Source organism: Sulfitobacter mediterraneus, assembly GCF_003054325.1.
Classification (GTDB): Bacteria; Pseudomonadota; Alphaproteobacteria; order Rhodobacterales; family Rhodobacteraceae; genus Sulfitobacter; species Sulfitobacter mediterraneus.
On the sequence record NZ_QBKU01000017.1, the window covers coordinates 1 to 45,701 of the forward strand.

A 45,701-nucleotide genomic window follows, 5' to 3' on the forward strand; every position below is an offset into this window, starting at 1 on the left:
GCACGTAGTTCGTCCGGATATCTCTTCCCAAAGTTCTTCTTTTCCATAACCCAGTATCCTTACTTCTGGGTCTCCGCCAAACAAGGGGCGGTTCAAGTGCTTCTGCCACCTCGGCATAGCTGGTCGCCAGCGGGAAATGCGGAACCTGCAGCTTACCGAGGCCGTCCTCGGTCATGATGAACACAGGCGCGCCCGCGCCAGCCGCGAAGGTGGATTTTCCGACCCCGGCAACCCCGTGGATCAGGATGCGCGGCGGCTGGAGCACCGAGCTGGTGCGCAAAGATGCGAGAGAGATAGCCATCAGTGCATCTCCTCGCTCAAGACCAACCGGAACTTGGGCTTGCCGGTGCGGACCGTGCGCGCAGGCTCAAACCCTTTGCGCCACGACTCTGGAAGCGCCGTGTATTTGCGCTCGGACACCTTCAACGTGGTGTCGATGAACTCGGACGGATCTTCGCCAGCCGAGGCGATGTTTTCAGCTATCTGGGCGAGTTTCGCCTGATCCCAGTCGATCCGTTTCGCCAGGTCGGCAATCACGGTGACACCGCCATCTGCAAAGCGGATCGTGCCCGTGTCCTTGCCCGCGTCGTAACGGCACTCAGCAGCACGGTCAGCATAACGCACCTCCAGAGCGAGGGCGAAGCGCTCGGTCACCGCTTTCATGCGCGCAGCGGCGGTATCGATTTCCGCCTGAACAGCGGCAAGTAGCGACGGAGGCATGAGCGCCAGTTCTGTCACTGGCATGTTGAGCATGTCATCCACGCTCGGGATATTTTCGGGGTAAGCCATGTAGGTCTCCAATTCTGGGGCTTCAGTGTCACGCGGCTGGCAAGAGCCGCTCGGCGATGGATTTGGTTGGGGTGGTCGGTCTCGATCGGGCGATCGCAAGATAGGCGAAGCGATCCGGGGCGAGCCGTTCCTGGACGAGATGGACCAACCCCTGTTCGGCGGCCCGCCAAGCCGCAGCAGCGAGATCTCTCAGTGCCCGCCTCTGGTCAGGTGTCAGCTTTGAGATGAGCGAAGCCGCATCGACCGCGAGGAACCCACGGTGATAGATCACGGCCGCGCCCGGCTCGGCCTGGGCCACCCAGGCACAGAAGCTGATGTCGTCTGGTGCCTCGGACTGCATCACGCCACCCCTGCGTCCAGGCTGTCGGCCGTCTGGCGTAAGTGTGCCTCTTCATGTGCCAACACATCCTCGAGGCGGTAAATGATCCGCCCACCGATTTTCATGAAGGCCGGACCTTGGCCGGTCCAACGCCAGCGCTCCAGCGTGCGGTGTGAGATCGTCCAGCGGCGCGCAAGCTCCTTTTGTGTGAGGCAGGGTTTCTGCTGCATCTCTGTCTCCTCTGATGATTACAGAGCGAAGATGCGAAATCCTGACGTGGGATGTCGTCGGGATCGGTGATGGATGCGGAGGGGGATGGGATGGCCCTTGGAAACAAGGCGGCGAATGAGAAAGAGGGATGAGCATCCACCGCTCATCCCCCTCTCGATCCCCCCGCCATCCCCCACCTGAGGGGATGTAGTTCGCCTAGTCGACCCTCAACCGGTAGCTGCCGCGCCCATCCGAATGAATCAGCTCCCGCCAGTTTTTCTTCGACTTGAAAACGTCCGCCATCTTGAGGCTCTTCGAGCGGGCCGCTGCCAGGATCTGCTTTCCGCTCTGCCAGGGCTGACCAGATTGCGCGGCCGCATGGAGCGCGCGCACGACTTCCGCCTGTATGGGCCCCAATTGGAACTGATGGCCGTTGCAGCGCACATCCTTGTAGTCACGCGAGGCGATGAAGCTCCGGTCCTCACAACTACCGCTGCCAGCGTAAAAACCTGACTTTATTTCATAAAGATCGCGCTCGCTACGCCGCAGGAGAAGGTCCCCGATCACCACGTAGAGAGGCGCATATTCGTCTTGGAGACAAGCATAGCCTGAGGGGCCCGAGCGAAACTCACTCAAGCGCACTTCGCCCGACCGGAACAAGTGAAAGACATCGCAGGCATGCAGATCAAGAAGGCCACTGAAGTATCGCCGCTCTTCTGGCACACGGAACCGCGCGCCATCGGAATCTTCCTCGTATCCCCCGATCTCGAGCGGTAAGTCGAAGACCCGGATCGACAGCCGCAGTTGGTCGTTCTCAGCAAGATAGACGAGATCATCCTCTGGAATGGACCATCGTTCGAGAACCTCAGGCAGAGAGAAGTAAGCCTTTTCTATATCCATCTGCCCCCCGAATCTTGCGTGCAACCGTTCCTTTTTTGTTCTAATGTCTTGACCAACGTCGCGCAATCCTATCTTATCCTATTTAATCCACACTTCCTTGGGGATAACATGGACGCCCACCACACGCTCGCCGACCGTCTCCATGCCCGTGCCAACCAGCTCGGCCTGAGCCCTGCCCATGTTGCCGAGATGGCCGGGGTCAATCGTTCCTTCGTCTACGACATCCTGCGTGGCCGCTCGACGCGGCCTGGAATCGACCGCCTCGCGGAGGTCGCGCGTGTCTTGAAGGTGGAACTCGACTGGTTGATCCACGGCATAGGTAATGTCGAAGGCACCCCTCCGTTCATCGAGAACCCGGACGATGCTTTCGTTTCGATCACCCACGCGGGCGTCAGGCCTTCAATGGGCGGCGGCTCCGTTGTTCTGGATGAACATGAGGCGCCAGGACGCGCCTACCACTTCCGTAGATCGTGGATCAAACACGGCCTCAAGGCATCACCCTCGCAACTGCGGATCATGAAGGTCGAAGGCGACAGCATGGAACCCACCCTCTTCGAAGGCGATACGGTTCTGGTCGACATGACGCGCAAAGCGCCAAGCCCGCCAGGTATCTTTGTTCTCGACGACGGCATGGGACTTGTCGCCAAACGCCTGCAGCACGTTCCGAATAGCGAGCCACCAGCAGTGCGCGTGATTTCTGACAACAAGCATTACCCCGAATACGAGCGCACGGCTGACGAGATCAATATCGTGGGGCGGATCCGCTGGTTTGCACGGGAGGTTTGAGATGATCGAATTTCGCTCCCTCGCCGACGATGAACCAGCCTTGAGCTTCTCGCCGCTCTTGCGCGGGGTTCTGAAAACCTTCGCCTACGTCCAGGCGCATGGTTCCATCGGCCTCACCCCGTCAAAAGCCTTCAAGCGCAATTTCGTTCACTGGGCCGCGGCGGAATTCGACTGGCCCGGACATACCGAGGCGGACCTCTTCGCCGTCAACAAGGTTCTGAAAGAACATGAATTCATGCCGCTCGGGGATATTCACTTCCTGCTGACCACCCTGAAAATGGGTCGGCACTATAAAGGGATTTTCAAGCTGACTAAGTCAGGGGCGGAACTGATCCATCATCCCGGCCGTCTGTTCGGCATCATTACGCCGTTTTACTTGTTTGAAATCGATCATTCGGGCTGGTCACGGACCCCGGACCAAACGCTTCCGGGCAACTGGGACGTCTTCCTCAACGTCCTCAACGTCGAGACTGAGGACGGCGCATCGGGCGCCTACCTGCGACAGATCTTGTTCGGTGAACCCGATCCCTGTCCCTTTCCACGCTACGATGAGATGATGGGCAGTCTTTACACTCAGGTCCTGCGCCCCCTTGTCTGGACAGGCCTGCTTCAGGAAACCCGACCCGCTAAGTCCTTTCGCGCGCAAGAAAGCCTGTTCACCAAGACGCCGCTTTGGAAGGCCGCCCTGAAACTCGACACAGATTCGATGGTCCAATCCGCGACACGGCACTGACGGGCCGCACGCTACAAACCCGATCCTGCACGCAGCACCCCGCACCAGCCCCGCAACCCATTGTTTTAACTTGAATACCAGCGCCACTTGAAGCCCAGATAGGGCAACAACCCGAAAGGCGCTCCAATGCTTGATGATCTCTCAACCCCGGTTTCGGGGCCCAATCCTCTTTGCCCTGAACGCATGTCAGCGAACGCGCGCCTCGCCGAAATCGGTCGCATTTTGGCAGCAGGCGTCATTCGCCTGAACGCCGAACAGTCCAGCGATTTATCTGCCGAGGACGGAGACAGTTTCGTGGACTTCTCGCCCCGAAAGAGCGGTGGTCGTCATGCAAAACGTTTGCCGCTGGGAGGAATTGATGAAGCATGACAATAAGATAACGCCCGCAAAGCCAGGTCTGGATCCAAAGACTGATCAACCAGTCTTGGCTCGCCTGGCCGCCTTGAAGGCCATGTCCGTCAAGGATCTGAAGGCCGAATGGGAGAAGCTCTTCGGCCTGGCTGCGCCGAACAACAGCCGCAAGTTCCTGGAATTCAGGATCGCCTATCGCATCCAGGAACTGACCTACGGCGGTCCCGACCGTGAAACGCGCCGCATGCTGGATCTGCTGGCTGATGAGGTCGAGGGACATGCGCGGAGCAAGCACCGGATCGCGGATCCCAGAAATCCCGTCACAGGCACCAAGCTCATCCGCGAATGGGACGGCGTTGAGCACACCGTAACCGTGCTGAAAGACGGCTTCGACTGGCAGGGCCGCAAGTTCAAATCGCTCTCTGCAGTGGCACGCGCCATCACCGGCACACGCTGGAATGGCTATCGCTTCTTCGGGTTGCGTGAGCGCAAGCGGGAGCAAGCATAATGGAGGGTATGAACCGCCCGAACCGCCGCCTGCGCTGCGCCATCTACACTCGCAAGTCGACCGAAGAAGGTCTCGACATGGAGTTCAACACCCTCGACGCCCAGCGAGAGGCCTGTGAGGCCTACATCGCCAGCCAACGGTCCGAGGGTTGGGTCGCCACCCGCGACCGCTATGACGATGGCGGGTTCTCTGGCGGCAATCTTGAGCGCCCCGGCCTCAAGCAGCTTCTGACGGACATTGAGGACGGCTTGGTCGATGTGGTTGTGGTCTACAAGATCGACCGTCTCAGCCGTTCGCTGATGGATTTCTCCAAGCTGGTCGAGATCTTCGACCGCAATGGTGTCACCTTTGTCTCTGTCACGCAGTCGTTCAATACCACCACCTCGATGGGGCGGCTGACGCTGAACATTCTGCTCAGTTTTGCCCAGTTTGAGCGCGAGGTCATCGGAGAGCGAATCCGCGACAAGGTTGCCGCGTCGCGCAAACGCGGGATCTGGATGGGGGGCTATGTACCCCTCGGCTATGATGTGCAGGATCGCAAGCTGGTGGTGAACGAAGCCGAGGCCGCATCGGTCCGGCGCATCTTCGAGCGGTTTGTTGAACTCGGCTCCGCCACGGTACTGGCACGCGAACTCCGCCGCGAGGGATTCCGCAATAAGCAGGGCACGCTGATCGACAAGGGCTATCTCTACCGGCTCCTGAAGAACCGCGTTTATCGCGGTGAGGCAGTTCACAAGGGCACGGCCTACCCCGGCGAGCACGACGCAATCATCGACGACAATCTCTGGGATCGGGCCCATGCCATCCTGCAGGAAAGCCCCCGCAAACGTGCCAACAACAGCCGGTCGCGGACCCCCGCTCTCCTGAAAGGGCTGATCTTCAGCGACACCGGCGCGGCCATGACACCCACTAGTACCAAGAAGGGCGCGAAGCTCTATCGCTACTATGTGTCGATGGACGTGATCCGGAACCGCGAGACCGGTGAGGAAACCGCGCCGATGCGGCTCGCCGCCGGAATGGTTGAGGACGCGGTCGTGACCGAAGTGCGGCGGATCCTGCAAACACCAGAGGTCGTCACGCAGGTGCTGGCCGCCCTGAAACGCGACAGCGGCGGTGCATCCGAGGCCAATGCCATCGCCGCCTTGCACGAGTTCAACGGGCTCTGGTCGCAACTCTTCCCGGCCGAACAGGCCCGCATCATCCAGTTGCTGGTGCGGCGCGTCACGGTCACCGCCGCAGGTCTCGAGGTCGATATTCAGCGCGAGGGCATCTCGGGCGTCATCCGCAAAATGGTGGTGCCCCGCAGGCTGGAGGCTGCAGAATGACGAAGCAGGACGACACAATCCGAGTGCTGATCCCGCTGAAGGTCCGAAAGAAGAACGGGCGACCAAAGATCCTGCCGCCCGCCGACTATCAGCCGAGCGAGGATCAGGCCCAAGATCCGCACATTCTGCGGGCCATCGGCCGGGCATGGGGCTGGCGGCGGCGCATGGACACTGGCGAATTCACGACAATCCAGGAACTGGCTGAAGCCGTTGGTTTGGCCGAACGTCATGTCAGCCGCCAGTTGCGGCTGGCTTATCTTGCGCCGGAGGTGCTGAAGCGCCTGACCTGCGGGCGGGAGACCATTGCTGTGACAGTCGTGCAGCTAAATGAATGCGCGCCGATGCCATGGCTGAACCAGGCAGGAGTGGTGTTTGGCAGCACGTCAGATGCTCCAAGGCATTACCAAGGCTAGATTTTTCTCGACTTATCGGCCACCTTCGGGTCATGAGAAGCAACCTATCCTTTCAACAGCTTGAGACCTACATTCGCGAACAGATGCGGATGTCGCATGTTTATCAGCCGGTCATGCTTCAGGTTCTGCTGGAAAAGGGTGGCACTGCCTCGACGGAAGACGTTGCGAAAGCACTACTGAGCTACGACCGCTCACAGGTGGAATACTATGAGATCCGCACCAAAAATATGGTGGGCAAAGTTCTCACGCAAAATGGCGTGATTGAGCCTATCAAGGATGGGCGCCGCATTGTCGGATACCAACTTGCGGCCGGCGATCTGTCTGATCAGGAAATCGCTGCGCTCATTGAGCTCTGCCAGCAACGCCTTTCCGCCTATATCAATCAACGGGGTGACGGCATCTGGGGTCACCGCGGCATTGCGGATGGTTATGTTCCGGGCTCGGTTCGATATGAGGTCCTAAAGCGGGCCAAACACCGCTGTGAGCTTTGCGGGGCCCATGAAGAACAGGCAGCCCTGCATGTCGATCATATCGTGCCACGCGCCAAAGGCGGAAGCGACGCCTTGAGCAACTTTCAGGCGCTCTGCGTCACATGCAACACGAACAAGCGAGACAGGGACGATACCGATTTTCGGGACGTGCTGGCCTCCTACGGCATTAGAGATCAAGCCTGCATATTTTGCACAATCGGCGAAGACAGGATCATCGCCGAGAACGAGCTTTGCTACGCGATCCGTGACGGATTTCCCGTTACCCCAATGCACACGCTGGTCATCCCCAAGCGGCATGTGGCCGATTACTTCGACCTCTATCAGCCCGAGTTGAACGCGATCCAGGCGTTGCTCAAGGAACAGCGCGAACAAATTCTTGCCGCAGACCCCTCCGTCACAGGATTCAATGTCGGGATCAACGCCGGGGCCGATGCCGGTCAGACCATCTTCCATGTCCACGTTCACCTGATCCCGCGTCGGAACGGCGACGTTGCCAATCCCCGCGGCGGTGTGCGAGGGGTCATTCCTGAGAAGCAGAAGTACTAGGATGGACAGCGATCAGTTTACCCCTCGATTTCCCTTCGCAGATTGGCCAAACCCAGACGTCCCTGCGGTCGCCGCAGGTGTCTATGCGATCTGGAAGGATAACGAGCTAATCTATTGCGGCATGTCCGGGCGAGAGATCGACAGCAAGGGCAAAGCCGCGCCCAAGAAGTACGGCTTGGTCACCCGCCTCAACAGCCACGCTAGCGGCAGGCTGTCCGGCGACCAGTTCTGCGTCTACGTGGCAAACCGGTTCGTGATCCCGTCGCTCAAGGCCGAGGAACTGCCCCTGTTCGCGAGCGGCTCGCTTACACTTGATGCCCGCACGAAGACCTTTATCCACGACCACTTGGACTATGCCTACGCCCTCGTCGAAACCGCAGCCGCCGCTTATGAATTGGAGAGAGCCGCTCGGCGCGGGGATGTGTTTGGTACCCAGCCGTATTTGAACCCTTTGTAATTGAGACACCCATGAAAATCGAACTTACATTGGAACAGTCTGAAGTCGTTGAGGCTATCCGTAGTTTCTTCATTGATGACGCCGCTGACGTTTTCGTCCTCGCGGGAAGCGCCGGGTCCGGCAAGACGACGATGATCGCGAGGCTTGTCGAGATTGCCGCGGAGATGAAGCTGTCCTGCGCGCTGGCGGCGCCTACCGGGCGCGCGGCCCGGATCCTGGGGGACAAGGTCGCGCAGGCCACTGGCTGGGAGGTCCAAGCCAAGACCATCCACAGCCTGATTTTCGCGCTCGACAGGCTTGAGGTGAACGAGGAGGCGGAGGCTGCGAACGATCCTGGCCTTCGGTGGTTCTTTCCGCTCGCGGAGGACGAGCCGGCCATGTCGGTCCTCATCGTTGACGAGGCGTCCATGGTCGGCGACCGGGAAGTCCGTGGTGACGTGATCCGTTTCGGGTCCGGCCGTCTTCTTAAGGACCTCGTTACCTTTGCACGGTCCCGGCGCAGAATGGGCTCTGACGATCGGCTCGTCAAACTTCTCTTCGTGGGCGACCTGGCTCAGTTGCCTCCGGTCGGAGAGGAAGAATCGCCCGCTCTGTCGTCACAGCGACTCGAAGCCGAGTTCAGGCTGACCGTGTCCACCTTCCAACTCGAAACGGTGATGCGCCAGCGCGAGGGCAGCGCGATCCTCGAGCGGGCCACCGAGATTCGGAAGGCGATCGCCGCCGACGTCTACAACGCCTTCTCGTTGGAGCCGGATGGCGAGGAGATCGTCCAAATCGAGTCCGAGGTCGCATTCGACGTCCTCGAGCGGAGCGTGCGATCGCGCGGCTCGAGCGTGGTCGTTGTCCGGTCCAACGCCGCCGCGCTGGAATACAATCGCGGCATCCGCGAGCGGCTCTGGGGCGATGCGTCGCGCCCTGTGCAAGTCGGCGATATACTGTTGGTGAACCGCAACGCCCACTTGGTCTCCTTGCGTAACGGCGATCTAGTCAAAGTGTTGGACGTGACGCCGGCCGCCGAGCGCGCCTCCGTGCCGGTCAAAGGCGGAGGGAACGTCGAACTCTCCTTTCGGGACGCAACCGTCGCCTACAGGGAGGCCGACGGGACCATCGTCAGACTGCCATGTAAGATACTCGAGAATCTTCTCGACTCTCCGGGGCGGGAATTGACGCCCCTGGAACAGCGGGCGCTCCTCGTCCATTTCCGCCAACGGAACCCGCACTTGAAGCCCAGGTCCAGAGAATTCGCCAAGAATCTCAGAGCGGACCCGTACTTCAACGCGGTGCAGGTAAAATTCGGCTATGCCATGACATGCCACAAGGCGCAGGGGGGCGAGTGGGACAACGTGCTGGTGGACTTCGCCGACGGCGGAGGAGTTCGAAACCGCGCCTTCTTCCGTTGGGCTTACACCGCCATCACCCGTGCCAAACGCCGTCTGTATGTAGTGGAGCCGCCCGACTTCGACGTAATTTCAGAGGATATGTGGGGCGAGGCCAAAGTCGCCGAAGACGTCGCCTGCGCAAGCGAGACGGAGACGGCGAACCTCGATCCCGATTGGGACCGGTTCTCTTTCTCGCCGGCAACAGCGAGACTGCTGCCGCGGCATCGGCAGCTTCGCGAACACTGGTCAGCGCTCGGCATCGAAGTCACGAGTCTCAGGCATCTTGAATACTGTGAGCGCTACATCCTGGTACGGGACGGTGCAACGGCAGAACTCCAGTACTACTACAACGGCAAGAACCGTCTACGCCGCTTTGGGCCCACACCAGGGACGCAGTCAGACAAGAGCCTACTTGCCGATGCCCTGTCTGCCTTCGATGCTTTGGATGATACTGGTGAGCGGGAAGCACCCGACGAGTTCGTTGCCGATTTCCTGGAACGCCTCGACGCATCGCTTGAGGGGAGTGAGATCCGCCGCACATCCTTTAAGCTGATGCCATATCGACTACGCGTTTCCTTTGCCGACGATTCTCGGCGCGGCGACATCGACTTCACCTTCGACGGCTCCAAGACATGGACGGCTGCGCAGGAAGTCGGAGGACCAGGCGCAAGCGGTGGGCTGTACAGCGAGATTCAGCGGTCGATGAACCGGTGGAAGAACTAGGGTTATGGATTCAAAGGAGATTTTTGGACTTCGTCGTGCAGGCAAATCCGCGGAGGCGTTGGAAGCAGCCCGCGCGGGCCTCTCGGGACGAGAAGACGACCTCTGGTTTTTGCGGGCCTACGCCTGGGTGCTGTACGATCAGGTGAAAAAGATCGTGGACGAATACGAGCAGAAGCGACTTTCCGATTCCGCGATGGCCAACCGCATCTCGCCTTTCATGCGAGAATTCTCAAAGATGGCCGCGCCCCTCCGAGGGGATACGGCCTTCTCCCAAATGCTACGCCTGGCCGGAAAAGTTTCCCGCCATTGGCCGGATTTTCTCGCATTTTCACAATGGGCCGGCATCGACAATTTCCCGGACGAGGACCGGGCGCCCTTCATTACCGACGACGGCAGGCGAATCGATAGCCTGCAACAGCGGTTCGTCCGGGCGATTGCTCGGGAGGCTGCATCCGCTGCGACTGAGGTGCGCCGGGACTCCGATCCGGTCCGTTGGGGACTGACGATCTTGGTAAAAGCGCTGGCCAAGAATCCGACCGATCAATGGCTCAACTATTACCAGAGCAAGATTGACCTTAGCGAGGATCGGTTTGAAGACGCAATGCGTCGACTCGTACCGATATTAAGAAAGCAGTCGAGAGCCGCCTGGCCCTGGGCCTTGCTCGGCGAGATACTCGAAAAGTCGCAACCCGAGCAGGCAGTGGTTTGCTACATCCACGCCACGGAACTGGCGCGGGAAGAGCAGGAGGTTGCGCGCGTTCGGATCCGTCTAGCCGAGCTTCTGGCGGCACAGGAGAGGTTCGACGAAGCAGCCTTTCAGGCACACCTAGCTGCGGATTATCGCGAAGAGCATAGCTTCAGGACTCCGGCGGAGTTGTCGGGGTTGCTGCAGAGCGATTGGTATGCGCTTGAGATCTCAGCAGATCGGTTGAAGCCTCCGCCAAAGGCCGCGAGTGCGGCAAGAAAACTACTCGCGGAGCTTGACGCAAGGCCTGTGGTTTACTCCCTCGGCGTCGTTGAGCACATCAATGAGGCGAAGGCCCTCACATACGTCGCGACTGGCGTGGAGAGTGGATCTCCAATGCCCCATGGGCGGTTCCCAGAAATCGCCTGCGTCGAGCCGGGCACTATTGTTGAGATCGGAAGAACCGATCCGGCCGAGAAGCCGACTGATTGGAGACTGGCAGAGACCAAAGCAATCCCGGGGTTCTGCGAGGACGTAACGGGCCGGCTCGAGCGGCACGACGGAAACAGCTTCGCCTTCCTTCGTAATCCTCGAGGCGACGTCTTCGTACCTCCCGACTTGGCGAAGGAGGTCGGCGGCGGCGAGGTCGCAGAACGAACCGTACGAGCCATACTGCGAAAGGCAAAGAACGGAAAGGTGGGGTGGAAGGCGCTCAGATTTTTGGGATGAAGCCAAACATCACCAATTATGTAGATATGTCGTTACTCACGGTACATTTCCTTTAACTCCCCAAGTTTGGATCGAAGTAGATTTTCATGGGCCTTCAGGCCCGCACGAAGGCCTTTATCCACGACCACTTGGACTATGCCTACGCACTGGTCGAAACGTCCGCTGCTGCCCACGAATTATAGCGAGCCGCTCGGCGCGGGGATGTGTTTGGTACCCAAAACCGTGCAAAGCAAGCAGAATAAAGCATGAACACGCATCGCCAGGTGGCATGAAATTGGCAACAGTTGTTCGCGATAAGTTCTTTCAAGGCGGCAATGCCGCTAGCCGAGGCCAAGCGGGGTTTTCGTTAAGGGAGAATCCACGCTTGGAGTTTTGCAGAAAAGGGCGCCATTGTTGTCTTCCCCATCATATGTCGCTGCGGATGTGGCCGACTATCTGCTTTCCCAACTCTTGGGTGAGAATTAATTTCACGCAGCGCCAACAAGTATATTTAACGCATCGAGGCCTGCGTTCAGTCGGCTTTATGTAGATCGCGCATTTTGAAAATCTCCTCTACGGCTGCGTCCATAGCGACGGCCTTGTCTCGGAGGGCTGCGGTAAGCTGTTCCCGTTTCTCCGCTCGATCTTCGACCAACATTTTTCTTAGCTCATCCTCGAAGTCTTCCCTGTTGAAGTACTCATCGATGTTCACGACCACAGCATCTGTCAGTAGCCACGCAGCGGCCCCTCCGACAACACCGCAAACCGCGGCTCCCGGGCCGCTCCAAGAGCACAGGAGCGCGCCGCCACCGGCGCCGGCGATCACACCGCCACCTTTTGCCAAGCCCTTGGCAGAGGCTTTAGCTGCAACCTTCGCCGCAAGCTTTTTGGCAATAGTTGCCGAAACCAGTTTGAGCGAACCGCTTCCCACGATTCCGGCTGCAACTGTCGCAAGTGGCAAAGTTGTGTGAGCTCTGGAAATCGCATCTTGCAAGACAGCGTCGGTGACCTCGCCCAAAAGAGGTGTTGCTCCCCCGGGTGACACTTGCTGCGCTACCTGCTTCTCTAAGATGCGCTGATACTCCTCAACGTACCGTTTATTGAGTTTAGCAGCGGCTTCTGTCAGTCGATTTTCGAAGCCGTCAAACAACCGCTCGTGTATGGCATCGCTCATTTGGCCTGTAGCTGCTGCCGTAAGCTCTATGTACTCTCCCAGAACTGAATAATGAAAATCTGCATATGCCGGAATGGCGGCGTATGCAGGAGCATAAACGGCATCGAGATGCGCATCGATATCCGGGGCAACCGCTTTCTGCGCCGAAATTGCAGTATCGCTCAAAATTCTCGCAAGTGTTGTTGGTTCAATTTCGACCGAATGCTGGGGAGAAGAGTTCGTTGTTTGAAAACTGCTCGCAACAGTCAAAGCGAGCGTCGCAACAGCCAGCAAGGCGACAGTCGCCCAGAAGAAACGCGATGCAATCACGTTTTTTGCGTTCACATCGGAAGTTGTTTCAGTCGGGTTAGGAGGTGATGTTTCGGTCATCAATCCCCCCTTTCTCAACCGAGACAAACGACATCAAGACAGCACTCGTTCGTGCGGCAAAAACGCTGATTAGAGCTGCATCAATACTGTACCAAAATGAAAACCATTTGGGCGTGCCTGTCTGAACTACAAACCATAGCTTGCCGTATTCGAGCGCATATAAAGGTGCCATAATCTCCGCAACCCATCCTCCACGCTCCGGCATTTGTTCCAGTCCGAGTTCTAGGGCTTGCTCCAAGCCTACGGTGCGGATCTCTCCAGAATGAGCCGCGAAGTTCCAGTCAGCCCACGCAAGTACGGGTATGAAAAAGCCAGCAACAACGAGTGTTCCTGTCGACAGCGCAGTCATTCGAGCGAACGGAGGAGTGAGATGATCAAGAAATTTGCGTTCGGAAAACGAAAATACGAGAGCCGCGGAAAAGCACAATAAAGCAAGCAGCAGCAATTCAGGATACGTGGATGAGATCACATGCCATGCCAAAAGGGGAACCGCTAATACTGTGAACGTTGCTGCACCTAGAATTGCACGAAGCTTTCCTGTGACCAGCCACGCCAATGGCGACCCACCCTTGACTGCCACCGTAATACTTGCACGAAAGACCGCAGCACTGGCCCAAAACAAACCAGTAAAAAGTAGTGCTGCAAGGGGCCCCAGCGCGAGCAAGCCCCAATCGGTCAAGGTGTACAATCTTGCCCAAAGATACAATGAACAGGTCACTACCAACATGACTCCGAATGCGTTTGTTGCCTTGCTAGTCATTCGTCCTCGCGTGTAACTTGCTAGTCTTGGGCAAGTGCTTCAACGTTGCATTGGAACGCTTGTGAGCAGCACTTTGATCTTTGCACGGTGAACGGGCTCCGACACTCAGCAGTTGAGGGACCTAACCCGGATCGCTCCCATCACGAGTAACCTCCACGAATTGACTTCGGACCATGGGTGTAGAACAAGTCGACATTTTCAAATTCTAGGCCCGCTAGTATGTTTTGCGCATGATCATAGTCATACTCATAGATGTGTGGGGAAGCCGCATACCCTGAAAGGTTCCCGACTTTGCAAGAAAGCGTTGAGGCCATTCTTGCTTGCAGATCGGCTAGTGCCACCAAGTTCGCATATTGTCTTCCGACTACATTTTGGCTTCGAAAGAAAAAATGCAGGTCAAGGAAGCCCTTTCGTAGTTTTGCATCTAAACATACCAAGCAGGGAAGGTTTGGTGAGCCATCACCCTCCGAAAGTAGAGAAATGGTTGCTGATTTTGTCTCCGGTTTCCGGCGTATTCTTTCGACCATCCATGCGAACTGGTCGACACCATTTTTGGAGTAGATCAATTCACCGTACGTAAATGGTCGGTCACTCATCTTAGTTCCTATTGCGAACTTTTTCATCATCCGTGCCAGCACTTGGGGATCGCCCCAACGCTCGATGATCGGGTCTTCAACCCTCGGCTCTGAAATCGTAAGAGAAAATCCTTGGCGCAATTCTAGCAATTGAACATCCTCGTCGAAGTGGATCTCCCCACCTTCCTGAACGGCGCGGATGGATTTTTTCCAGGCTTCCCCAAGCGTTTGCGCACAAACAGAATACACCATCGACTTCCTCCTAAAGGACCGGCCCCAAAAGTGGGGGGTTGCTTGCCAAGAACTCGAAGTAGTTTTTGTTTTCAACTTGAGAGAAGGCATCATTCTCAAGAAGGTTTAGATGCCGAAGCTGGCCGTCCTCACCCCTTGCCGCAATCGTTAGGCCAGCCGTAAAGAACCCAACGGTAGAGAGAGTGGCACCGAACTCCAATGCAATCCTTTGCGCTCTTTCAAGGTTCTCTTTGGGAATCGCGTACAAAAACTGCCAGTCTCCGTTGGCTGAAATCAAACTTTCACGGTTTATTTCCATGCTCGACTTGGCAAAACGCCGAACGTCTTCCGCCACCGGGACGTCGTTGACGTCAAGCGATGCGCCAAGTCGGTTAAGCTTGCACAAATCAAATATGGCGCTCGGGAGACCATCACTGATATCCGTGCCAGCTCGTGCAACTCCAGACCGTGACAAAGCCAGGCCTAACTCGATTGGTGGATGCTGGTTCACTAAGGCGTCTTTAAGTCGCGCTTGTAAAAATGCAGGTATTTCAGTGCCAGTTTGATAAGCGCGAGCAGCCGTAAACATGGTGCCCAATTGTCCGGTCACGACTAGCAAATCCCCGGCCTTTGCTCCTGATCTGGAAAGGCGTTGAGAACGCTTGACCTTACCCATTACAGTCACGACAATCGCAATACTTGCGTTTTTCTTGGTATCCCCGGAAGCAATTGCGATACCCCACCTGTCGGCAGCGCTTTCCACACCATCCATGAGGCGCTTGGCGTATCCAAGCGTCGTTTCTTGAGGCAACAGCAGGCAAACCGTCAATAGATAGGGATCACCGCCTGCCACGGCGACGTCGCTGACAGCATGTGAAACTGCTAAATCTCCCACTGCTTCAGGCCCTGCCAAACCAAGCTTATATGCCAGGTTCTCGCCACTGCGGTCAGTGTTTAGTACGGCAACCTCATCTCTTGATAGGGCCAGATCGGCGAAGCCAGCATCGTGCCCAACTCCGTCCAATAGAACGCCGTTTGGGCGCAGGCGAGTGATCAGCTCTCGTACGACCTGCTTCTCGCCAAGTTCAGCGAGAGTTGCGCAATCCTTAGACATCTTTCTGTCCTTCCTTGGCTTGCGAATATCTGCTCAAATATGTTTCGGCATCGAATTCCACATCCCTTAAAGCCACGGCAGCGCCGTCCTGGAGAACGGGTTCACTCTGCATGAAACTAGAACCCTCTCTCTGGTAGAACCGCCCTTCCGGATTCAGCATAAGATACGACCGATGCATATGTTCGTTGTCCTCCGGAACAACCTGACCGGCAACCCCCTTGTGCCTTTCGAGAAATTTTTTGTATTGAGAATCCGTTATTTGGCGCCCTTCAGCGCCGTGAATCGGTATCACTCTTAACGCTTTCCAACGGTCGGGCTTCAGCTCCCCAAGCGGCCCAGTAAGATCTTCTCGCACATTCTCACGGCAAACCACAGTATTCACCTTGATCATCGTCTCAGGAGACACCTCCCTGAACATTGAAAAAATGCGATGAAACCGCTCCAAGCTTACTTGCTGACGCTTGTTGTCTATTCTGCCGATGTCGTCATTAACTTTGCGCGAGAAACTATCGATGCTAAAACCAGCGACAGAAATTCTCTTTCCGAATTTGGATATGAAATCATCGGTTATGAGCGAACCATTACTGATGAACGAGGGCCGGAGTCCGAGATCCGAGGCCAGCTCAATGGCCTGACCAAGGTCTTTAACAAGAAATGGCTCTCCTCCCGCAAAGTTTACTCTGATCGATTTAGGGAGAACGGGTCCAGATTTAAGCTTCAGAACACGCCCTTTAAGCAAACTCAGCTCCAATAGAACGTTCTTATAGATGTGCTGAAAGCTAGGCTTCTGGCGATATTTTGCGTAGCAAAAGTAGCAGTTAAAGTTACATGCTTCGAGTACGTGCCAGTTTATCGTCAACTCGGGAATAGTTAGCATGTTTGCTCACCTCGCTTAGAACAGTGTCGGTTCTCCGAAAACCTGATCCCGTTTCCACAGAGCGTGGGACGCCATAACTCGAATAGAGCACGCGCCTCGGATACCGATGAGGACGGAGCACCGAAATTAGAGATTTGGTTCATGTTAAGTTTCGAAGTTGAACACTGCGCTTTGCATCAACATAAAGGTGAGTTGCGCAGGATTGCCTCCCTACATCATGACGCCGCACCGATACAAGCATGGATGTCCAGCTTGCACCAAAACAGTGGTATCACGCTGGGAGGTGCGATAAAATTGCAACATCTTCACGATGTAGGCGTCTGAGCCCCTCGCCATTATCGCACTCGTCCGTGCGTTACAGCAAAGCTCCATGTTTCGCGCCGGCCGTTGTAACTTGGCGCAATGGCGACATCCAATGCTACACCCCGCGAAATCATAGTATTTCCACCGGTACGAATGTCAGACAGGCGGAAGTGTAGATCACCGTCAAAGTCAGGATGCGTGGCAAAACCGAAGTTTTTCTCGGTGTTCACCTTTTTGACAGTCACAATCCATCGCCGGTCTCGTAGTTCTTCTCGCATCCGTCTGCGAAAAGTCTCATCGGACAACTGATCATTGATGTATGTAAAGCGGTTCTTTCCCGCTTTTGCATACCTTCCACGACTACCAGCGTCGCTCCTCACTGGCCCTGCCAAATCCGTTGGAATATCCTCATACGCAAGCAGGCCAGAGGAGACCGCGTCGCTCAGTCGGCTAACTTTTTGAGCTTCCCGCAGTTTTTTGTCTAGCCAAAGGTCAACCACCAAGCGTTTACGATCTTGCTCAGTAAGATCTTCCCGACAAACCACTTTTTCTTTCGCGAGCCGTAACGCGTTCATCATCGACATCCGCTCAATGATCGACCTCAGTCGATGCCCATCCTCACGCATCATTTTGGCGGTGACCACTCTTTCTCGCACCAAGATGCTCAACAACCTTAGTGAAAGCGTTCTCTCGTCAGCGATTTTTCTCAACTCGGTCGGATAAAGTTGAAGCATCCTCGGGACAAGCTCCCGCCCTTTCTCTTTTTCAGCGGCAAGAACGCCTATCAAATCCAGTTCTCGCTGTGCTCCATTCGACCGCGCGACCGCGCGAGCCCAAGAGGTCAGAAATCTTTCCGCGCTGATCTTTTTTTGTCTTCGCAGCGCGCACAATTCCGATGCCGTGGCTGTTGAAAGCACGCTTGAAAGGGTCGGTGTTGGGGACACCCCATGTAGAAGTCGAAGGGCGTCACTCAAGTCTTTGGCGTCCCAATCACCTCCAGCCAGTGCTGCGGGCAACAATTCTATCCACGGGAAAAGGCCAGGGCTCATTGTCTTCTTGAGCCGGTCCAGCCTTGACCTGCCTGCTTTGTGAGATTGCCCCGCATACCAAAATGCGCCGCTGCGTAATGTGGATTCCAAGTACAGTGGGAGCGGGTATTTGGGTGGCGTTCTGGCTAATATGGAGGCTTCCCGTTCCTCACTGGAAGCATCCAAATCAAGCAGAATTTTTACGACGCCATGTGTCCAGAGATTTCCTTCAAGGCCGACTGGCAGACTTTGCCAGGAGCCTCGCAAGGAGACTGCTGTGATTAGCGGATCCACCTCCAATGCCGCATCGACAAATGTGCTCGAAAGCTTGTCAGTGAGCTCAAAAGTGAAAGCAATTGGCAGTGACCAAGTCCCTGACTTGTGCGCCGCATTCCCGATTATGGCTTGAACATCGATATCTTCGTGGCGAGCGGCCAGGTACTCCGCGCAAAGATACTCTTGTACAGTTTCGTGCCAAAAACTGATCGTATTTCTTACTTCGTCGTAGACTAGAATTGGGCCCTGTGTGGCCCAATCTATAAAGCGGTCCACTTCCCTACCAAAGGATCGTTTCAATACATTTCGGACTTGATCTCTAGAGTAGATCCGCGCGCCAGACTGTCGGATCTGGAAGGCAAGTTCAGCCAAAGCTTGGAGTGTTTCCTCCTTACCCCAAGACAATTCATCGAGCTCTTGAACGATTTTGTACTCTTCACGCCGGCGCCACGTTTCCAGGAAACGCCTAAAAAGCGCTGCTCGTCCCTTCGGTATATCCTTCGTCTCACGCGCAACTTCAGCGACGATTCTGAGGAGAATAGGGCTGCCAGCGATGCTTGCAGCCGCTGGTTGCTCGTACAACTTCCTCAGTATTTCTTCGGCATGTGCACCTTGATGCAAGTAGTGGCGAAGGAACTCCAATTGCTCCGACCGGCTCAACGGTCTGACTTCGAACCTAGGGAGTGTGATCTGCGATGGGATATTCGTAGACCGAGTGGAAACAAAAGCTCGTGCCTTTGGGTACTCGGCGAGTAAGTTGGCAATTTCAGATGCGCATCTGTCTTGGAGTGCATCCGGGCATTCATTGAACCCATCAAGAAGAAGCGTCACTGAACCTGAAGCTATTTGCGGAACAAGATCTTCCCAATCAAGTCCACAGCTGGTCTGAAGTAGATTAGATAGCCCACCGCCGTCATAACCTGCGAGCGACGCAATTAGTGGCCAAACTCGACCTGAGTTCCAGTTTTCAGTTTCTTTGAGCATTAGCTGCAAGAAGCAGGCAGTTTTTCCTGATCCAGCATCACCGACTAAGATCGCCTGTTGCTTTTTTCTCATCAGATCAACAACCGGACCACATTCCAGGTCACCAATTGACTTCGGTTGTTGATTATCGAATGAGCCGTGCTTTGGCTTGCGGCCGTCGTTTAGCCACCCCTCATGCTGGTCGCGAAACGGCTTTGGACGTGTCTTTTTCGGTTTTGACCGCAATCCTGGCAATCCCTCTGCCCATAGCTGAATAAATTGAGATGCGGACGAGTGCTGGGTTGCCAAGGCACTCAGGTACTGACGGATTTCCGGCTCCAATGCGTCAGTGGGCCTTGCTAAAGGCGCCTTTGACAAGAACCGTTCCCAAGTTGTGCTGACTTCCTGCTCATAGCGATTTCGATGTGCCTCATGAGCTTGTACTGCCGGGATGTTATTCAGGTCGAGTTCGACAACTTTTCCGACTGCTCCGCGTTGACGGACAAACACTTGTTTCTGCTCGAACTGGCTTTTCGCAACGGTCTCAACTTCGACGTACCCAATCCCTCGAGGAACAGCGTCCACAAAAATCGCTAAAACCGAGTGTTCACCATAGGTAAACTCGTCTAACTCGATTGATCTTTCCAGCAGGTGAAGATTTGACAACTTAAGTGTCTTGTCGCCGCGCACCTTCCAACCGTTCTCGCGCAGCAAAACCCTCTGAAGAAAGTCACGTCTAAAGGCTTCAGCACCCTTCTTGGTTCTGACATTACCGGGGTCGCTGGCTTCGATCCCAACTGGCTTACCGTCATCCGTTAGGCCCAATAGAACGACACCGCCTATTGAATTCGCCAATTCGACAACGGCCTTCGCAACATGCCAGCGGTAATCCCCAAGGGTGTATCCACTCTTCACCGCCCCGCCTTTGGGCTCCGTCGCAGCTTTCAACTCTAGCCATTCCAGCTCTTCTCTGTCCGCCAGTGTTAAAAGCTTGTTCAAACCGCCTAGCGGATGTTTAAGAATGCGACGCGCTAGGTCAGAAGCGGTTTTTGGTTTACTGCCCATGTTCTCGAGGTCCATCCCAATCGCTTCAGGTGATTTGTGTCTTTCAAGAGTCGCCGGCTCGCTAAATGTACACACTCAATGGAAATTGAATGGCAAACAATTTCCAAGATGCTTCAGAAGATTTGAATGGCTCAATGGAGATCTTGTGTTTTCTTCTGCAAACGCCCTTAGGGCGGAGTGCGGCGCGCGAGGCAACCGTTTCTCTAAGTATGCGCGCTGTTCCTGGCTCGGTGAGTCAACGCCCATCTCAAGGCCGAGTATGTTTGCTAAAGTTCGCAGAACCTCCGACAACCATTCCAAGGTTGGTCCATGCTCGGCCTCTTCGCAAGCCGCAATGGCATCCTTCATCAAGCTCAACGCCAAGTCCGGGCGATTTTCCATCTGAAAAAGCCAAGCTCGATAGGCAAGAATAAGAGGCCACGGATGGTCCGCGCCAACCTGCCATAGCGCGCTTTGACTTAGATATTCCTTACGTTCTTCAGAGAGCTCGCGAGGAAAAGAAACCAAAGACCGAAGCCACAAATGCTGGTCAAAGCGACCATCTTGACCGCTTTGCGCAAGGCGCTCACCATTTCGTTCCGACTGTGCATTGTCGAGATGTTCCCGCAAACCTGAAATGAACCGCTGCACCGACGTGGAAGCCTCCTGATCGGTCGACAAAACGCTGACTGAATCCATTTCCGCGACCAATCGATACCTGGAGGTTTGCAGAACTTCGATCTGCGCTTGAGACCCATCGCTCAACCGCGAGAAATACTCCAATGCCTGATCGAAGTGTCCCAAAGCCTCGTCTGCTTGCCCTTCAAAGGCTTCCAATTGCCCCAGTGTGGATAGGAGCTTTCCGTAATTTCTTAGACCGGCAACGGCAACTGGTTGCGCCAACCAGCCTTTAAGACTGTCTTTCAATGCTCCAAATTCAAAAAAGTTGGTCGACATACTGGCCATGCGCAAGACCGCTTCACAAGCTAACTGGGGCTCTTCGTCTCTCAAGCCCTCGCTCAGACTCAAACACTCTTTGAAAATTTGAATATCAAAATCGCCCCTGTGGTTGCCGAGCGCGAGTTTGCTACTCAATAGCTGGAGTTTCAGAACATCTGGAAGCGATTGATTGGCCGTCGAATATTGTTGAAGCCACCCAATCGCATGGCCTAACTCTGAAAGCTTGTATTGCTTTCTTTGAAGTCGGCTTTGAACCTCATTTAAGTACAGAGTCCATTGGTGTGGATACTGTTTTAACTTGAGTCCGAGGCGATCAAGTTCACGATTCAGAAATCCCTGAGCTGGATCACTTTCGGCAGCGGAGCATAGCAGATACCAGTTCTCCGCAGCCAAAGGCCCTCGGTCCCGCAATGCCAAGAAAAGATGGTGAAGGCTGCTTTCTTTCGTTTCAACGAGACAGTGGCCAAGAAGCGATGACTTCCTCAACCGATCTTTGTTTGGACTTCCCCAGGTGTTCGCAATTGCGTCCACATAACCATTCATGGAATGATTTTTGTCCATGAACTCCAAGGTCAACTCCAGACCCGAAAACCTTGCGGGGTCGAGCGCACGGCATTCGCTCTCGATTTCACGGCTACTATAGAGCAAGTTCTCGCTTTGTCGGTCACTACCACGCTGTTCAATCAAAACTTGAACTTTGCAGCTACCTTCGGAAATTGGAACAGGTAGTTGAAGCAGAACCCACCGAACCAGATGCAGAACATGGCCCAACCAGTCCACGTGTTGCGCGCTCCTGTTGTTAACGCTGAAACCAAAGATTCCAACAGGAGCATCTAAAAGCCGCTGTAGGATCTCGTCTATCTGTTCTGATGGGGCCTCGGCAGCATGAAAGAAATCCAAGGGAGACAATTTTACATTCGAGGGAACCGCTAAGGCGACCAGTCTGCCAACGTCTTTGTTCGCGTCGTTCAGCTCACTCGCACTCTCGTCAAAGATTCTTCCACTTTCATCAATGTAGATCGTCCAGTTCAAAGCTGGGTTTTGCCGACGCAAGTCATTTGGATGCCCGCCGTCCACCAATTGAGCTCTGACATTGGAGGTTTGAGAACCGCGAGGTCTACGGGCACGCTGCAAATTCTGGTAATCAATGAGATCCGCGAGTTTTTTGTTCAGGTGGCGCATGATCTTTTTGTCCGGCGACTGCTGTTCAACCGACTCGAGCCACCGCTCAGACTCGTTCTTGCCGCGTTGCTTGAAGATGTTTCCAAGTTGGCTTCCCAACTCAAAAGCCTGTTTGCCAGTTTCCATGGCCTCTAGGACTTTCTGCCCCGTACCTTGGCCTAGAATGCCTTTGTCAACGGCATTCCTTAGCTCTCTCAGTTCGCGGTCGTTCTCAGTCGTTTTACCCCAAGCCGAATTTCGAAAAGCAATCCAAAGCTGATCCCTTGTAGTCTTGTTTTTGGCCACACTTCACTTCCTACTTTGGGAATATTGATGCGTTCAATATCAACCCGTCCCCGTACGTGTTGTCTAGGGCGGAAGCTTGGCCGAACTGACGTTTATTGGCTTTTTGTTGGTCTGCCCGGGCGGGTCTTCTTTCAACACTCCTCGACAAGACCAGATGTCGGACGTTACGTGGTTTGAAAGGTAATCCTTGGCGATCCCCCAGTACGGGCTGTGCTGTTCGCGGTGTCATTTTGCTACCTGACGTATTTGGCCTTGCGCATTGCTTTTGCCGGCGCGCGGCTGACTTTCATTGAACACGCAAAGCAGATGCACGCTGATCTGGTGAGGCTTGGGCATGATGGCTCTTACGGGCGCGTGACGGCCTTTGCTCGAGCATGGCGCGAGGACTGGCATAGGGCAGAACAGACGACGGGACGTGGCACTTACGTGCCCCTGGCAGCCCTCAATAAAACTCGCCTGAAAGGACGTCGCGGTCAGCGAGACATGCGCGTCCAGCGGCGGATGCAGCTCGAACGCCTTCGGCTCGCGTGCGAAGTTTCAAAGGCGGAACAGGGACCATTCCGAGCGCCGCTCCTCGGCCACGGCGAGCTCGTTGCGGCTGATGTGGAAGGGAGTGCGCTCCCAGCCGTTTGTCGTCTTCACCTCGATAAGGCGCGGACGACCGTCCGGCGCCAAGCTGGCGATATCGTAGCCGGCACCATCGCCATCCTCCTCCGACACCCACCGGACCTTGCGCGCAAGATCGTCGCGGCCCGCTGATTTCAGGGCTGCACGTTAGTGCGCCAGGACGCGCTCCTCACCGGCGCGGCCGAGGGCCCGGTTTCGCTCGTCTCTCGCCGCGACATCGAACTTGCGGGCGATGTGCAGCATCTGCTCCAGCTCCTGCGGCGGTGGCTGGTTCGACAGCGTCGGTGCCGGTCCGACCCAGATCTGTGCAGCCTCGCGAAGACCATTGGCTGGCCGAGTGCCAAGCATCCGCCCAAGCCAGGACGGGTTCAGCGCCAGCCAGCGTACCACAGCATCAACCAAGGTTATCTGGAAATTGAACGCTGGCTTGTAGCCGGGGATCCAATCTTCGCCGAGCCCCTTCAACACCGCGCTGATATTCTGATGCTTGAGCTCGATCGAGCCTTCCGTTCGGCTGCGCAATAATGGCATCAAACTGCGTCGGTGCTGGGCCTTGTTGTAGGGACGGCCCGCCATGTCCTCGGCCAGCATCGCGAAGTAATCCGCGACGATCAGGTCGTTTTCTTCATCGGCCCAAGGCCCATTCGACATGCCACCAGGCTATGAGCGGAAAATCTATTTGTCATCAACGACTTCTCGCGAGCGCTCGCATTGTTTCGAAGAACCACGCCGCCTTCGGGTGTCTCTGTTCGCATTGATAGCGGTCGAGCCCGCTTCAACTGCGGCGCAACCTATTTTCGGCAAGCAACTGAAAAGACGAACATTTTCGAATGCGTCTCGATTTGGGTGAAGGGCGGGTGGAAAGAGACGCGTGGCGTTCGGAGACCGATTTCGGGCCAGAGGCCAGTCTCCGAAAGTCGGATGGCGTCGCTAAACCCCTTTGAAACAAAAAGAAAAAAGGCCCACGCTGGGGCCTCGTCTCGGGTTCGCGAATGGTATGTGGCGGAGGGAAAGGGACCCCCGTCGAACCTTCTCTACCCTGCAAGGCATTGAAAACGCTAGCAGGTCCGTTACGTTAAAAGCTCAGATACTGGCTCATCCCCGAGAAGTAGACTTCGCAGTCGGTCAAGTACGCTTACACCATTCGCCACATCAATGCTTGCAGTCTCCAGGATTGTCTCGTGACCGGTTATTCGGTGTCGAGCGTGAACAAGCTCTGTTGCACCCAGCCCCGGATGATGAGGATACAGAAGGGTAAGACGCGGCGCGCGGTAAAGCTGCGCATAGGCCATCATCTGGTAGACATCGCCTTGTGAGACGCCCTGTTTTGGATCGTCGATCCGGGAGGAGATCTTCTTCCACTTGGTGTCAATTACATGAGTTACGGTGCCAGCACGGCGGATCAGGATATCTGGCTTAGTCTGGAAAAGCCCTCGCTCGGTCGATTCTGCGGAAAGGCAGAACAGACGCCCGCCCTGAAGGGAAACCGTCAGGTCCGTCCCAGCCAGCGTCCGAGAAATCAGACGCCCGACATATTCCTCGAACAGTGTGTTCATCTCAAAGAGCAGCGCTGTTCCCTGGCCCGCGCCACCAGTCGTCGTCTGATATCGGCCGTCAAGGAAGAGACGGGCCATGCTCAGAAGCTCCTGCCACCGGCGATTGGTGCGATCAATCAACACGTCATCCCACCGCAATGCCGAGGGCGAAATATCCGCGATGTCCGCATACACAAAAGCCAATTCTCGTAACCACTGTTGATTTCCCGTACTCCGAGACCTCCGAGAGAGGTGCAACACGGCGGCTTTCATGATCCGATTCAACGACGTGTCTTCCGACAAGACGTCAAATCGGCATGCGAGACGGGAAGGATTGACTGCGTGTCGCGTGAACTGGCGTGCTACGTCCAACCTGCCGCGCAAGGCGGAAAGATCGTCCTCTTGCTCGACATAGCGGCGCGGCATTCCTTTCCGGACGGCCTCGGTAAGTTTGTCGCAAAAGATCCGGATCAGGATTTCAAGCAAGGTTTCTCGCTGCCACGCTAATTCTGTTATCGATCCGAGATCGAGTTTCAGATTCAGAGCGACGGCCAGCATGTGGATCAGACGTTTCCTGATCGCCGCATTCTGCTGTTCGACATTCCCTGTCGTCCCTACGTCAATCTTGGGCAGGATCTCGAGACTACAATTCGCGGTGGCCAAGATACCGACGACACCTCTTGCGCGCAGAGCATGCCGTCCATGCTCGAGCACCCCGCTGCCGCCCTTTCCAGCGAAGGGTGAGCGCCTGGCCAAAGCCGCAAGCTGATCCGCGAAATGTGCTGGGATTTGCCCGTCATCGTCACCATAGGCGAGTTTCTCCCATTCGCGAACGGTATAGGATTGCATCAAGCCTCAAACTCCGAAAAGTCGAAGTCTGCCTTCACGTTCCAACGCAATTTGTCACCGTTGATGTCATCTTCGGGCATCCCCTTCGGTGGCTTAAGGCCGGCAGATTCAAGGAAGTGTTCTTTGGCCATTCCCGGTCCGTCACCCAGCACCGCAGCGACCTTGGCCCAATCCTCGTAAAAGTACTCAGCCAACAACGGGATTACCTTGTGGCGCATTACGTCTTCTACGTCCGCCCGACTGTGGCAGCTGGTAAAATAGGCATGTCCTATCTGATGTTCACGATCGAAAAGATATTCGATGCGCTCATTGATCGTTGACAGAAGGGCGCGAAGGTTGATGCCGCCGACGTCCTCAGAAAGAACTGTCGGGTCGGGCATCAACTCCTGAAACATGAAACGACGGCGCAACGCTGTGTCGAGCAGTGCGATAGAGCGATCCGCTGTGTTCATCGTGCCCACGATATGTAGGTTGGGCGGCACCCCAAAGCGCTTCTTGGAATATGGCAGTTGAACACGAACTTCATTCTGCGCGCCTAATCGCTTGTCCTGTTCAAGCAAAGTGATGAGTTCACCGAAAACCTTGGAAATGTTCGCGCGGTTGATCTCGTCGATGATCAGAACATAGTCCCGGCCCTCTTTGCCTTGGAGAGATGTGTCTTCGCCGAAAGAGATCTCTTCAAGCGCGTCCCAGTCGATTAACGACTGGTTCAACTTGTAGACCGAATGTCGCCTGAACCCATTGGGGTAAAATTTGCTGCGATCGGTTCCCTCTTCGCTGCGCCAGAGCCACTCCATTTTGCGCCGGTGAGGGTGATAGGTCGCATCAGGATCGAAGTAATACTCACCAGCAACCCGGCCGAGTGCCTGGATACGATCACGACCATCAGAAACCACTACATAGTCGCCCACTTGCATATCAGCCCTAAAAGAGAAGGTGCAAACGATGTTTCCGTCATGACCACTGGCATCTGGGTTCTTCTTCGACCTCCATTCAGCGAAAATCTCGTTGAATTCGTCAAACCGCTCATCAGACCAATCGATGTCTTCGCCCCAACCAAGATGGATCAGATCGTTATCGAGGCCAAATCGGATCCTTTCATCTTCGACATGTCGTCTGCCAAGAGCTACCTTAAAAACGCGCGCAGAACGGTCTAGGCGTTGCGTTCCGCCGCTTTCGCCCTGATCAAGCCTTGCACGTTCACTGATCCGTTTGAAAATACCCTCATGGCATTTCAGCTGAAAGCCCGTTCCGCCAGCTGTTTCATCAGGACCTTCAAGGTCATCGTCGCCGGTACTCGGCCGCAGGCCCTCGACGAATTCTTCGTATGACAAGGATTGGTGAAAGGTCAGGAACTCTATCCGCCCCTCATTCGCGAGACGCCGATACTCAGCAGTTAATTGGTCTCTATCATCTTTGAGCTCCGCAGCGGCCTCGTCCCCGATACAGAGCCGCACAGCTTCCCATGCCGTCTGATACGTCTTGCCCGTGCCCGGCGGGCCATAGAGGATCAAGTTTACGGCAGAAGGCGAAGCTGCATTGTTTGTGTCGGTCACGGTGTCCGCCTCCGGTTGGGAATTGAGCGTATATGTGAAAACGGTCGAGCTGCTTGGATTCGGTTCGGTACTCGTGGGCGGCGGTACTTGCGCAAGATTCTGGAACTTCTCACCGCCAAGGGCCTGGCAGATGTTCGGGAAGGCGTCCTTAAGCCCCATAGCTGCTGCAAGGTCGCCCGCGCGGATAGAGACCTCCCTGGCTGCCTTTTCCCGGGCAGGTTCGATGAAATAGTTCAGAGCACATAATCTGATCCGGCTGGCACCTTCGATCAGGTGTTCGTAGCGTTCAGGACGATCGATGGGCCGATCTTTTTGGTCAACTATGATGAAACCGGCGTTGTGAAGACGCGCAGCAGCATCCGCCTTCTGTCCCCAACCCCCGTTTAATTTTGTCTTGCCCAGAATGAATCCAATCAGCGGTTTGGTCGGATAGGCACGGTTTTCGCGATCACGCGATGATCGCACCCAATAGTCGCGTGGTTCACCGAAAACACCAAAATTTTCGCTATGAGCCCCCTTGTTGCGGAAACTATCGTACGCGTCCATCGCGGCTTCAATCTGGGCTCGAGATAGTACTCTGCCTTGTGCGAAGCCTTCGGTCTCAGAGATCACAGAAATGAGCCGATCAATGTCCTCTGGACCAGTAACCTTAATGCATAGGCAGTCGTCTTTTTCGAACGATTGTTTCTGACTTAAAGCCACATGGCGTCCGCCGCTTGGCGGCTTGGAAGGATCGTATGGTCTAGGTTCTGGGAAGAAACCAGCCTCCTTCATTGCTTCCGTATGTTTGGAGTGAACAAAGAAGTTTAGCGCCGGTCGGGTCAGCTCCCAAAGAAAAGCCTCATCATCTTCGAGCTTGAAGAAGGCCATTTTCTTAACGGCGTGAACGGGAATTACAGGTGCGTTCTTCAGCTTGGCAAAAATTGCCTTACGATGCGGCGCGGGTGATTGTTCTGTGTCGGCCTCATTTTCCGACACTCTCTTTTCAATGTCGCTCCACATTTAACTCTGATCCCATGCCTTTAGTGCACACAGTGTATTCACCAGCTGCATTTGCTCAACAGTATTACACTTCGCCTCACGCAATCGCGGGGCTCCAAATACCAATGCGAGTCCCTTGGCACGTGAGACCGCGACATTGATGCGATTCAGCGAAAACAAAAACTCCATGCCTCGTGGTGTCTCATCTGCCGACGACGCGGTCATTGACACAAGACAAATAGGTGCTTCCTGCCCCTGAAACTTGTCAACGGTGCCAACACGAATAGCCGCGGGCAGCGCATCACGCAGCGCGTTGACCTGCGCATTGTAAGGAGCAACCACAATGATGTCGGCTTCCCGGAGCGGCCGTGTGGTTCCGTCCTTGTCCGTCCACGTCCCCTTGAGAAGGTCCGCGGCGGCGGCTTTGATTGCCTGAACTTCTTCCAGCGCAATCTGTGCGTTGGATTGATGCTCAACCGGCACCCAATAGGCACCAGAAGATGGAAGTGACGGGCAATCGGCAGACTGGTTTTCGGTATCAGGATGGCTCGACAACCTGCCCTCATACATTTGCTCCGAGATAAATTTACACACCTCAGGATGCATCCGGCGCGTCGTCGCAAGGAAAATACCCCGATCGGCGGGAACAGTCGCGTGCTCGCCGAGCATCCACTGGAGGCAAGACAAGTTCGCAGGCTCCGGATGTGCACCCTGGATTACCTGGGGCAATTGCTGCGGATCGCCCACGAGGACAATGTTGCGCGCAGAACGACCCATCGCGGCCATATTGGCCAGGCCCACCTGCCCTGCTTCATCGACAAAGAGCCAATCGAAAGCTTGAATGTTTTCATCTCGCGCGAAGAAGAAAGCGGTCCCTCCAACAACGTCACCGCCTGTGGCAGCCTCGTCATTGGACTTTGTGCGCCGAACTGCGCTGCCATTTGGATAGCCATCGTTGTCGCTGGAAACTTTGTGCACCAAGTCAGGCATATCTGTTTGAACCCCCTCCTCCACCGCCGAAACGCAGCCCATCAGCACATTGCGAATGGCTTCATGGCTGTTTGACGCCACACCAACGCGATAGCCTTTGCGCACCAATGACAGGATTGCGCGGGCGCTCACATAGGTCTTGCCCGTACCGGGCGGCCCCTGGATTGGCAGGACCGATCCCTCCATGTCATTTACAACTGATATTGTTGCCTCGACCGGGTCTCCCCCGCCAACAAGATCAGGGGGGCGGCCGCTTCGAAGTCGAGGATGGCTACGCGACAGAAGATCGTCCACCGCACTATATACTCGCCCACCGCATTGATCCGCGATCACATCTTGCAACGCCGAAGCGATGACATCGGTTCGCAGAGGCCAGTCCGGATGTAGCGATAGATGATCAGTCAGCAGATCAGCTTTGCCTGGGCCAACCTTGATTTTGATTGTTCGCGCGCTGCGATCAATGGCCTCAATGCCAACAGTCACGGGGGGCGTATCAAAGGCCGGCACGGTGGCTTTTTTACCTCGACGCAATTTGGTTTCTTGCTGTGGAAAGCTGTATTCACGTGCGAATGACCGCTTGATTGGCTCAACCGCTCCAACCGCCACAAGACCACCCAGAGCATCCAGGTCGTCAATCAGGTCATCTTCGTCCTTTGACGCACTTTCAAAGACGGCCCATTGAGCCGGTTTGACCTCGCGTTTGTGGAAACTTCCTAGGTCAAACAACATCGACTGCCGGACTTCGGGTAAACCGCTTTCTGCAAACTGTGCGCGCAATGCAAGCGCCTCGGCGTCCTCTTCGTCTTCTTGCTCTTGTGCATTCGGAGCCAATGCAGGCCAGGGACCAGCAGGACGAATACTCGCAAGCCAATCTCGCAACTCTTCCGTCGAAATGCAGTCGATGCGATTGTATTCCTCAATTTCATCGAGAATTTGCTGCTCCTGCGTTTCACGCCACTGCTCGTAGGCAACGACCGAGCCGCCGGCAGTCGTGACCTCGCCGTCGCGTTTTCGGTCATAAAATGCTTCCATCGACTTGATGGAATAATTGCGCTCGGACCCAATCAGTCCACCGCGAACGACAGCAAACAGGTCGACGAAACGACGTTCTCTCAGGAGGCGGTCCAAGAACGCTTCACCAATCCCGTATTTGGATGTCAGCCGCTTGAGCGCGGTGATTTCATACGGCGCGTAATGATAAATGCGCGCGGTCGGGTATTCTTCAATCCGGGCGCGAAAGAAGTCCAACAAGTCCGAAAGTGCCTGAGCTTCTTCCTTATGATCATGGGCCCAAAACGCCTTGAACGCGCCATCAAACCAAAGCCCATGCAAATATTCGAGCCCCCCCTCGTAATGCGGGTCACCTTCAATGTCATAAAACAGATCGCCAGCCTGCGGCTCCGGAAGAAGGTCAAACCCTTTGCCAGGCTCAGGCGACCGCAGTTCGAAATCTGGCTCACCGGTTTTGCGTGCCTGCTGCAAGCGAGCCTGCGTGATCAAACGGGCCCGTGTGTTTTCCGCCATTCCCCGAACAGGGTGATCGAGCTTCGAAAGGTCTTCCAAGGTTTTGACGCCAGCGGCTTCAAGCTTCTTTACCTGACCACGACTGATATTGGCGACATTGAACAAACTGTCCTCGACCTGCCAAATGCTCTCGCAATGACCGGCCCAACGGCAGAGGCCACAGCTTGCGCAGGGCATGGGGCGCGCTGGTTCAGGAATGGCCACAAAAGCTTCCAGCCGTTCGCGTGCCATACGGGCATAGGCAGCGTAATCCGCCAGCCGCAGCGTCGCGCGCTCGCCATTGCCCAATTCAACATGTGCATATTCAGGTGCCACGCCTTGGATCTCAGCCAAGAGGTCAGAATACAAAACCAGCTGCAGAACATGGCTTGGATGCGGCTTGCGTTTCAACTTCGTGTCGGCGACTTCATAACTGAAATCGCCCAGTTCCGACGGTGTATCCACGCGCTCCAGGAAGTCGGACCAGCCACCCCAATTTCCAGACCAAAACGCTCCTTGGAAAATGACGTCGGCCCCTTGAGCCAGAACCTCACGGGTGCGTTTCGCATCATCGAACAACTCAGTGCGTTCGATTTCCACAACGCTCAATCCTTGCGCCTTCAGTTTTTCCAAGTGCGCCAGCTCATGCGCATCGCCCTGTTGCTGAAGCAAACGAGCATCATCCGTGTCTGCGCGTGGCTCGGGGCCGCCACCATTCATGCGGTCAATATCCAGCACTGTGGAATACGTGCAGCCTAAAAACTTCATAAGATCTGAAGCTGACAGCAAGGTTACTCCATCGGTCTTCCGCATGATTTCTCCCGAAACGCAACTAAATCTGAGATTGCAACCGACCGCGCCCTTAGAGTTTCTAAAAACGCATTCGAATCCGTCTCTTGGTTAAAGACTACGAGTAATAACGCAGAAACACCACATGACGGGCGGGCCTTAAAATGTTGCATAATTAATGAGTTAATCGCGTTTCTATTTCGTTCACGCCAGCTTTTGACACCCTGAAAACCTTGGATTTATTCAAACCGAAGAAGGCAAGAATTCCAAACGCTATGGAACCTTTTTGTGCCCAGAAAGTCCTCAAGGTTCTTTGGTTCGCACTGCCAAAAGTTGTGTGCAGCTACCGCTGACATTCAAACGCTGTTGCGAAAGGCCGATGCAAGCCTTGTTCATCCACTAACATTAACAGATTTCGAACAATCGCTTTTCATCGTCAGCGAGGCTGAAAACGCTTTGATGACCGGATAAACTAGGCATCGCTGTCGAAATCGCACCGCAAAATCGCAGATTTCATCTCAGCCCCGTGGCAGGAATTGCTCATACTGCAAGTAGCCGCATTCCACCTTGGTTCCGACAGACGTCGGCTCTGCCTCGGCCCACAGATCATTTTTCAATACCCAGTCTTCAGCCTTCTTTACCGAAGCGGTTGAGAACAAGGATAAACGAATACTCGGGAACATTTCCGAAAGTGTCCAATTCTCCGCAATGCCCGGGAACATGAAGTGATCTATTCCATTGGTGAACACGCCACATATGCGCGTCACCGGCAGACCTTCTAAAACCCAGGTCTTTTCCAGATCAAAGCAGTCCACAGCCTCACGGCCTATATTCTTCTCTAGGTCCACGAGATCGTTGACCGCGAGGGCCATTATCAACCGAACACTGTCGGGTTCTTGCTGACACTGAAGTTGATCCAATGCAAAACCGTCCACGTTGACTTGAGGCACAGGTCGCAAAGTTATCTCTGCGTGCGCCGGACCCGCAAAAATCAGCCCCAACAAGATTAATGTTTTTAACAACGGTGTCCCTCCTGACATTGCACAATGCCCAACTGCGGCAGCCACGATTCTCTTGCAGATGGCGGAACTTCAGCCATCCAGAATGTGCCAACACAAAGAGTGTTACGGTCAAATTTCGACGGTTTCCACAGCCCAGATCAAAATGGATTCATTTAATTTCAATACCTTAAAACCGTTCTTATTTCGTTCGCGACTCTTTTTGACACCCATGGCGCCCAATTAACAACTCGTAAAGACGGCGGGACTGTGTCTGCACACATCACCCGGCCTGCTGCCCTGAGGAAGAAAGGTTTTGAAAATGAACGATCTGACAATCCATGCGCGTGCAGCGCGCTTTCTACGGTTTGCCGCGATTGGCTGCGCAATTCTGGCAGCCGTCAGTACAACAATTGGTCTGCATGCCTCAGACCCCGCCGCCGGATGGTTCATTCCCGTTCTGACTGGTGTGGTTATCGCCTTTGCGCTTGGTGTGCTCTGGCATGTCCTGATTGAAGCTGCAGAGCGTGTTCGCAGTTCTTTGGGCATCACCGTCATCGTGATTATTGGGGCCTTGGGGGTGGGTTTTGCCCTGATGTCATCTGCCTCAAACATCGCGGCCGCCATGGCCGGCAAGGCGTCGGTTTCCGCGGAGCTGACAGATCGTGTGGATGCCTATTCCAAAGCCTTGTCCCAATCAGCCCTTGCAGCCAAGAGCTTCCAACCTCTTGTCGACATCACCTCGGCAGCCGGGTCGACCATGGAAGGCAAGGCCAACCTGGAAGCCAGTGGCCTGAATGGTACCGGTACAGGCTGTGGCCAGCGATGCGAAACCTATAAAGGCGCGGCGACAAGTTTCCAGACGACAAGCCAACAGTTGCAGGCCCTTTCTGCGGAGGTCGAAACTCTGCGCCTGCAAGGGCTGGAGTATGTGAGTGATCTGCGCACGGCCGCGTCCTCATCCGATCAACTGGCTTTTGGTCGCGCTGCCCAGAACCTCTCGGCCGTGATCGACCAGCTCAACGCGGTTGATCACATGCCTCTGGTCGCGGCCACCGGCATGGTCACAGTGACCAACCTGTCATCCGAACTGACGCCAGAAACATCCAGTCTGCAAAGCAAGGCCAAGGACATCGCCGGCGAACGCGTTTTCGTAGAAGCGCCTGTCTTCGTGCCCTTCTCTGTCGGCGAGGCAACGCGCGCACAGATGTTCGGCGCCGCCCTGCAAGCCTGGATCGCGGCAGCCGCCATCGATGCCCTCCCCTTCGTGTTCATGCTCCTGGTGATGCTCACTGCGCGCGAACCGCTACTGCGCGACTTGCCAAGCCAGTCGACCAAGGAACGAACACCTGAGGCTGAGCGCGTGGCGAAGATCCGTTCTGATGAAGATCACATCGCGCAACGACCTTATCTGGCAGCTGGTGAGTGAGTGGGCTGCCGGATAACGGGGCGGTGACCACTCCACCGCCCCACCCTTCCCTTGCTCTGGAGATCTGACGCTATGTTTGTTGCGCGCGTAAAACACCTCCTCGTCGTGGCGGTCCTTCTGGCTGCTTCCATCCCCGCGATCGCGGCCCAATCGGAAAACTCCTGGACCGGACAAGTCAGCGTGATTGATGGCGACACGCTGGGCATGGGAAAGCAGAGGTTTCGGCTGCACGGAATTGATGCGCCGGAAAGTGGACAATCCTGCAAACATCCCGAGCGGGGCACATGGCGCTGCGGTCAGCAAGCCGCACTGGCACTGGCCGACCAGATCGGGCGGGCGCATGTGACCTGTCGACAGACTGATAAGGATCGCTACGGGCGCATTATAGCTATCTGCGCATTGGGTTCCCAAGATCTGAACCAGTGGATGGTGCGCTCGGGCTGGGCCGTCGCATATCTCAAATATTCGCACGACTACGCCGCAGATGAGATCGCCGCGAAACAAGCCGGCATGGGCATTTGGAGCGGAGAGTTTGTGTCACCAAGTGCATGGCGCCGCGGAGAGCGGCTGGACGCCAGCACCAATGCGGAAGCCTCAGGCGATTGCCGCATCAAGGGCAATATCAACTCAAAGGGCAAGCGCATCTATCACCTGCCCGGCATGCGTTGGTACGCCAATACCCGCATCAATGAGGCCCAAGGGGAACGCTGGTTTTGCACCGAAGCCGAGGCGCGTCGTGCCGGCTGGACAAAGTCGAACTCATGAAGCGCGAGCCTAAAAAACCCGACTACGGAGGATCCACCATGAAGCTTTCCGTCCTTGCTTTGGCATTCATTGCAACATCGGCCATGGCCGAGGAGATAGCGGTATTGCCCGCGCCGCAACCGACCGTGGACGCCTATGTGATCAACGAGCTTAAATGCCAAAACGCGCCTGATGCGTTTGCGGCGGTGCTGGCATTGGCGGCAAATGGCGTCATTCATCTCCCGTCCGAATTGCCACCTGCCCCGTTACATTGCTTTGAGGAACAGATGCCTTGGTCGATCGATGGTCTGCAGGTCCAACGGATTTGCGCTAGCTGGACGTCCGACAATGGTCGCAGCGATGGGCCCAAAATACTTTGGCCCGCAAATCTTTCACAAAACCGGACGCAGTTGAGTTTGGAGCTGTACCAGGCCCAAGCCCAAGTGGCCGCTTGGGCGCAGTCAAAAGGCATTGCTGCGGCACAGATCACAACGTCATCGGATGGAAGTTCACGACTGACATGTCATGCCCCTGCCCTCCGTTTAGGCCGTTCAAACGGCTGACATCACATTCACACAACAAACTCTCAAATAGGAGAATACTATGGAAGTCATGATACTACTCTGGATCGTTTGCGCGGGCCTTAGCTACATGGTCGCACGCGACCGTGCTCCATCCAAGGCAGGCCTTGCAGCAGCGCTTGGGTTCTTACTTGGACCGCTCGGCGTTCTGATCTCGTTTTTCCTCAAAGATTCAGCGGAGCGTTAAAGCTCTGGACAAACATGGCACCCGCGGCAATCCTGCGGGTGTCAATTTCTGTCACGGTAATTACATGTCCTTTGCAAAAGCCCAAGATCTGTTGCGCCTCGCCTTGATGGCCTCCACACGCCACTTCGGCGTGAGCCTTGAGGATATTAGGGCAGAGTTTTCTGTGTCCCACAGAACCGCACAACGCATGACCGATGCGCTTGAGCTGACATTTGCAAATGTGACCAAACAGACCGGTTCAGATCGACGTTCCTATTGGAAGGTCGACGATCCAACCATTGCCCAGCTTCAGCCCCATCAGGAAACCGCGGTTGAGGCCTTGGAGATCGCCAGTCGCCGCGCCAAGGAAGAAGGCCGGCTGCGCCATGCACAGGCTCTGGAGGACACCAGAAATGGCTTGATGCTGCGCCTTTCCGCACGCGACGCAAAGCGCGCGGAGACAGACGCGGAAGCCGTCCTGGAAGCCTTGGGCCAAGTGACTCGCCCGGGGCCGCGTGTGCCGCTGAATCAAAAGATTGCTGACGCTGTAACGGAGGGGCTCAGAGGGCCGTTTCGTCTGGAAATCATCTATAGCGGCCGCTCGGATCAAGCCCGAACCATCGAGCCTTACGGTCTGCTTCTGGGACCACGCAGCTATCTCATTGCCAAGCAACCAGATCGTGGTGCCGAGTTGCTGAATTTTAGAATGGATCGCATTCAATCGGCAAAATGCCTGGATGAATGGTTCATTCCCGAAAATGGGTTTTCTATCGAGAATTACGCCGCCCAGGCATTCGGCGCCTATCATGACCCTGATCAACTCAAAGAGGTGGTCTGGCGGTTCAAGCCGGAAGCTGCCGAGCGTGCCTCGGAGTTTCGGTTTCATCCAAAGCAGACGTTACAGTACCAGGCAGATGGCAGCCTGATTGTCCGCTTCACCGCCGCCGGATGGCTTGAGATGTCCTGGTTCCTGTACGAATGGGGCGATGCCGTTGAAGTCATTGACCCACCGGAGTTGCGCGACTTCGTCCAAGGCTATCAACGCGCCGATTTCCCGTCCCTACCCTGAAGCAATCACCCAATTGGAGCTACAATATGCAAGGCTGTATTCCCCATGCAGATCTCAAAGCCAAACAGCGCTCCATCAGGGATAACTTCCCTTCTACGATGGGATTGAGAGTGCATCGTGCAATCAGTTGGATTGAACGCTCCGAGATGTGCGAAGATCCTGATGGCCAGTTTCTGTTTCTATGGATCGCTTTTAATGCGGCTTATGCGAAGGAAGCGGATTTTCAAGAAATACCAACCGGCGAACGCACAACATTTAATGAGTTCTTCCAGAGGCTTGTAAGTCTGGACCAAGAGAACCGCATATACGACGCGATTTGGAGCGCTTTCAGCGGACCAATCCGAATGCTCATGCAAAACAAACATGTGTTCAACCCGTTCTGGCTCAATCAAAACGGCATTCCAAACAATGAAGACTGGGAAGATCGGTTCGTTTCATCAGCCCGCGTGTTCACTCAAGCCGTGCAAGCTCGTGACACTGTGCGATTGCTGGGCCTGGTATTCGACCGTCTCTATGTCCTAAGGAACCAACTGATCCATGGTGGCGCCACTTGGAACGGCGGCGTGAATCGCGATCAGGTCGGAGATGGTGCCGCCATCCTGGCTTTCCTCATGCCCGTCTTTGCCGACATCATGATGGACAATCCAGGCGAGGATTGGGGACAGCCGTTTTATCTGGTTGTGGAATAGATGTGATAGGAATTTTAGCCTTATGGTTAGGAACACCAAAAAATCCATTCAGTTGATATTTAAATCACCACGCAACTGCGGATAGTAACAAATCGACTTAGGCAAAGCGGCGTATGAGCAGGAAGGAAGACAGCAGTGGAGTTTTTTGCGGATATCGGAACGAGTATGTCCCGGTTCATTTTCTGGGGATCATCGTTCCTGACCAAAGAACAGGCGCCTGGTTTGGTTTCGATCGGGATCCTGATTTGGCTCCTGTTATCCGTTTTGGTTGTGGGGATCAGTGCTCACAGAAAACTGATGTCCCTCCGTTGGCTAGAAGGTCAAGTACGGGCTGCTAAAGACGAATTCGATTTCGCCACTCAAGTAAACAAGATCAGTCAGGAAGTGAAAAAGGTCCGGGCTCGGACAGGCTACACCCATATCACAGCTGCCTGGGACGAATTTCGTGAAACCATGATCGAGGATAAGAGCGCTGGTCAGCCGGTCCTGCGAAACAGCGTGCGCCCCTCAAGTTTCTTCAACCTTGAGGATCTGCATTTCGGCCCGGGATTTTCCCGCTACATGCCGGGCCTTTTCGTGACTGTCGGTCTCTTCCTCACTTTTCTCGGTCTCATCTCGGCACTTCAACAAATCACTGGGCTAAGCGACGCCTCTCCCGAAGAAATGCGCGCATCCCTCGACGGCCTTCTCGGCGCAGCCTCCGCCAAGTTCATCATGTCCCTGACCGGACTGCTGGCCTCGATCATTTTCACGATCGTCCTGCGTTCGCTCACGGGGCGGGTGGAGCGACGAATTCACACGCTATGCGCAGAGTTGGAAAGCCGACTAAGCTTCATTAGCCTCGAAGGGGTCGCGATGGAGCAACTCGAGATCGCGCGCGGCCAGAAGGACAGCTTCCTAGAGATCGGTACCACACTGGTGGCCGAGCTCGGCAGTTCACTTAAGAAAGAGATCCCAGAATCCATTTCAAGCTCGATCAGCACGGCCATGGCCCCGCTGCTGGACAAGGTCGGTAAGGCCGGCGCCGACGGGGTCGGACAGATGGTGACCGATCTCTCATCCCGGTTTTCGGACGATGTGGGGCGGGCGCTTTCCGACGCCAGCGCGCAGCTTTCCGCCGCGGGGGACAAGATTGCGAGCCTATCCGACCGGATGGACCGGAGCTCCGGACAGATGGGAGAGGAGATGGAGACCTCCGTGGCTAAGCTCGCCAGAGCGGCAGAAGACCTGTCAGCCGGACTTGCGTCAGCTGCTCAAACGACGGACGGAACTCTGAATGCCGGCGCAGAGAAGCTCCTCGGGATCATGAACGAGACGCTGGAAGGAATCCGGCGAAACACCGCCGAGGGGGCGGACGCGCTTAAAGAGGCGGCTGCGGATATGCGCGCCGCCGCCGGAACGTTCCGCGAGGAACTCGACGCCGCCGCCGCCAGCGGATCCGAGGCGGTCCGTTCCCGAATGGAAACGGCTGGCGTGGAGGTCGAAGGGGCGATCTCCGAGGCGGGTCGCGGCATGGTGGATTTAGTCACGCGCAGCGGGCATGATCTCCTGTCCGCCTCGGGCGAATTCCGAGAGAGTATCCAGGCCGATCTTCTGGAGCCGATCACCCTGGTGGTGGGGCAACTCGACGAGATGGCGGACCGGCTGAAAGATGGGTCTGTTCAGATCGCAACCGCGGCTGGTCACATCAAGTCCGGCGGAGACGCGACCCGATCTGCGGCCGAAACTCTCACAACCGCCTCGCGGGACCTGCAAGTGGCGGCCGGGCCGGTCAGAAGCAGTGTGGAGCGGATCGAAACCGCAACCACTGGGCTTGCGAAGAGTACGGCGAACGCGGCAGAGACCGTTACCAGGTCTTCTAGGGAGACCGCAGAGAACGCGGCGCGAGTTCTGGACGCTGCAAAAGCCGCGCTGAGTGCGGAGCAGAAACTGATCGAAACGTCCCTCACGAAGTTGGGGGAGGGGCTAGACCATATGGAGCGACAGCGTGAACAGATCGACGACATGGATGACAAACTCGGCGCGGCGTTTAATCAGTTTGCCTCTCATGTCAGGACGTCGCTCGACACGTTTGCCGAGCATGTCCGCAAGATGAACGGCGAGCTGGCGCCCGCGCTGGATACAATGCGTGAGATCGTTGATCAGGCGGAGAAGTTTCGTCCTGAGCAGAGGCGCTGAGCATGCGCCGGCTGGAGCGAAACCGGACGCGCGCTGAGGAGGAGGAGTCCGTCTTTGTCACGATGACGGACATGACGATCAGCTTCCTTCTGATCATCATGATCCTGCTCGCCTTCTTCGCGACCCAGCTCAACGATGACGAGTCGGTCCCCTTGACCGCATATGAGAGGGTCCGTCAGGAGCGCGACGAACTGCGTGTCGAGAACCAGGACCTGCGCGCCTCTGTTAAGGCCCTCGAGGCCGAACTTGCCCGCGTCACGTCCGAGTTGGAGACGGTTACCGCCGAGCGAGACCGGCTGCTCAGCGAACTCGACCAGCTGCGAGACGAAAATGAGGCGCTCCGGGCCCGGGTTGCTGAACTGGAGGAGGAGAACGAGCACCTGCGTTCCCGGATCGACCAGCTTGTCGAAGAGATCGAGCGTTTGCGGGAGGAGATCAAGCGTTTGCGGGATAAGATCGAACGGCTCCAGGTGGTCAACCCGCTCGAGGCCTACCTCTCCCAGGCCATTGACCAGCGAAGGGAGATCCTCGTTGAACTTCGCGACCGGCTCCTGATCGAGTTTCCGGAGCTTCAGGTCGTGATCAGCCCGGAACAGGACGCGCTCCGGTTCCAGGGGGAAGGCCTTTTCCGCAGCGGATCTCCCCAGCTCGAGCCGCGTCAACGCGCGATCGTGGAGACCATGGGTCGTCTTCTGGATGAGATCCTCGTCTGCTTTACCCTCGGGGAGAGGGCGGAGCGAGGGCCGGATTGTGAGAGCGGAAACGCCCTGATCGAGGCGGTCCAGATCGAGGGACACACGGACAGTGATCGAGGACGTATCGACAACGTTACACTGTCAACACGAAGAGCTAACGAGACATTTTTCGCAATACGAGAAGAAGTAGCAGGCATTTTGGCTCATAGAAACCTTCGCGACCAGCCGGTCATGTCCGTCTCAGGCTACGGGGAGATGCGACCGATTGAAACCAACGAGACGACCGAGGGGAAGGCCGCGAACCGGCGGATCGATCTTCGGATCATCATGTACGCGCCAAGTACCGTCGAGGAGGTGGAAGAAGTCGGACGCAGACTTGACGCGCTGCGCGCCGCAGGGGGATCGGAATGAGCCTCATGGATGCGCTTGAAAAGGCAGGGCAGCTCTCAGCCCTGTCCGTTCCGGAGCTTCGATACCTGCAAGCGGCCGCTGACCGGGTGCGGGAACGCTGGCCCGACGTTCAGGTGGCCAGAACAGAGAAGGAGCGCGAGGCGCTGGCGCAAAAGCTCCGGGATCGTGTTGAACGTAGCGATTGGGAGGAAACCCGCCTCTCCTTCGTGGTAGCCGCGGCTTCGGCCGTTTTCGACGCGGAACGGCGGGAGCGCCCTGACCTAGCCCGGACGCGAGACTTCCTCTACGCCGAGATTGACTTATCAACATCCGAGACCTTCCTGTCCGGGCTGCTGCGCGCTTATCTCGACAGCTACGTCCCCAAGGGTACGCACACGACCGCACTCGCGACCGCACTCGGCACGGCGGCTCGGCGGATGAGCACAACCGGACGTCTCCTTCTGGAGGCTATCCCGGAACTCATGGATCCCGTGTCAGGTCCGGAACGGCTCGCGGCCCGGATGTCGAAGATGTCTGCCCCCTACACAGAACTCCTCGGTCTCGGGGTTCGCAACCCACATGGCGGCGGGTTCATGGATTTCGCCCACCGGTCCCTAACCTCTATTGTCCAGCCACATCTGTCCGAGCGGGACCTGATTGACTGGTATATCAGATGGCTACGCCCACCGGGCAAGGACGTGGGCCGCAACACAGGAGCTGAGCTGGCGATCGAAGCCCTTATCTATCCATGGCTAGAAAAAACTCCGGAGGACAAACTCAGATCCTACCTCGTGGAAACCCTGATCGAGCTCTACGGGGATCCGCGGATCAAATCTGGTGGGGTATGGGGCGGCATTGACGAGCGCTACATGGCGATCGTGCACCGCTGGCTGACACGGGAAGATATGCGCTTTTTCACCGGGGTCGTTGACGCTACCCAGAAAGACGCAATGTGGCCGCCGCGCCGGGATTTTTGGCTTAAGCTTTACGATGAGGGAAAGATAGATGCGGCTTGGGCGGCTTTGTCCTCGCAGGCATTCGAGTATGCACGCCAACACCTCATGCGTCAGGATGCGAAGAACGCCCACACCCGGGTCGGGTATCAGCAGGCGCGCCAGAACACATCCCTCCTAATCATGAAGATCGGGAACAAGATTATGGTGGACGGGTGTCACAGCTACCGGACGCACGTGTTCGACATCGCCGACCCCATGGCACCGAAGCTGTTCGAGGAGGGGTATAATTGTGATCAGATCATGCGCGCGTCGGACCGGAGGGCTTCGGGCGCCTCCAAATCACACAGCAGCATTCCATCTTGGAGCCGCTGGGTCAGGGACATGATCAACGCTGATGTGCCATGGTCGCAACAAACGCGGCCCTACACAAAAGTGTTCAGGCCGCGTACACCGACACGTAGAACCACGCCATCACGGCACACCTCAACGCCGCGCCACACTGATCTTCAGCCTTCTCGGCGCGAAATTGGCGCTTCAACATCCGGTCAAGACATTTTCAGTTCAACAGGTGCCACGCGACCATCTTCCGCTACGGGACTCTCCAACCCCACCAGTCGACCCGCCGCACCTCCCGCAAGAGTTGCAGCCGCACAGCGCGTTCAGCCTGAGACCTCGCAGCCGGTACAAACCGATTCCGGCGATGCGGCCTCCTTGAAACAGGTCCGGTTCCCCAGTCTCACGGACCGGATGATAGCTTACGGTCCTGCGGCGGCCGCAGCGGTTCTCGCGTATCTGGAGGCACCCGAGAAAGGTAGAACCCGACCAGCCCTGTCGCCGAAATCCAGAGAAGGGTTGGCATGGGTTCGGGCCGTAAAGGGCGAACCTCCGCTTCGTTTGAGAAACGCGCTGGAGCATCTGCTTCTCAACCTGAAAACGAGCGGTGTGGATCTGGATGACCTGTTCGTATCATTCGCTGCGCCGCCTCCGATATCGAGTCAGCCCACCCGGTCCAAGACCGTTCCGAAAAAAGAAGTCGCGGAATCTGGAGGCCAGAAGTTCCCGCAGCTCCCGGATAACGCCAAGGGGCGCCTTGATCTCCTTCGCGCGCATGCGGACGCGCTTGAAGATCTCGGGATGTGGAAGCGCACATTCGATCAGCGCAAGCCTCTCGCGGTCGCGGTGCGGAAGCTGAGAGAGGGAAGTCCGGACCTTCGTCCGAAAGAGGTCGCGGAGCTTCAAATGCTCTATGAGGAGCTGCGCCGGGGCGGAAAGGGCGGACAAAAATGATCCAGCTTACCTATGATCAGGACTGGGTCACCCTCGAGTTCAGGTCGCGCCAGTCCCTGCTGGACCGGCTCCTCTCACGTGGGACGGTGCCAGATTTCGATCACGACAAGCGGCTGAGCTTCGCGTTGGCCGATCTACGAGCCACCGCAGAGGAGGCCGGCGATCAGGTGGAGATCGGGAGTGACCGTATTCAGCTCTCTCACAGAACGCTGAGCGCGCTCTCCTCGGAGACGGCGGACGCGCTTGGTCTTCCCCCCTTGGTGGACCTCACCCTGCGCACAGACGTCATGGGCCAGATCGGCAGCCCCGATTTCCGCCTGACCCATGACTGGGTCCGGGCGGGCCGAAAGGAGATCGCCCATCGGACCGGTGCGATCCTGGAGACCGCGGGCGACGGGGCCGACGGGCTTCGCCGCCTCCCGAGATGGATGCTGGACGCGCTTGAGGTAGCGGACCGATTCCGGGCCGGCTCTGACCTCGAGGAGCACTGGGAGGCGCTTGCCCGTTTTCGGCGCGCCCTTGAGCCCGGGGTCCGGATGTACCGGGCCGATGCGGAAGCGCGCCTCGGGATGACCGATTTCCTCTCTGGGCTCGAAGTGACCCTGACGGACCGGTTCTCGATCAGCCCGCAGGGCGAGGACCAGTTCGCGATCATCCCATTTCTCGGCGAGAGGGTCGAGGCCGCGGAACGTGACGGGGAGCAGATCAGCGAGGCGGAGGCGGAGCTGCAGGAGGGTTGGCTTCGCGCTTTTCAGGACAAGGCCTTCGCGCGGGGCGCCCGCCCCGCTTACAAGCTTGGCGGGCAGAGTTATCTGGTCGTGGACCCCGCCGCCACCCCGGTCCTCAAGATTATGACAGACATGCAACGAGCGGATCCGGTCACCCGAGCCGCGTTCGTCCGCAATCCACGTCAGAAGGTCACCGAGGCGATCACGGACCATCTGCGCTCGAAAGGCAAACTGGACGGGCTGTCGCCGGCCCAGGAGCAGGAGCTGATTGAGCAAACGGCAGAGCCCGCTTTTGTAGAGACACGGGAATACTCCGAACGGGTGATCGGGCTCACCGTCTACGAGAAACCGGCGCTCGAGATCACTGGGTCCGGGACAACATGGCTGCCTGAGGCGTTCACCGGAGCGGCAGCCGAAATAATCGAGGCGATGGCCCCGGACCAGGTCGAGCGGCTCATCCAGCAGGTGGATGCAGCAATCGCGAACGGACAGCCGTCGGTGAACGTCGACGGCGCCGAGATCCCCGCGACCCAGACAAGTCGCGCCGCGCTCGAGCAGCGTCTCGAAGCCATCCGGAAGCGGGAAGAGCCAGAAAATAAACCAGTGATCGGGGAGGAAATCGATCCGCGGATCGGGCCTATCATCCTCGACACCGCCGACAACCTCGAGGACCTCACCTGGGCTGCAAAGATCAGCCCGCGCACCCGGCTCGCCTCGGACGCGCTCCCGGAAGTGGTGAAATCAGCCCTCAAAGGACACCAGACGGAGAGTTTTCTCTGGAAGCTGGAGGCTTGGGCTGCAGGACTGCCAGGGATCTTGAACGCGGACGAGCAAGGGCTAGGAAAAACCCTTCAGGCGATCGCATTTCTCGCTTGGATGAAGGAGAACATGTCCCGCTCGGAAGCCGGGCGCGCCGGGCCAGTCCTCGTAGTGGCGCCCACCTCGCTGCTCGTGAACTGGGAGGAAGAGGTCGACAAACACTTGCGGGCGCCCGGACTCGGCAATGTGGTCCGGCTCTACGGATCAGCCCTCGGAGGCAAGAAGCGGCCTGGCCAGCAGGGCATCGAAACCGATTGCGGAAGCACGCTGCTGGACCTCCGCGATCTGGAGGAGGCGATCGATGAGGGGCGTGGGCATCGTTACTGGGTGCTGACCACCTACACGACGCTGACGAACTACCAACATTCGCTAGCGAAAATTCCCTTCTCGACCGCCGTATTCGACGAAATACAGGCGGTGAAGAACCCCGTGAGCTTGCGCGCCAAAGCGGCGCTCGCGGTCAATGCGGATTTTCGGGTCGGGCTGACCGGCACCCCGATCGAGAACAGCACGGTTGACCTGTGGGCGATCATGGAGCAGCTCACCCCGGGCCGTTTCGGCTCACTGAAGGCGTTCCGGGAGAAGTTTGGGGAGCCCGCGGAGGGAAACATGCGCGAGCTCTATTCGCTAATGTTCGAGCCGCAGAGCGGCCTTCCTCCGGTTGCGCTGCGTCGTCTGAAAGAGGATGTCGCCCGCGACCTTCCAGAAAAATCGCGCCGTCTGCACCCGCGGCTCATGCCGGAAGCGCAGGCCGCCGCTTACGAGACGGCGCGTGGAAAGCTTGCCTCCGGCACCCGAGGCGGCGCACTCAAGATGCTCCATCATATCCGGTCCGTCTCCGTACACCCTGACGCATCGTCACCGACGGAAGACGAAACCTATATCAGCATGTCTGCCCGTCTCTTGGCGACGATGGACATCCTGCGCGGGGTGCAGGACCGGGGCGAGCGCGCGCTGGTCTTCATCGAGCACGTAAAGATGCAACACCGGTTCATCGAGCTCACGAAACGAGAGTTCGGTCTTCCCCGTGTCGATTTGATCAACGGGAGTACCCCAATCCCGCGTCGGCAAGAGATCGTGAACCGGTTTCAACGGCACCTAGCCCGCGACGAGGGCTTTGATCTTCTGGTTCTCGGTCCTAAGGCGGCGGGGACCGGGCTGACGCTGACGGCAGCCACGCACGTGATCCACCTGTCACGTTGGTGGAACCCGGCCGTGGAGGAGCAGTGCAACGATCGTGTCCATCGCATCGGGCAGTCCAAGCCCGTCACCGTGCACGTCCCGATGGCGATCCACCCTGGGTACCAGCACAACTCCTTCGACTGCCTCCTGCATAGTCTGATGGCCCGAAAACGGCGCCTTGCCACTTCCGCCCTTTGGCCGATGGGAGACACTGAGGAAGACGCGAGCCGGTTGCAGCAGATGCTCTCGGACGGTGGTGCAACGCGGGTTGAGGATCCCGTCACCGCCGCGATGGCGATGATGTTCAAACGAGACGATACACCAATGGGCCCCAAGAACTTGGACGGGTCGATCTCGTATCTTTAACTGGTTACTGAGGAAACCGGCATTGAGTGAAGGTTTGAACCGCCCCTTGTTTGGCGGAGACCCAGAAGTAAGGATACTGGGTTATGGAAAAGAAGAACTTTGGGAAGAGATATCCGGACGAACTACGTGC

At 56.5% G+C, this 45,701-nt stretch carries 35 protein-coding genes and 1 pseudogene; 19 read left to right on the forward strand and 17 right to left on the reverse strand.

Annotated elements, in window-relative coordinates:
- The 5 genes from C8N31_RS19105 to C8N31_RS19125 form a co-directional block, all read right to left on the reverse strand.
- Nucleotides 1-301: AAA family ATPase (locus C8N31_RS19105; RefSeq protein WP_146173155.1), on the reverse strand; the 301-nt coding region annotated here is incomplete at its 3' end.
- Nucleotides 301-789, reverse strand: a complete 489-nt coding sequence (locus C8N31_RS19110) for a hypothetical protein (RefSeq protein ID WP_025047615.1) — start codon at nucleotides 787-789, stop codon at nucleotides 301-303. The genes C8N31_RS19110 and C8N31_RS19105, both read right to left, overlap by 1 nt.
- A 28-nt stretch (nucleotides 790-817) precedes the next feature.
- Nucleotides 818-1,129 carry a hypothetical protein gene (locus tag C8N31_RS19115; protein WP_025047614.1) on the reverse strand — a complete coding sequence of 104 codons (312 nt, stop codon included), beginning with the start codon at nucleotides 1,127-1,129 and terminating at the stop codon, nucleotides 818-820.
- On the reverse strand, nucleotides 1,129-1,338 hold the full coding sequence (locus tag C8N31_RS19120; RefSeq protein ID WP_025047613.1) for a helix-turn-helix transcriptional regulator: 210 nt from the start codon (nucleotides 1,336-1,338) through the stop codon (nucleotides 1,129-1,131). The genes C8N31_RS19115 and C8N31_RS19120 overlap by 1 nt, the downstream gene beginning before the upstream one ends.
- 196 nt (nucleotides 1,339-1,534) lie before the next feature.
- Entirely contained in the window at nucleotides 1,535-2,218 is a 684-nt protein-coding gene (locus C8N31_RS19125) for a hypothetical protein (RefSeq protein WP_025047612.1), read from the reverse strand.
- A gap of 48 nt (nucleotides 2,219-2,266) precedes the next feature.
- Here C8N31_RS19125 and C8N31_RS19130 point away from each other — a divergent pair, with 48 nt between their 5' ends.
- From C8N31_RS19130 to C8N31_RS19175, 10 genes are all read left to right on the forward strand, one after another.
- The gene (locus tag C8N31_RS19130) at nucleotides 2,267-3,004 is read left to right on the forward strand and encodes an XRE family transcriptional regulator (protein WP_231476745.1); all 738 of its coding nucleotides are present in this window, start codon (nucleotides 2,267-2,269) and stop codon (nucleotides 3,002-3,004) included.
- A 1-nt stretch (nucleotide 3,005) separates the two neighbouring features.
- Nucleotides 3,006-3,737 (forward strand): hypothetical protein, encoded by a 732-nt coding sequence (locus tag C8N31_RS19135; RefSeq protein WP_025047610.1) that lies wholly within the window; start codon nucleotides 3,006-3,008, stop codon nucleotides 3,735-3,737.
- Nucleotides 3,738-3,863: 126 nt separating this feature from the next.
- Nucleotides 3,864-4,106 (forward strand): hypothetical protein, encoded by a 243-nt coding sequence (locus tag C8N31_RS19140; RefSeq protein WP_107992404.1) that lies wholly within the window; start codon nucleotides 3,864-3,866, stop codon nucleotides 4,104-4,106.
- On the forward strand, nucleotides 4,096-4,596 hold the full coding sequence (locus tag C8N31_RS19145; RefSeq protein WP_051544590.1) for a DUF2924 domain-containing protein: 501 nt from the start codon (nucleotides 4,096-4,098) through the stop codon (nucleotides 4,594-4,596). The genes C8N31_RS19140 and C8N31_RS19145 overlap by 11 nt, the downstream gene beginning before the upstream one ends.
- On the forward strand, nucleotides 4,596-5,921 hold the full coding sequence (locus C8N31_RS19150; protein WP_107992405.1) for a recombinase family protein: 1,326 nt from the start codon (nucleotides 4,596-4,598) through the stop codon (nucleotides 5,919-5,921). Before C8N31_RS19145 ends, C8N31_RS19150 begins: the two co-directional genes overlap by 1 nt.
- Nucleotides 5,918-6,334: a hypothetical protein gene (locus tag C8N31_RS19155; protein ID WP_025047607.1), complete on the forward strand. Its 417-nt coding sequence runs from the start codon at nucleotides 5,918-5,920 to the stop codon at nucleotides 6,332-6,334. The genes C8N31_RS19150 and C8N31_RS19155 overlap by 4 nt, the downstream gene beginning before the upstream one ends.
- Nucleotides 6,335-6,366: 32 nt before the next feature.
- A complete protein-coding gene (locus C8N31_RS19160; protein ID WP_025047606.1) occupies nucleotides 6,367-7,371 on the forward strand; it encodes an HIT family protein in 1,005 nt (334 codons plus the stop codon).
- 1 nt (nucleotide 7,372) lies between these two features.
- Complete coding sequence (locus C8N31_RS19165) at nucleotides 7,373-7,828, forward strand: hypothetical protein (protein WP_037918131.1); 456 nt, start codon at nucleotides 7,373-7,375, stop codon at nucleotides 7,826-7,828.
- Nucleotides 7,829-7,839: 11 nt separating this feature from the next.
- Complete coding sequence (locus C8N31_RS19170) at nucleotides 7,840-9,930, forward strand: ATP-dependent DNA helicase (RefSeq protein WP_025047604.1); 2,091 nt, start codon at nucleotides 7,840-7,842, stop codon at nucleotides 9,928-9,930.
- Nucleotides 9,931-9,934: 4 nt separating this feature from the next.
- Nucleotides 9,935-11,344 (forward strand): tetratricopeptide repeat protein, encoded by a 1,410-nt coding sequence (locus C8N31_RS19175; RefSeq protein ID WP_025047603.1) that lies wholly within the window; start codon nucleotides 9,935-9,937, stop codon nucleotides 11,342-11,344.
- Between the two features lie 511 nt (nucleotides 11,345-11,855).
- On the opposite strand, the gene C8N31_RS19180 is transcribed toward C8N31_RS19175, so the two are convergent.
- The 12 genes and pseudogenes from C8N31_RS19180 to C8N31_RS19235 all read right to left on the reverse strand — a co-directional run bounded on the left by C8N31_RS19180 (nucleotide 11,856) and on the right by C8N31_RS19235 (nucleotide 32,361).
- The gene (locus C8N31_RS19180) at nucleotides 11,856-12,866 is read right to left on the reverse strand and encodes a hypothetical protein (RefSeq protein WP_146173156.1); all 1,011 of its coding nucleotides are present in this window, start codon (nucleotides 12,864-12,866) and stop codon (nucleotides 11,856-11,858) included.
- Nucleotides 12,844-13,626 (reverse strand): hypothetical protein, encoded by a 783-nt coding sequence (locus C8N31_RS19185; RefSeq protein WP_025047601.1) that lies wholly within the window; start codon nucleotides 13,624-13,626, stop codon nucleotides 12,844-12,846. The genes C8N31_RS19180 and C8N31_RS19185 overlap by 23 nt, the downstream gene beginning before the upstream one ends.
- A gap of 140 nt (nucleotides 13,627-13,766) precedes the next feature.
- The gene (locus C8N31_RS19190; protein WP_025047600.1) at nucleotides 13,767-14,453 is read right to left on the reverse strand and encodes a thymidylate synthase; all 687 of its coding nucleotides are present in this window, start codon (nucleotides 14,451-14,453) and stop codon (nucleotides 13,767-13,769) included.
- A 10-nt stretch (nucleotides 14,454-14,463) separates the two neighbouring features.
- Nucleotides 14,464-15,546 carry a thiamine-phosphate kinase gene (locus C8N31_RS19195; RefSeq protein WP_025047599.1) on the reverse strand — a complete coding sequence of 361 codons (1,083 nt, stop codon included), beginning with the start codon at nucleotides 15,544-15,546 and terminating at the stop codon, nucleotides 14,464-14,466.
- Nucleotides 15,539-16,423 carry a viperin family antiviral radical SAM protein gene (locus C8N31_RS19200; RefSeq protein WP_025047598.1) on the reverse strand — a complete coding sequence of 295 codons (885 nt, stop codon included), beginning with the start codon at nucleotides 16,421-16,423 and terminating at the stop codon, nucleotides 15,539-15,541. Before C8N31_RS19200 ends, C8N31_RS19195 begins: the two co-directional genes overlap by 8 nt.
- Nucleotides 16,424-16,758: 335 nt before the next feature.
- Nucleotides 16,759-20,073: an NACHT domain-containing protein gene (locus tag C8N31_RS19205; RefSeq protein WP_025047597.1), complete on the reverse strand. Its 3,315-nt coding sequence runs from the start codon at nucleotides 20,071-20,073 to the stop codon at nucleotides 16,759-16,761.
- Nucleotides 20,074-20,133: 60 nt separating this feature from the next.
- Nucleotides 20,134-22,464 carry a hypothetical protein gene (locus C8N31_RS19210; protein ID WP_025047596.1) on the reverse strand — a complete coding sequence of 777 codons (2,331 nt, stop codon included), beginning with the start codon at nucleotides 22,462-22,464 and terminating at the stop codon, nucleotides 20,134-20,136.
- Nucleotides 22,465-22,911: 447 nt separating this feature from the next.
- Nucleotides 22,912-23,742, reverse strand: a pseudogene (locus tag C8N31_RS19215) (protein NO VEIN domain-containing protein); the annotation flags it as partial.
- Nucleotides 23,743-24,161: 419 nt separating this feature from the next.
- Complete coding sequence (locus tag C8N31_RS19220; protein ID WP_025047595.1) at nucleotides 24,162-25,475, reverse strand: McrC family protein; 1,314 nt, start codon at nucleotides 25,473-25,475, stop codon at nucleotides 24,162-24,164.
- Entirely contained in the window at nucleotides 25,475-28,033 is a 2,559-nt protein-coding gene (locus C8N31_RS19225) for an AAA family ATPase (protein ID WP_025047594.1), read from the reverse strand. Before C8N31_RS19225 ends, C8N31_RS19220 begins: the two co-directional genes overlap by 1 nt.
- Nucleotides 28,034-31,318 (reverse strand): TM0106 family RecB-like putative nuclease, encoded by a 3,285-nt coding sequence (locus C8N31_RS19230; protein WP_025047593.1) that lies wholly within the window; start codon nucleotides 31,316-31,318, stop codon nucleotides 28,034-28,036. It lies immediately after the preceding gene.
- Between the two features lie 494 nt (nucleotides 31,319-31,812).
- Nucleotides 31,813-32,361 carry a hypothetical protein gene (locus C8N31_RS19235; protein WP_156026886.1) on the reverse strand — a complete coding sequence of 183 codons (549 nt, stop codon included), beginning with the start codon at nucleotides 32,359-32,361 and terminating at the stop codon, nucleotides 31,813-31,815.
- Nucleotides 32,362-32,614: 253 nt separating this feature from the next.
- Between C8N31_RS19235 and C8N31_RS19240 the strand changes: the two genes are divergently transcribed.
- The 9 genes from C8N31_RS19240 to C8N31_RS19280 all read left to right on the forward strand — a co-directional run bounded on the left by C8N31_RS19240 (nucleotide 32,615) and on the right by C8N31_RS19280 (nucleotide 45,571).
- Nucleotides 32,615-33,721, forward strand: a complete 1,107-nt coding sequence (locus C8N31_RS19240) for a hypothetical protein (protein ID WP_025047591.1) — start codon at nucleotides 32,615-32,617, stop codon at nucleotides 33,719-33,721.
- Between the two features lie 72 nt (nucleotides 33,722-33,793).
- Nucleotides 33,794-34,486: a thermonuclease family protein gene (locus tag C8N31_RS19245; protein ID WP_025047590.1), complete on the forward strand. Its 693-nt coding sequence runs from the start codon at nucleotides 33,794-33,796 to the stop codon at nucleotides 34,484-34,486.
- A complete protein-coding gene (locus tag C8N31_RS19250) occupies nucleotides 34,483-35,028 on the forward strand; it encodes a hypothetical protein (RefSeq protein ID WP_107992407.1) in 546 nt (181 codons plus the stop codon). The genes C8N31_RS19245 and C8N31_RS19250 overlap by 4 nt, the downstream gene beginning before the upstream one ends.
- 311 nt (nucleotides 35,029-35,339) lie before the next feature.
- Nucleotides 35,340-36,281: a helix-turn-helix transcriptional regulator gene (locus tag C8N31_RS19255; protein ID WP_231476743.1), complete on the forward strand. Its 942-nt coding sequence runs from the start codon at nucleotides 35,340-35,342 to the stop codon at nucleotides 36,279-36,281.
- A gap of 26 nt (nucleotides 36,282-36,307) precedes the next feature.
- Complete coding sequence (locus C8N31_RS19260) at nucleotides 36,308-36,970, forward strand: HEPN domain-containing protein (RefSeq protein ID WP_051544589.1); 663 nt, start codon at nucleotides 36,308-36,310, stop codon at nucleotides 36,968-36,970.
- A 135-nt stretch (nucleotides 36,971-37,105) separates the two neighbouring features.
- A complete protein-coding gene (gene zorA / locus C8N31_RS19265) occupies nucleotides 37,106-39,148 on the forward strand; it encodes an anti-phage ZorAB system protein ZorA (RefSeq protein ID WP_081785661.1) in 2,043 nt (680 codons plus the stop codon).
- A 2-nt stretch (nucleotides 39,149-39,150) separates the two neighbouring features.
- Nucleotides 39,151-40,254, forward strand: coding sequence for an OmpA family protein (locus C8N31_RS19270; RefSeq protein WP_051544588.1), 1,104 nt, complete (start codon nucleotides 39,151-39,153; stop codon nucleotides 40,252-40,254).
- On the forward strand, nucleotides 40,251-42,476 hold the full coding sequence (locus C8N31_RS19275; RefSeq protein WP_025047585.1) for an EH signature domain-containing protein: 2,226 nt from the start codon (nucleotides 40,251-40,253) through the stop codon (nucleotides 42,474-42,476). The genes C8N31_RS19270 and C8N31_RS19275 overlap by 4 nt, the downstream gene beginning before the upstream one ends.
- Nucleotides 42,473-45,571 (forward strand): DEAD/DEAH box helicase, encoded by a 3,099-nt coding sequence (locus C8N31_RS19280; protein WP_025047584.1) that lies wholly within the window; start codon nucleotides 42,473-42,475, stop codon nucleotides 45,569-45,571. Before C8N31_RS19275 ends, C8N31_RS19280 begins: the two co-directional genes overlap by 4 nt.
- Nucleotides 45,572-45,701 lie beyond the last annotated feature (130 nt).

Bases quoted from the DNA above. Each gene is read 5' to 3' on its own strand.
- C8N31_RS19110 (WP_025047615.1), bottom strand. From the start codon at position 789: ATGGCTTACCCCGAAAATATCCCGAGCGTGGATGACATGCTCAACATG.
- C8N31_RS19115 (WP_025047614.1), bottom strand. From the start codon at position 1,129: ATGCAGTCCGAGGCACCAGACGACATCAGCTTCTGTGCCTGGGTGGCC.
- C8N31_RS19120 (WP_025047613.1), bottom strand. From the start codon at position 1,338: ATGCAGCAGAAACCCTGCCTCACACAAAAGGAGCTTGCGCGCCGCTGG.
- C8N31_RS19125 (WP_025047612.1), bottom strand. From the start codon at position 2,218: ATGGATATAGAAAAGGCTTACTTCTCTCTGCCTGAGGTTCTCGAACGA.
- C8N31_RS19135 (WP_025047610.1), top strand. From the start codon at position 3,006: ATGATCGAATTTCGCTCCCTCGCCGACGATGAACCAGCCTTGAGCTTC.
- C8N31_RS19140 (WP_107992404.1), top strand. From the start codon at position 3,864: ATGCTTGATGATCTCTCAACCCCGGTTTCGGGGCCCAATCCTCTTTGC.
- C8N31_RS19145 (WP_051544590.1), top strand. From the start codon at position 4,096: ATGAAGCATGACAATAAGATAACGCCCGCAAAGCCAGGTCTGGATCCA.
- C8N31_RS19150 (WP_107992405.1), top strand. From the start codon at position 4,596: ATGGAGGGTATGAACCGCCCGAACCGCCGCCTGCGCTGCGCCATCTAC.
- C8N31_RS19155 (WP_025047607.1), top strand. From the start codon at position 5,918: ATGACGAAGCAGGACGACACAATCCGAGTGCTGATCCCGCTGAAGGTC.
- C8N31_RS19160 (WP_025047606.1), top strand. From the start codon at position 6,367: ATGAGAAGCAACCTATCCTTTCAACAGCTTGAGACCTACATTCGCGAA.
- C8N31_RS19165 (WP_037918131.1), top strand. From the start codon at position 7,373: ATGGACAGCGATCAGTTTACCCCTCGATTTCCCTTCGCAGATTGGCCA.
- C8N31_RS19170 (WP_025047604.1), top strand. From the start codon at position 7,840: ATGAAAATCGAACTTACATTGGAACAGTCTGAAGTCGTTGAGGCTATC.
- C8N31_RS19175 (WP_025047603.1), top strand. From the start codon at position 9,935: ATGGATTCAAAGGAGATTTTTGGACTTCGTCGTGCAGGCAAATCCGCG.
- C8N31_RS19180 (WP_146173156.1), bottom strand. From the start codon at position 12,866: ATGACCGAAACATCACCTCCTAACCCGACTGAAACAACTTCCGATGTG.
- C8N31_RS19185 (WP_025047601.1), bottom strand. From the start codon at position 13,626: ATGACTAGCAAGGCAACAAACGCATTCGGAGTCATGTTGGTAGTGACC.
- C8N31_RS19190 (WP_025047600.1), bottom strand. From the start codon at position 14,453: ATGGTGTATTCTGTTTGTGCGCAAACGCTTGGGGAAGCCTGGAAAAAA.
- C8N31_RS19195 (WP_025047599.1), bottom strand. From the start codon at position 15,546: ATGTCTAAGGATTGCGCAACTCTCGCTGAACTTGGCGAGAAGCAGGTC.
- C8N31_RS19200 (WP_025047598.1), bottom strand. From the start codon at position 16,423: ATGCTAACTATTCCCGAGTTGACGATAAACTGGCACGTACTCGAAGCA.
- C8N31_RS19205 (WP_025047597.1), bottom strand. From the start codon at position 20,073: ATGGACCTCGAGAACATGGGCAGTAAACCAAAAACCGCTTCTGACCTA.
- C8N31_RS19220 (WP_025047595.1), bottom strand. From the start codon at position 25,475: ATGCAATCCTATACCGTTCGCGAATGGGAGAAACTCGCCTATGGTGAC.
- C8N31_RS19225 (WP_025047594.1), bottom strand. From the start codon at position 28,033: ATGTGGAGCGACATTGAAAAGAGAGTGTCGGAAAATGAGGCCGACACA.
- C8N31_RS19230 (WP_025047593.1), bottom strand. From the start codon at position 31,318: ATGCGGAAGACCGATGGAGTAACCTTGCTGTCAGCTTCAGATCTTATG.
- C8N31_RS19240 (WP_025047591.1), top strand. From the start codon at position 32,615: ATGAACGATCTGACAATCCATGCGCGTGCAGCGCGCTTTCTACGGTTT.
- C8N31_RS19245 (WP_025047590.1), top strand. From the start codon at position 33,794: ATGTTTGTTGCGCGCGTAAAACACCTCCTCGTCGTGGCGGTCCTTCTG.
- C8N31_RS19250 (WP_107992407.1), top strand. From the start codon at position 34,483: ATGAAGCGCGAGCCTAAAAAACCCGACTACGGAGGATCCACCATGAAG.
- C8N31_RS19255 (WP_231476743.1), top strand. From the start codon at position 35,340: ATGGCCTCCACACGCCACTTCGGCGTGAGCCTTGAGGATATTAGGGCA.
- C8N31_RS19260 (WP_051544589.1), top strand. From the start codon at position 36,308: ATGCAAGGCTGTATTCCCCATGCAGATCTCAAAGCCAAACAGCGCTCC.
- C8N31_RS19270 (WP_051544588.1), top strand. From the start codon at position 39,151: ATGCGCCGGCTGGAGCGAAACCGGACGCGCGCTGAGGAGGAGGAGTCC.
- C8N31_RS19275 (WP_025047585.1), top strand. From the start codon at position 40,251: ATGAGCCTCATGGATGCGCTTGAAAAGGCAGGGCAGCTCTCAGCCCTG.
- C8N31_RS19280 (WP_025047584.1), top strand. From the start codon at position 42,473: ATGATCCAGCTTACCTATGATCAGGACTGGGTCACCCTCGAGTTCAGG.